The organism is Streptomyces sp. NPDC007164 (assembly GCF_040634135.1).
Lineage (GTDB): Bacteria > Actinomycetota > Actinomycetes > Streptomycetales > Streptomycetaceae > Streptomyces > Streptomyces sanglieri.
Genome location: NZ_JBEYFB010000010.1, coordinates 55,027 through 111,879 on the forward strand (window position 1 = coordinate 55,027; position 56,853 = coordinate 111,879).

Genomic DNA, 56,853 nt, shown 5'->3' on the forward strand with positions numbered 1-56,853 from the left:
CACGGTCCGTTTGATTCGATCCGTGCGGCGCCATGGGTGCGTTTGCTCGGTGCGCCTGTTGTACCTGCCTCTCCGCCTCCCCGGGAGTTCCTCATGTCTGTACGCATCCTCGCGCTCGTCGGCAGCCTCCGCGCCGGTTCGCACAACCGTCAGCTCGCCGAAGCCGCCGCCAAGCACGCCCCCTCGGGCGTCGAGATCGAGCTGTTCGAGGGCCTGGCCGAGGTGCCCTTCTACAACGAGGACATCGACGTCGAGGGAAGCGTCCCGGCCGCTGCCGCCCGGCTGCGTGAGGTGGCGGGGAAGACCGACGCGTTCCTGCTCTTCTCGCCCGAGTACAACGGCACCATGCCGGCCGTCCTGAAGAACGCCATCGACTGGCTGTCCCGCCCGCACGGCGTCGGCGCCATCTCCGGCAAGCCGGTCGCCGTGGTCGGCACCGCCTACGGCCAGTACGGCGGCGTCTGGGCGCAGGACGACGCCCGCAAGTCCGTCGGCATCGCGGGCGCCGTGGTCCTGGAGGACGCCAAGCTGTCCATCCCCGGCTCCGTGACGCGGTTCGCCGACACCCACCCGGCCGACGACGCCGAGGTCGTCACCGCGCTCACCGAGGTGCTCGGCAAGGTGCACTCGGCCGCCTCCGTGGCTGCCTGATCTTCCGCGCCGTGCGCGCGGCTGCGAGGTGGGCGAGTACGCCACGTCGCAGCCGCGCGCCGCTGTTTTCGTGTGCTTTCGTGCGGGTCACGGCAGCGGTGCGCGGCCTCCGGGCACCGGGCCGGGACACCGGGGTGCCGGGGCACCGAGAGGCCGGGGCACCGGGAGAACGACCCTGTCGGGTGCCTGATGGCCGCGCAGCCGGTCGGCCGCTTCCCCGCCCCTGCCCCGCCCCTGCCGAACGTCAGGACGCCGTCGACCATGGGGCGGACCCGGCCCGCCGCCACGCGGGCGGGACCTCGGCGGCGAGACCGGCGATCACCCGCCCCGGCCGGCTGACCCGCCGCCTCAGCTGGCTGACCCGCGCCGCCCCGTCGCCGGACGGCGGCCCCGCGGTACGGAACGGACCCCGGGTCAGGGCCACACCAGGCAGTACGCCTGATGTCCCGCGTCGTGCAGCCGGTGCGAGAAGTCCTGCCACTCGTGCAGGAGCTGGTAGACGTTGAACGCGTCGCGCGGGCCGCCGCGGTCCGGGACCGTGGACCAGATGAACGCCGCGGCGCCCACCGACTCCTCGCCGACGCCGCGCAGCGGGTCGACGACCGTCATCGGAAGCTTGACCACCGCGTAGTCGGGGTGCAGCACCACCAGTTCGAGCGGCGGGACCTTGTGCAGCGGTATGCCCTGTATTCCGGTGAGGACCATCGCCGCCACCGTCTCGGGCTTGATCTTGGTGAACATGCCGCCCATGCCCAGCTCGTCACCGCCGAGCTCCTCGGGGCGCATCGAAATGGGCACGCGTGCCGCGGTGGCCCCGTCGGGGGCACCGAAGTACTTGTAGGTCACCCCCACCCGGCCACCACTCCTGCTTCCGGCTTCGCCACCCTGTGCCCCACCGGCCCGTATGCCCTGCGCGCGCTCCGCCTCACGCCGGTGCCGACCCCGCCGGGCAGGCTCGGGCCCCAGATCGTCGGTCCCTTCGCCCACTCCGCCACCGCGATGCATATCTCATCCACCCGACTACTACTTAGGAGACACAGCCCCCGCCGCGCAACCCGATCATCGTGTCAGTGACCTCCCCCACGGACGTGCGGTGAAACACCTGTCCGCAAGACCGTCCGTGGCTCTGACACCATGGCTTGTGTGAGCTTTCCCTATGACGCCCCAGTTTCGCAGACGCTTTTCGACCGCGCGTCCCTCGTGACGCCCGGCGGCGTGAACTCTCCCGTACGTGCCTTCCGGGCCGTGGGCGGTACGCCCCGCTTCATGGTGTCCGGCAGCGGTCCGTACCTCACCGACGCCGACGGCCGTGAGTACGTCGACCTCGTGTGCTCGTGGGGGCCGATGATCCTCGGCCACTCCCACCCGGAGGTCATCGCCGCAGTCCAGGAGGCCGTCGCCCGCGGCACCTCGTTCGGTACGCCCGGTGAGGGCGAGGTCGCGCTCGCCGAGGAGATCGTGGCACGGATCGAGCCCGTGGAGCAGGTGCGACTCGTGTCGTCCGGCACCGAGGCGACCATGTCCGCGATCCGCCTCGCCCGCGGATTCACCGGCCGGGCCAAGGTGGTGAAGTTCGCCGGCTGCTACCACGGCCACGTCGACGCGCTGCTCGCCGCCGCCGGTTCCGGGGTCGCGACCTTCGGCCTCCCGGACACCCCGGGGGTCACCGGTGCGCAGGCCGGCGACACGATCGTGCTGCCGTACAACGATCTGGCCGCCGTCCGCGAGGCGTTCGCCGCGCACCCCGGCGAGATCGCCTGTGTGATCACCGAGGCGTCGCCGGGCAACATGGGCGTCGTGCCGCCGCTGGACGGTTTCAACGCCGGGCTCAAGGAGCTCTGCGCGGCCAACGGCGCGCTCTACATCTCCGACGAGGTCATGACCGGATTCCGTACGTCGAAGGCCGGCTGGTACGGCGTCGACGGGGTACGGCCCGACCTGATGACCTTCGGCAAGGTCATGGGCGGCGGCTTCCCGGCCGCGGCGTTCGGCGGGCGCGCGGACGTGATGGCGCACCTCGCCCCGGCCGGTCCCGTCTACCAGGCGGGCACCCTGTCCGGGAACCCCGTCGCCACCGCCGCCGGTCTCGCCCAGCTGCGACTGCTCGACGACGCGGCGTACGCCAAGGTGGACGCGGTCTCCGCGGAGATCCGGGGCCTGGTCAGTGAGGCGCTGGCCAAGGAGGGCGTGGCGCACACCGTGCAGGCGGCGAGCAACATGTTCTCCGTCTTCTTCACCGACCGGCCGGTGCGGAACTACGAGGACGCGAAGCAGCAGGAAGCTTTCCGCTTCACCGCTTTCTTCCACTCGCTGTTGTCGCAGGGCGTCTACCTGCCGCCGTCGGCCTTCGAGTCCTGGTTCGTCTCCACCGCCCACGACACACAGGCCGTCGAGCGCATCGCCGCCGCCCTGCCCGCCGCCGCCCGCGCCGCCTCGGAGGCCACCGCATGAGCGAGAACGGAAGCCGCAAGGACGAGGAAAGCCGCAAGGACGAGGGAAGCCGCAAGGACATCACCGTCGTCCATCTGATGCGGCACGGCGAGGTGCACAACCCGGAGGGCGTGCTCTACGGGCGCCGCCCCGGCTACCACCTCTCCGAGCTCGGCCGGCAGATGGCCGACCGGGTCGCCGAACACCTGGCCGGCCGCGACATCACCCATGTCGTCGCCTCGCCGCTGGAGCGCGCCCAGGAGACGGCCACGCCGATCGCCAAGACGCACGGCCTGGACCTGGCCACCGACGGTCGGCTCATCGAGGCGGCCAACGTCTTCGAGGGCAAGACCTTCGGCGTCGGCGACGGCGCGCTGCGCAAGCCGGACAACTGGAAACACCTGACGAACCCGTTCCGCCCGTCGTGGGGCGAGCCGTACATCGAGCAGGTCGTACGGATGATGGGCGCGCTGGACGCGGCGCGCGACGCGGCGCGCGGCCACGAGGCGGTGTGCGTCAGCCACCAGCTGCCGATCTGGATCGTGCGCAGCTTCGTCGAGCGGCGGCGGCTCTGGCACGACCCGCGCAAGCGGCAGTGCACCCTCGCCTCGCTGACCAGCTTCACGTACCAGGGCGACAAGATCGTGTCGGTCGGGTACTCGGAGCCGGCCCGGGACCTGGTGCCGGTGCATCTGCGGGCCGGGGCGAAGCCGGTGAAGGGGAAGTCGAAGGCGTTCGGCGCGTAGCCGGCCCACCGGGCCGGCGGGGGCGGGGTGCGGGGGCCCCGGTGCCCGATCCCTCGTCCCTGGTCCCAGTTGCCGGGTGCCGGTTTGTCTTTGGTTGCTGTTTTGTCCTCAATCGCCGGACGGGCTTGATTTTTCGCCCGTCCGGCGATTGGTCGCCCCCCGCGATTGGTCGCCCCCCTCCGCGATTGGTCGTCCGCCCTCCGGCGATTGATGTCTTCGGCGGCGGTTGAGCGCCGCTCCCGCCCCGCCCCACCTGCTAGGTCATGTGTTCGGTCATGGTCTGGGTCTGGTCTCGCAAAGAATCATGTGCTAATTCGCGGAACCCCCGTGTTGATTCCATCATCTAAGCCTTCGCCAGTTTGTATGGACTTAAGGCAAAACGACCGCAGATGGGGTAATCATGCGCGACATCAGCCGAAGGGGTCTGCTCGGAGCCGGGCTGGGGGCCGCTGCCGCGATCGGTGTGGCGGGCTGCGGCGCCTTCGGCTCTTCCGATTCGGGCCGGTCGGGGAACACGGGGGAGAAGGGGGCCGACGAGGCCACCCGGGGGACCGGGCCCGCGAAGAAGGACGTCAGGGAGATCGGGGACGGTTCCACCGCGGACACCGGAAAGCAGCCGCACCAGCCCGCCAAGCCGGTGCCGCTCGAACCCGGGCAGACGCCGCCGCAGTTCGTGATCTTCTCCTGGGACGGTGCCGGCGAGGTCGGCAACGGACTCTTCCCGCGCTTTCTGGAACTCGCCAAGGATCATGACGCGGCGATGACCTTCTTCCTGTCCGGGCTCTATCTGCTGCCCGAGTCGAAGAAGTCCATGTACCGCCCGCCCAACAACCCCGTCGGAGCCTCTGACATCGGATATCTCACCGACGATCACATCAAGGAGACGCTGAAGAACGTCCGTCAGGCCTGGCTCGACGGACACGAGATCGGCACCCACTTCAACGGGCATTTCTGCAGCGGTTCCGGATCGGTCGCCAACTGGTCGTCCGCGCAGTGGCGCAACGAAATCGATCAGGCGGTCTCATTCGTCACCGAATGGCGCACGAACACCGGCTGGACCGACCTCGATCCGCTGCCTTTCGACTACCGCAAGGAACTGATCGGCGGCCGCGCCCCCTGCCTGCTCGGCCAGGAGAATCTGCTGCCCACGGCGAGCAAGCTCGGCTGGCGCTACGACGCCAGCTCGCCCGGCGGCACCCAGGTCTGGCCCAAGAAGCGGGAGGGTGTCTGGGACCTGCCGCTCCAGGCGATGCCCTTCCCCGGCCACACCTTCGAGGTTCTCTCGATGGACTACAACATCCTCGCCAACCAGTCGCTGAATTCGACCAAGGGCATGCCCTCGCGCTATCCCGAATGGCGAAAGCAGGCAACCGGGTCGTATCTCGCCGGTTTCAACCGCGCGTACTCGTCGAATCGCGCGCCCTTCTACATCGGAAACCACTTCGAGGAGTGGAACGGCGGCATCTACATGGACGCCGTCGAGGAAGTGCTCAAGAAAATCGCGGGGAAGCCGGATGTGCGCCTCGTCTCCTTCCGGCAGTTCGTCGACTGGCTCGATGTCCAGACTCCGGCCGTGCTCGACAAGCTCCGCACACTGCAGGTCGGTCAGTCGCCCGAAGGCGGCTGGAACACCTTCTTTAAACAAGCCTGACAACGGGCTTTACGGGCACCGAGGGGGGTGCCCGAGATCGCCGGAACCGCCATGCGAAACTTTTCACATGAGCTATGGCCGCGCACCTCGACGCCGCTTCACCCTGCTCGCCGCCCCCGTTGCGGCCGCCGCCCTCGCCCTCACGCTGACCGCGTGCGGCGGGGACGGCAACAAGGCCGGCGGAGGTGGCAATACGAACTTCGTCACGGGCAGTGGCGGGATCTCGACCGCGGACAAGGGTGACCGCAAGGCCGCCCCGAAGCTGGACGGCGAGACCCTCGACGGCAAGCAGCTCGACGTCGCCGACTACAAGGGCAAGGTCGTCGTGCTGAACATGTGGGGCTCGTGGTGCGGGCCCTGCCGTCTTGAGGCCCAGTACTTCTCCCGGGTGGCGAAGGAGACGAAGGACAAGGGCGTCCAGTTCATCGGGATCAACACCCGGGACCCCAAGAAGGGCCCCGCGATCAGCTTCGAGAAGGACTACGGGGTTCCCTACCCGAGCCTCTACGACCCGACCGGCAAGCTCATGCTCCGCTTCCCCAAGGGCACGCTGCGTCCGCAGGCCATTCCGTCGACCGTGGTCCTGGACCGGGACGGCAAGATCGCCGCCCGCTCCCTGGTCGCGCTCGACTCCGACAAGCTGCACCAGATGATCGACCCGCTGATGGCGGAGAAGTGATCAAGTGATCGCCCTCGCCCTCGTCGGCCAGAACGAGACCGTGACGAACGGGGCCCTGGTGGTCGCCCTGCCACTCTCCGTACTCGCCGGACTCGTCTCGTTCTTCTCGCCATGCGTCCTGCCGCTCGTCCCCGGCTACCTCAGTTACGTCACCGGGGTCAGCGGCACGGACCTGGCGCAGGCCAAGCGAGGGCGGATGGTCGCGGGCGCCTCGCTCTTCGTGCTCGGCTTCACCGCCGTGTTCGTCTCCGGCGGCGCGCTCTTCGGCTTCTTCGGCCAGACCCTCCTGGACAACAGCGGGATACTCACCAAGGTCCTCGGCGCGCTGATGATCCTCATGGGGATCTTCTTCATGGGCCTGATGCCCTGGATGACCCAGCGTGAGTTCCGTATCCACAAGAGGCCGGTGACCGGCCTGGCGGGCGCGCCCGTGCTGGGCGCCCTCTTCGGGATCGGCTGGACCCCGTGCCTGGGCCCGACGCTCAGTTCGGTGAGCATCCTCGCGATGGACCAGGGCACCGCCGGGCGCGGGGCGATACTGACCGTCGCGTACTGCCTCGGCCTCGGCGTCCCCTTCGTGCTCGCCGCCGTCGCCTTCCGCAAGGCGCTCGGCGCGTTCGGCTGGGTCAAGCGCCACTACGCGTGGGTCATGCGCATCGGCGGCGTCATGATGATCGCGACCGGTCTTCTCCTGCTGACCGGTGTGTGGGGCACGATGATGCAGCAATTGCAGGTCTGGTCCAACGGCTTCACGGTGGGGATCTGAGTTCCATGAGCAACACCAAGTCCACCCCCCCCGCGGCGGAGCGGGAGGCCCGGGACGAGCGGGAGAAGGAGAACGCCCGCGAGCTGGGCGCGGCCGGCTCCCGGCTCTCCACCGCCCCGAGCGAGGAGAGCTCGGCGGGGCTCCCGGCGATGGGCGTCATCGGCTGGATCCGCTGGTTCTGGCGGCAGCTCACCTCGATGCGGGTCGCGCTGATCCTGCTCTTCCTGCTGTCGCTCGGCGCCATCCCCGGCTCGCTGATCCCGCAGAACAGCGTGGACGAGATGAAGGTGGAGACCTTCAAGAACGCCCACACCACCGTCTCGCCGATCTACGAGAAGCTCCAGTTCTTCGACGTCTACAGCTCGGTGTGGTTCTCCGCGATCTACATCCTGCTGTTCGTCTCGCTCATCGGCTGCATCGTGCCGCGCACCGGTCAGTTCGTCGGCCAGCTGCGCAGCCGGCCGCCGGGCGCCCCCAAGCGCCTGACCAGGCTGCCCGCGTACACCACCTGGCGCACCGGGGCCGAGCCCGAGCAGGTCCGCGCGGCCGCGCTCACGATGATGCGGGGGCGGCGCTACCGCGCGCACACCGCGGGCGACGCGGTCGCCGCGGAGAAGGGCTATCTGCGCGAGGCCGGGAACCTGGTCTTCCACATCGCCCTGATCGTGATGCTGGTGGCGTTCGCCTTCGGACAGCTCTTCAAGTCCGAGGGCGGCAAGCTGGTCGTCGAGGGCGACGGCTTCTCCAACACGCTCACCCAGTACGACGACTTCAAGTCCGGTTCGCTCTTCGACGACGACTCGCTCGCCCCGTTCAGCTTCAAGCTCGACAAGTTCACCGGCACGTACGAGCGCAGCGGCCCCCAGAGAGGTACGCCCAGGACCTACGAGGCCCATGTGACGTACGAGAAGGGCGCGTACGGCAAGCCGCAGAAGTCCGTCATCAGGGTCAACGAGCCCCTGGTCGTCGACGGCACCAAGGTCTATCTCAACGCGCACGGCTACGCGCCGGTCGTCTCGGTCAAGGACGGCAGGGGCAAGGAGGTCTACCGGAGTCCGGTGCCGCTGCTGCCCATCGACAACAACGTCACCTCGACCGGTGCGATCAAGGTCTTCGACGGCTACCGCGACAAGGACGGCAAGAAGACCCAGCTGGGCTTCCAGGCGTTCTTCGTGCCGACCTTCGCGGGCAACGGCAAGGGCACGATGTTCTCGCAGTTCCCGGCCGCCGACATGCCCGTACTGGCCCTCAACGGCTTCCACGGCTACCTCGGCCCCGACTCCGGGCTGGCGCAGAACGTGTACCAGCTGGACAAGTCCAAGATGACGGAGTTCAAGGACGCCAACGGCAAGCAGCTCAAGCAGCGGCTGCTGGTCGGCGAGACGATGAAGCTGCCCGACGGCGCGGGCTCCATCACCTTCGAGGGCATCCAGGAGTGGGCCAGCTTCCAGATCACCGAGCAGCCGGCCAGCGGCTGGGCGCTGACCGGGGCCGTCGCCGCGATCTTCGGACTCGCGGGCTCGCTGTTCATCCAGCGGCGCCGGGTCTGGGTGCGGGCGGTGCGCGGCGCGGACGGCGTCACGGTCGTCGAAATGGCGGGTCTCGGCCGCAGCGAGTCCGCGAAGCTTCCCGAGGAGCTGGCCGATCTCGCGGTCGCGCTCATCGAATCGGCGCCCCCCGAGGCCGACGCCGGACCTGGCGCCGGAACCGACGCCGAGCCCGATTCATCCCCCGAACCCGATTCCGACTCCGATTCCGACTCCGTCGAAGAATCCTCCGTAGAACCTGCCGAAGGGGCTGAGAAGTGAATCTCGCCGCCGCAACCAACGAGAACCTGGCGCACACCAGCAATGTGCTGATCTATTCGTCGATGGCCGTCTACACCCTGGCCTTCTTCGCCCACATCGCTGAATGGGTGTTCGGCAGCCGCAGCAAGGTCGGCCGCACCGCCGCCGCGCTGACCGGGGCCGGGGCCGAGGGCGCGGGCGCCGCCGACTCGGTGAAGGTGCAGGTCGCGCAGCAGGGCGGCGGCACCGCCGTGCTGGACCGCCCGAAGATCATCACGCGCACGGCGGCCGGTACCCGCGACGTGCCGGACGGGCCCGGCGCGGCCGGTGGCACGTTCAAGGGCGACCTCTACGGGCGGATGGCGGTCTCCATGACCGTGCTCGCCTTCCTCGTCGAGGCCGGCGGGGTCATCGCCCGCGCACTGTCCGTGCAGCGTGCCCCCTGGGGCAACATGTACGAGTTCTCCATCACCTTCTCCACGGTGGCGGTCGGCGCGTACCTGGTCCTCCTCGCGCTGAAGAAGAACGTCCGCTGGATGGGGCTGCTCCTGGTCACCACCGTCCTGCTGGACCTCGGCATCGCGACCACCTGGCTCTACACCGACAGCGACCAGCTGGTGCCCGCGCTGCACTCGTACTGGCTGTGGATCCACGTCTCCACCGCCATCATCTGCGGCGCCGTGTTCTTCCTCGGCGGCGTCGGCACGCTGATGTACCTCTTCCGAGACAGCTACGAGAACAAGATCGCCGGCGGGGGAGAGCCGGGCGGGTTCGCGCAGTCCGTGCTTTCCCGGCTGCCCTCGGCCGCCTCGCTCGACAAGTTCTCGTACCGCATCAACGCCGCCGTCTTCCCGCTGTGGACATTCACGATCATCGCGGGCGCCATCTGGGCGGGCGACGCCTGGGGCCGCTACTGGGGCTGGGACCCCAAGGAGGTCTGGTCCTTCATCACCTGGGTCGCGTACGCCTGCTACCTGCACGCCCGTGCCACCGCCGGCTGGAAGGGCCGCAAGGCCGCCTACCTCGCGCTGATCGCCTTCGGCTGCTGGATCTTCAACTACTACGGCGTGAACATCTTCGTCACCGGCAAGCACTCCTACGCCGGCGTCTGACCGTTCCCCCGTACGGGTGCGGATCCCGCACCACAGGGCCACGCTGGAACCATGACCGATGCGACCGACGCCATCGAGCCAGGAACCGGCGAGACCCACGGTGACCTGCACATTCTGAGGTTCACGCTACGGCTGCCCCACCCCGTGCCACGGGTGTGGGCAGCCGTTGCCAGTTCCGGGGGGCTGCGCGGCTGGCTGGCCGCCGCCGACCCCTTCGAGCCGCGCATCGGCGGGGCGATCACGCTGCGCTGGCTCAACACCGACGAGGACGGGCAGGCCACGGTCGCCTCCGGCACCGTCACCGCCTGGGACGTCGAGCGGGTCGCCGAGTACACCCTCGAAGGGCTCCACGGCCGCATCCGCTTCCACCTGGAGCCACCGCGCGGCGACCATGTGCTGCTGAGGTTCACCAATGAGTTCCGGGGCGACGACGAGCTGCGCCTGGACTGCCTGGCCGGCTGGCACGACCACTTCCGCTACCTGGTGGACGCGCTCGACGGATACCCCGCCGACTGGTCGAAGTGGACCCCGCTGCGGTGGGCCGGGCTGCGCGAGCAGTACGCGGCGGCCGGGCGCTGACCGGTCACGGCGCCGAGGCCGGCGGCAGGCACTTCGGGTCCGGCGGCCCGCCCTCCGGCCAGGCGATCGCCACGAACCGCTGACCGGCGTCCTCGGGCGCCAGCTCCACCACCGGAACCGCCTTGTTGTACGGGTTTCCGTGATTGTCCAGGCAGATCCAGCCACCGGCCCCCGACACCTTCAGCGAACTCTTCACCCGTGGCCACTGCTCGCCCACGTCCGCGAGCTGCGGCAGCCGGCTGTCCTGCCCGGTCGCCTGCCGGACCGCGTGCACCGCCAGGGCCATCGCGTCGTGCGCGACGATGACCTGGCCGTCGGTCAGGGACTGGTGGTCCGTCGGGCCGATCGGGCCGGCCGGCGCCTTCGACACCGTGGCCAGCAGATCCAGGAAGTCCCGGTAGTCCGCCGCGGAACCGCCCGTCACCGGCTCGCCCTTCTTCCCGGCCGCCCAGGTGTCCGGATGCGCCAGCGAGGCGTAGCGGACGGTCACCTTCCGGCGCAGCGCGCTCCGGTCGAGCTTCTTGTCGCTGCCGAGGTACGAGCCCTCGTCGCCGGTCAGGACCGTGAACGCGCGGCTCTGGCAGCCACGGGCCCCGAGCGCGTTGATGAACTGCCGCAGCTGCACGTGGCGTCCGGCGAAGAACACCGTCTCCGCGTCCGTGTCGCAGATCAGGTGGGTGATCTGCTGGAAGGTGTTGGCCGTGGTGCCCTCGTCGTTGGGGTCGCCGCGCGAGGTGAACAGCTCCGGCTGGTACCGGGTGCCCTTCACCAGCTCGGTGAAGGCCGCCCGCAGGGTGTCCGTGTAGTGGTCCCCGGTACGGGTGTCCTGCACCAGCAGCGCCCTGTCCGCCTTGACCTGCCCGAAGTGGGCCAGGGCGCGCGCCTCGTCCCGGTTGGTCGGTGAGACCCGCGCCAGGCCGGGGAACGGATCGCCCTTCGGGCCGTTGGCGATGTCGTCGGCCGTGATCGTGGTGCCGACGACCGCGATGTGCGCGGCGGTCAGCTCCTTGACCGCCGACTTGACCTGGGTACTGCTGGTGGCGACCCCCGAGACGGCCCGCAGATGGTCCGGGGCCCCGGTCATCGTCTTCAGCCGGTCCACCGTCGGCCGCCACAGCAGGTTGTTCTTCCCGGTGTTGGCGAGCACCAGCCGGATCTTCGGCACCTGCTCGTTGGAGAGGTGGTTGGCCCGGTACTGCGCGGCGAACGCGCCCTGCAGCTCCCGCTGCATCTTGGTCTGCATCGCCCCGTCCGTCGACGTCAGCGGCAGCAGCAGCGCGACCGTCGCGTACCGGCCGGGCTTCAGGGTGTCGTTCTCCCGGGCGATGGCCGCGGCGACCCCGGTCAGCTTCGACCGCCCGAAGTCGTAACCGTCGCCGGAGACGCCGACGCACTCGTCGCTGCCCTGCGGCCGCTCGACGCCCTTCGCGCAGGAGCGGTCCTCGGGGGCGGTCAGCCGGCCGATGCCGTACCAGCCGGAGGTGACCACCAGGGCGCCGGCCACCACCGAGGTGACGACCTTCTGCCGGGTCGTGTACCAGAGGCGGTAGCGCAGTGGATTACGCATCCGGACCACCGTCCCCGCGCGGACGCCCGCCGCCGTCCGGGCCCGGCTCGCCCGGTGGCATGGACAGCGGACGCCAGGCCCTGATGTCCCGGGGCCAGTGCGTGGCCGCGTCCCACAGCACGCTGTTGCCGGTCGGATGCCTGCCGGACAGCTGTCGCAGTTCGTGCGCCATCTTGTCGATCACCTCTTCGTCCGGCAGGGCCAGCGGATCGGACAGCAGCCAGATGCCGTGCAGCAGCCGGCGCAGCAGCACATGGAGCTCCGCGGCCGCCGGTTCGAGCCCCCTGGGCGCCGCGTTGTCCACCCGGCCGAGTGCGACCGCGCGCCGCGGATCGGGGCCGGCGGACCCGCGGACGCGGGGGTACGGTGCCGAGGCGAGGAAGCGCAGCGATTCGAGCCACGCCCGTACGTCCGGCTCCTCGAACCGCAGCCGCAGATGCCCCACGCACGCCTCCGCGTCACCCAGCACCAGCTTCTGGTGCAGCAGATGCGGGACGCTCGGGCGGCGGCCGCCGGGCCCGTACGCCCCACGCAGCGAGACGTGCACCGCCTGCCACACCGCGTACGAGGGGTGGTCGCCGTCCTGGAACCGCAGCCGGTGCAGCAGCAACGCGCGCAGCAGCGGATCGGCGACGAAGTGGCCGGGCCCGACCGGCCAGTCGTCCGCCCGCAGCACGTCCCGCATCCGCAGCGCGACATCGCCGTCCGGCGAGCCCCGGCCCAGCCGGCTCTCCGCCAGCAGCCGCGCCGAGTCCTCGCCGTGCGCGGCGGCCAGCACGCTCAGGAACTCCAGCCGTTGCCCGGACCCCGGCAGCAACCGGGCCAGCAGCTCGTCGGCGACCTGGGCCGGCGCCCGGTCCTCGCGCACCTCCACCGTGCGGTCCAGCAGTGATCCCGGCACCAGCGAGGCGGGCTCCGGCGCCTCGCCCGCCGCCAGCGCCAGCAGCTCCACCGCCAGCGGACGCCCGCCCGTCAGCCGGTGCACACCACGGGCCAGCCCGGCCGGGATACGGCCCGCCCGGTCGTGCCGGTCGAACGCCGAGCGCACCTGCTCCGGGCCCAGCGGCGTCAGTTCCACGGCCAGGATCCCGGCGGTCACCCCCGTGCCCCTGGACCAGTGCGAGCCGTGCGCCACCTCGGGCAGCCGTACGCGCACCGCATGGCTCAGCCCCTCGTGGTCCCGGACCCGGGAGGAGGCGAACACCGCGATCCGGTCGAGCACCCCGGCGGCCCGCTGCCGCAGCAGCGGCTCCACCAGCTGCCGGCCCAGCGGGGTGTGCGCGTTGTCGACGAGCAGCACCGGCCGGCCCCGGCGGGCACCCCAGGCCAGGCCCCCGTACGCCGCGACCAGGTCCGCGGCCAGCGCGAGCACCAGATGGTCCTCGGCCCGGCGGCGCAGATCGCCGCCGCGCTCGAAGTCGACCGCCAGCTGCCGCAGCCCGATCCGGCCGTTGCCGCCCGCGTGCGGATAGCTTCCGTACCAGTCGGCCGAACGCCGCTGGAAGCGGTTGAACGATTCCTCCAGGACCGTTTCGACCGTGGCCTCCGCGACCATCCCGGCCATCGGGGCCACCGAGTCGAAGGCGCTGGCGGCCAGCTTCGTCAGCACCTTGGTGACCCAGCCGGTCGCCGCGTCCCCGCGGCCGTCCACGGTCGCCAGCATCGGGCCGAGCGACTGGAGATCGCGCCGCGCCCGGGTCTCGTCCTCGCGGGTCCAGGAGATGGAGGCGACCGCCACCAGCCCGAGGCTCAGCCGGGGGAACTGCACCGGACGGGCGGCCCGCACCCTCGCCGTGAGCTGGGTGGCGAGCTCCGGCAGCGCCCCGGTGACCGGGGTCCAGCCGGGCCCCGCGTCGTCGGGGGCCACGACGGCCTCGCAGTCGACCAGGGCGACCGGGGTGATCTCCCGGTAGAGGTGGCGCAGTTGCTTGAGGACGGCCGTCTTGCCCATGCCGCGGCCGCCGGTCAGCACGGCGACCGGCGGATCGTCGTGGTGCTCGTAGGTGGCCCGGGCGGAGCCGTACGGAGTGAGGCCGGTCAGGCGCGCGGCGAGTCCGTCGTCGTCGAAGATCGCCTCGCGTCCGTACAGCTCTCTCTCCACAGCACCCCCAGCGTCGACGCTCCATCCGATCTGTCACACCATCAACACGAGGATATCGCCCGGGTGTTGGGGAGTGGAGGGGATTTTCGAACGTTCCGGGGGAGGGTGCGGCCAAGGATCAGCCGGCGCCGATGTCCTCGTTCCAGAGGTCGGGGTGGTCGCGCACGAACTCCCGCATCAGCGCGACGCATTCGGCGTCGTCGAGCAGCACGATCTCCACCCCGTGCCGGGCCAGCCAGTCGTGCCCACCGCTGAACGTGCGCGCCTCGCCGATCACCACCCGCGAGATCCCGAACTGCCGCACGAGCCCGCTGCAGTACCAGCACGGGGAGAGCGTCGTCACCATCGTCGTACCCCGGTACGAGCGCTGCCGCCCGGCGGCGCGGAACGCGGCGGTCTCGGCGTGCAGCGACGGATCGCCGTCCTGGACGCGGCGATTGCGGCCACGGCCGAGCAGCGCCCCGTCCGCTCCGTAGAGGGCGGCGCCAATGGGAACGCCGCCCTCGGCGCGGCCCGTGCGGGCCTCGGCGAGGGCGGTGGCGAGCATGGTCGCGTCGTTCATTACGTACGTGGTCCGGGAGCTACTCGCCGGAGGGGCTCGGGCTGTCGCCGTTCTCGCGGCGCTTCAGCTCGTCCTCGCGGCGGCGCAGATCGGCTTCCCAGTCCTTGAGGAGCGACTCGTCCTTCTTGTTCTCGTCCTTCAGCGCGTTCAGGAACTCCGGATTGTCGTCCGGTGCCACCCACTGCGAGCGGTGGTTGCGGTGCCATTCGGACGGCGTACGGCCGCCGGCGGGCGCCTGGCGCATCTTGCCCGCGGCCAGCCAGACGATCGGGCCGACGATCCAGAACAACAGGATGATGAAGACCCAGGCGATCTTCGGCAGGTGCTTGGCCTCGTCCTCGGGGGTGTTCAGGCAGTCGATGAACGCGTAGATCGTCAGCGCCAGAGGCAGGAGATAGATCAGGGCCCGGAACATGATGGAAAGGTCCCCCTGCGGAGAGTTGGCGGGGCTTGTCCCGCCCCGGTTGGGGCCCAGAGTATCCGGTGGCTGTGACATATCACGGCGAGCGGGGTGAACCGGCCGCGGGACGCGGGAACGACCGGGCCGAGGACCGGCCGGGGTGGGGCCCTCGGGGTGATCGGCGACGGTGATGACAAACTGGACGGCATGGCTTACGACGATCTTCGTTCCCTCCTCCGGGCCCTGGAGCGCGAGGGCGAGCTCAAGCGCATCAAGGCCGAGGTCGACCCCTACCTGGAGGTCGGCGAGATCGTCGACCGGGTGAACAAGGCGGGCGGCCCCGCGCTGCTCTTCGAGAACGTCAAGGGGTCCTCGATGCCCCTGGCCATGAACGTCTTCGGGACCGACAAGCGGCTGCTCAAGGCGCTCGGGCTGAAGTCCTACGCCGATATCAGCGACAAGATCGGCGGGCTGCTCAAGCCGGAGCTGCCGCACGGCTTCGTCGGGGTGCGGGAGGCCTTCGGGAAGCTCGGCTCGATGGTGCACGTGCCGCCGAAGAAGGTGAAGCAGGAGAGCGCCCCGGTGCAGGAGGTCGTGCTCACCGGCGACGACGTGGACCTGGACCGGCTGCCCGCGCTCTTCACCTGGCCCGAGGACGGCGGCTCCTTCTTCAATCTGGGGCTCACCCACACCAAGCACCCGGAGACCGGCGTACGGAACCTGGGGCTGTACCGGCTCCAGCGCCACGACCGCCGCACCATCGGGATGCACTGGCAGATCCACAAGGACAGCCGCAACCACTACCAGGTCGCCGCCAAACGGGGCGAGCGGCTGCCGGTCGCCATCGCCTTCGGCGCGCCGCCGGCGGTGACGTACGCCTCCACCGCGCCGCTGCCGGGGGACATCGACGAGTACCTCTTCGCCGGGTTCATCCAGGGCAAGCGGATCGAGATGGTCGACTGCAAGACCGTGCCGCTCCAGGTCCCGGCCCAGGCCGAGGTTGTCATCGAGGGCTGGCTGGAGCCCGGGGAGATGCTTCCCGAGGGGCCGTTCGGCGACCACACCGGCTTCTACACGCCGCAGGAACCGTTCCCCGCGCTGACCATCGACTGCGTGACCATGCGGAAGCGTCCGCTGCTCCAGTCGATCGTGGTGGGCCGGCCGCCGACCGAGGACGGGCCGCTGGGGCGGGCCACCGAGCGGTTCTTCCTGCCGCTCCTCAAGATCATCGTGCCGGACATCGTGGACTACCACCTGCCCGAGGCGGGCGGCTTCCACAACTGTGCGATCGTCTCGATCGACAAGAAGTACCCGAAGCACGCCCAGAAGGTGATGAGCGCCGTCTGGGGCGCGCACATGATGTCGCTGACCAAGCTGATCGTGGTCGTGGACTCCGACTGCGATGTCCACGATCTGCACGAGGTGGCCTGGCGGGCGCTCGGCAACACGGACTACGCGCGGGACCTGACCGTCGCCGAGGGGCCGGTCGACCATCTCGACCACGCCTCCTACCAGCAGTTCTGGGGCGGCAAGGCGGGTATCGACGCGACGAGGAAGTGGCCCGAGGAGGGCTACACCCGGGACGGGGGCTGGCCGGAGATGGTCGAGTCCGACCCCGGGACGGCGGCGAAGGTCGACCGCCGGTGGAAGGAATACGGACTGTGAGCGCCGCCGAAGCAGCACTGGGCTCAGGGCCCGTACACCCGACCGGCAAGGTCAAGGCGTTCCTGCGGCTCGTGATGATCGAGCACTCGGTCTTCGCGCTGCCCTTCGCGTACATCGCCGCCCTGACCGCGATGTTCCGGGCGGACGGGGCCATCGACTGGGTCACGCTGCTGCTCGTCACCGTCGCGATGGTGGGGCTGCGGACCTTCGCGATGGCCTGCAACCGGATCATCGACCGGGAGATCGACGCCCGGAACCCGCGCACCGCGAGCCGGGAGCTGGTCACCGGGGCGGTCTCGGTGAAGTCGGCGTGGACGGGGGCGCTCGTCGCCGTCGTCGTCTTCCTCGGCGCGGCCGCGCTGCTGAACCCGCTCTGCCTGGCGCTCGCGCCGGTCGCCGTCGTGCCGATGGTGGTCTATCCGTACGGCAAGCGGTTCACCCACTACCCGCACGCCATCCTCGGTCTCGCGCAGGCCATAGGGCCGATCGGCGCCTGGCTGGCGGTGACCGGCAGCTGGTCGTGGGAGGCGGTGATCCTCGGCCTCGCGGTCGGGATCTGGATCGGTGGCTTCGACCTGATCTTCGGCTGCCAGGACGTCCAGGCGGACCGGGCGCACGGGGTGCGCTCGGTGCCGGCCCGGTTCGGCATTCCGGCCGCGCTGTGGGGCGCCCGGGTCTGCCACGCGGTGACGACCGGGCTGCTGGTCTGGTTCGGGCTGGCCACCGAGGCCGGGCTCTTCTACTGGATCGGCATGGCGATCGTCGCCGTCGCGTTCGTGTACGAGCACCAGGTGGTGCGGCCGCACGATCTGTCCCGGCTGAACCGGGCGTTCTTCTCGGTCAACGGGTTCATCGGGATCGCGCTCTTCGCCTGTGCGCTGCTGGATCTGCTGGTGCGGGGCCTGACGGTCTGAGCCGGTCCGGGCGTGTCCGGCGGTGTGTGTAACAGCGATGTCTTAGGGATGTACTAGGGGATGGCCGGGCGGAACGCGCTGCCCGGCCGGGTGCCTCTTGGTGATCAGGAACGCCCGTTCGTACGTATCTGTACTGAGTGGCCGTCACCGCCCACCGATCCTGAGGAAGCAATGATGCGCGTACGCAAGATCACCTTCGCAGCCCTGGCCGTCGCCGCAGGTCTCTCGCTCACGGCCTGTCAGAACGGCGAGGACGACCTGGGACAGACCGCTCCGCCGTCGTCCGCGTCCGGTGCGGCTTCCGCGAGCGGTGGTTCGGGTTCGGGTGGTGCGGACCAGGGCGGTGGGAAGGACTCCGACGGGAAGGGGTCGGGTGGGCAGGGCACGGCCGCCGGGACCGGTTCCAACGAGAACGGCAAGGTCGGCAAGTGCCGCACCGACGAGCTGGAGATCACGGCGTCGGACAGCACGGTCGGTGGTGACACCGAGGGGACCGTGGCGGTGGAGCTGAAGAACGGCGGGGGCCGGGACTGTCTGCTGTCCGGGTACGCGGGTGTCGACCTGAAGACGAGCGCGGGGTCGCTGTCGGCGGAGCGTACGGGTGAGAAGTCGACCCCGATGACTCTCAAGGACGGGAAGTCGGTGTACTTCGGCATCAGCTACCCGATGAACGAGTCGGGTGGTTCCGGTGTCCGTGTCACGGGGCTGGTGGTGACCCCGCCGGACGAGACGAAGTCGGTCACCCTCGACTGGCCGGGCGCCGCCACGCTGCCCGCCACGGACGGCTCCGGCTCCCCGGTCAAGGTCGGCCCGATGGGCAGCGCCGGCCAGGGCGAGGGCTGAGCCGGACACACGGGCTCCGTCCGCGCTCTACGGTATGAGCGGCCGGGCGGACGTCACCGTGCTCGGGCCGCGCGCGGGGCGGCGGAAGACGAACGCCGCCGCCACACCCGCCGCCAGCCCGAAGAGGTGCCCCTGCCAGCTGACCGAGGTGTTGGCGGGGGAGATTCCCACCAGGATCGACGAGCCCCATATCGCGCCGATCAGCAGTCCGGCGCCGATGTCGAGCATCCTGCGGTCCACGAAGCCCCGGACGAGCAGATAGCCGAACAGGCCGAAGACCAGCCCGGACGCGCCCGCCGTGTTGGAGCCGCTCGGCGAGACCAGCCAGACGCCGAGCCCGTCGACCACGATGATCATCGCGGCCACGGCGGCGAATCTGCGGACGCCGCTGAGCGCGGCGAGGAACCCGAAGACCAGCAGCGGCACGCTGTTGGAGGCGACATGGCCGAAGCCGAAGTGGATGAAGGACGCGGGCACGACGTCCAGCAGCTCGGCGGCCCGACGGGGCTCGATCCCGAAGCCGTCCAGCGAGTGACCGGTCGAGACGTCGACGATTTCCAGCAGCCAGAGGAAGGCCACCCAGCCCAGCATCAGCTTGGCCGCGGTCCTCGCGCGCCCGCCCGCACCCCACGCCGGTGCGGACCGGTCCGGCATCACGGCCATCGTGCCCCCTGGTGTCCCCTGATGTTCCCTGTCGCCCCTGCTCCCGACCCTGGAACGACCGGGGCACCTTACTCGGTTCCGGTTTCGTGCCGCCGGATAGGCTCGGGTATGTGGATTCCGGGACTTCAGTAAGTCAGCACCAGCGACAGCCTTGGATTGTCGGGGTTTCAGGCGCTTCGGGCACCCCATTCGCCGCCGCCGTGCTGCGTGGTCTGCTGGCCGCGGGGGAGAGTGTCGATCTGGTGGTGAGCCGGGCCTCGCGGCTGACCCTGCTGGACGAGACCGGGATCGCGTTCCGTGACGCGCACTGGCGGGAGGATCTGCGCGGCTGGCTGGCGCGCGGGGCGGACGGGAAGCCGCACACCTTCGACGTGGACGTCGAGGACGTACGGCACTGGGCGGCCGGTGATCTCGCGGCGGGACCGTCCTCGGGTTCGTACCCGGCGAAGGGGATGCTGATCGTCCCGGCCTCGACGGCCTGTGTGGCCGGAGTGGCGCTCGGGCTCTCGAAGGATCTGCTCCAGCGGGCCGCGAGCGTGACACTCAAGGAGCGGCGGAAGCTGGTTGTCGCGGTGCGGGAGACTCCGCTGAACGGTCAGACGCTGAAGCATCTGGTGAGCCTGGACGAGGCGGGCGCCGTGGTGCTGCCCGCCTCTCCGGCGTTCTACGCGGGGGCGACGCACATCCAGGATCTGGTGGACTTCGTCGCCGGGCGGGTACTGGACGCGGCAGGTGTGCCGCACGACCTGTACCGCCGGTGGGAGGGAGAGCTCGGTGGCGGCTCCCGCGACTCCCGTGGCTGAGTCTTTGGTCAGCGCTTCTTCATGGCACGCGGCTTACGGGTCCGGTCGACCCGGTGCGCGGCGGCGGGCTGGTGGGCACGCGAGCGGTTGGCCAGGTCCTGCAGCTCGCGCATCCGGGCGTAGGCCATCTCGATCGTGTACACGGTGTTTTCACTCCTGAAGATTCGAAAGCATTTTTTGGATGTTCTGAAAGATTTGCAGGCGGTGGAGCCTGCATGCCTTAGATTCTACACATAGACTCGCGATACTGCTGAACAATGGAAGGTTTCAGTCACATGGACGCGGTGGACAGGCAGCTCATCCAGGCCCTCAGAGAGAACGGCAGGGCCTCGTACGCCGAGCTGGGACGGCTCGTCGGGCTCTCCGGGCCCAGCGTCACCGACCGCATCAACCGGCTGGAAACCGCCGGTGTCATCACCGGCTACCGCGCCACCGTCGACGCCGCCTCCCTCGGGCTCGGGGTCACGGCCCTGATCGGCATCTCGCTCTCCGACGCGGCCGACCACGAGGACGTGGCGCGCCGGCTGAAGGACCTCGCGGAGATCGAGGACGCCTGGTTCATCGCGGGCGACGACTCGTACATGCTCAAGGTGCGCGTCGGTGACGTGGACGGTCTGGAGAAGACCATCCGCCGGCTCAGCGGCACGCGGGGCGTCTCGCGCACCCGGACGACGATCGTGCTCTCCACCAAGTGGGAGAACCGGGTCGGGGAACTTCCCGAGGAGTCGTAGGCGTAACGTGGTGGAGCCCCCGGGGGACCGGGGGTTTCACCCGGTATCAACCGTCCGGGAAACGCACAGCACTTCGACAACTGGGAGGCAGCCGCATGGACGTCGGGCTCAAGCGCGAGCTGGAGGAGAAGGTCCGCGCAGGAGAGCGGCTGACCCGTGAGGACGGCATCGCCCTCTACGAGTCGGACGACCTGGCCTGGCTCGGCGGTCTCGCCCACGAGGTGCGGACGCAGCTGAACGGCGACGTCGTGCACTTCAACGTCAACCGGCACCTCAACATGACGAACGTGTGCACCGCGTCGTGTGCGTACTGCTCCTTCCAGCGCAAGCCGGGCGAGAAGGACGCGTACACCATGCGCATCGAGGAGGCCGTCCGCCTCGCGAAGGCGATGGAGGGCGAGAGCCTCACCGAGCTGCACATCGTCAACGGGCTGCACCCCACCCTGCCGTGGCGTTACTACCCGCGCTCGCTGAGCGCGCTGAAGGAAGCCCTGCCGCAGGTCTCCCTCAAGGCGTTCACCGCCACCGAGATCCACCACTTCGAGACCATCTCCGGGCTCTCCGCCTCCGAGATCCTGGACGAGCTGATCGAGGCCGGCCTGGAGTCGCTGACCGGCGGCGGTGCGGAGATCTTCGACTGGGAGGTCCGTCAGCACATCGTGGACCACGCCACCCACTGGGAGGACTGGTCGCGGATCCACCGTCTGGCGCACGAGAAGGGGCTCAAGACCCCGGCGACCATGCTGTACGGGCACATCGAGGAGCCCCGGCACCGCGTCGACCACGTGCTGCGGCTGCGTGAGCTCCAGGACGAGACCGGCGGCTTCCAGGTCTTCATCCCGCTGCGCTACCAGCACGACTTCGTGGACATGAAGGACGGCAAGGTCCGCAACAAGCTCCAGGCGCGCACGACGATGGCGACCGGCGCCGAGGCGCTGAAGACCTTCGCGGTCTCCCGGCTGCTCTTCGACAACGTTCCGCACGTCAAGGTCTTCTGGGTGATGCACGGGGTGCAGACCGCCCAGCTCGCGCTGCAGCACGGTGCGGACGACATGGACGGCTCGGTCGTCGAGTACAAGATCACGCACGACGCGGACAACTACGGCACGCCGAACAAGCTCGGCCGCGAGGACCTGCTGGACCTGATCCGCGACGCGGGCTTCCGCCCCGTCGAGCGCAACACCCGGTACGAAATCATCCGCGAGTACCCGGGACCGGACGCCGGGCGACGCGAGTCGCCGCAGCCGATGCGCGTCTGACCCGCGAGCCTCCAGCAGTCCAGATGTACGGGAGCCCCGGCCGCCGGCCGGGGCTTTCTCGCGTTCTGGACATGGTTTGAGCGAGGGACCTGTAATGGTTAGTCTGCGCTTATGGCACTTACATTCGAGCTGGATCCCGAGGTCGACGGCGCGCTGCGGGACGGCATCACCGAGCTGTGGACCGATGTCTCCAACGCGGGCGGCGCGGTCGGCTTCGTACCGCCGGTCACGGCCGACGACATCCGGCCCGAGCTGGACAAGCATCTGGGGGCCATGGCCGAGGGGTGCACCCGTCTGCTGATCGGCCGCGACGAGGACGGTGCCGTCGCCGCCACGGTCTTCCTCGCCCTCAACACCCACCGGCTGATGCGCCACTGGCTCTGGCTCTACACGGTGATGGTCCACCCGCGTCATCAGGGCAAGGGCTACGGGCGCGATCTGATGGACGCCGCGGAGCGGGCGGCCCGCGGGACGGACGGGATCGAGGCCGTCCGGCTCACCTGCCGCGGCGGCACCGGTGTCGACCGGTTCTACGCCTCCTGTGGATACAAGGAGGTCGGGCGGGTGCCGGACGCGATCCGGGTGGCCGACGGGGACGACCGCGACGACATCATCATGCTGCTGCCGCTCGGGCTCTGAAGGGCCGCGCACCCCTTTGGTGGAGCCCTGCGAACTGATCGATTCCGGGGCATGCTTCACTGGTCGGGCAGGATCGAAGGACCGTCATACGTTGAGAGAGAGGCCAACTGTGTCCGCTGCCAAGCCGAGCGCGACAATCCGGTACACCGCGATGCGCCTCAGTATCTTCGTCGGCTGCTTCGCCGTCGCCGCCGTGGCCGTGCAATTCGGCCTGCTGCCCTCCGGGACGAACGGCTCGAATCTCGTCTGGGTGATTCTGCTCGCCCTCGTCCTGTCCGCGCCGCTCAGCTACGTGCTGCTGCGCAAGCAGCGCGACGAGATGTCCGAGCAGATCGTGTCCACGGTCGACCGCGCCAAGGGGCGCCTTGAGGCGAACCGGACCCGCGAGGACCACGTCGCCCTCTGACCGCGGTGGCGGTGGCATGAGGGTTCTGTAGGGGCCGCGTAAGCTTCCTCACATCCGCATGGTTTCCGTTCGAAACCCCAGCACCGGAGCGTTCGCTCCTGTACTGGGGTTTTGTCGTTCCCGCAGAGGTTCGGGGCGCAGTGACGGCGCCGGTGGCGGGCGGTCGGGGTCAAAGAAGAGCTTTGAGGCTCTCAAAGTTCAAGTGTTAACGTGTTCGGCATGAAGACAGTAGTGCGCCATCGATCCACCGCGAGCGTCCCGCTCGTGGAGCGCCTGCATGTCGATCTCTGCCGCTGTATGTCCGCGGTCTGTTGCCGCAACGTCTGAACCGGCACCATGCAGCGGCGCCGCCCCTGACGCGGGCGCCGCACCCCCCGTCCCCCGCACAGCCGTCCCCGTGCGCCCCGATGCGTCACATCTGGAGTGTGTCCGTGTCCGCGAAGCCCGCGTCCACCGCTGCCGGCAGTCCGTCCGGCTCCGGTTTCCGTATACCCAAGGTCCCGTTCTGGGCCCAGATAGTCGCCGGTCTCGTCCTCGGTGTCGTACTCGGCTGGATCACGCGTACGTACGACATCGGCTGGCTCTACACCACGCTCGACAAGGTCGGCCACATCTTCGTCCAGCTGCTGAAGCTGGCCGTCGCGCCCCTCGTCTTCTTCGCGATCCTGGTGTCGATCACCAACCTGCGCAAGGTCAACAACGCCGCCCGGCTGGCCACCCGCACCCTGCTCTGGTTCATGATCACCTCGCTGATCGCGGTCGCCATCGGCCTCGCGATCGGCCTGATCACCAACCCGGGCTCCGGAACGGGCCTCACGCCGAAGGACGGCAAACTGCCGGAGCACGCGGGCTCCTGGCTCGACTTCCTGACCGGCATCATCCCGGACAACGTGATCACCCCGTTCACCGAGCTGAACGTGCTCCAGATCGTCTTCATGGCCGCCGTCGCCGGTATCGCCGCGCTCCAGCTCGGCGAGAAGGCCCAGCCGATCCTCACCCTCAGCGAGTCCGTCCTGGAGCTCCTCCAGAAGGCCCTGTGGTGGGTCATCCGCCTCGCCCCCATCGGCACCGTCGGCCTCATCGGCTACGCGATCGCCGACTACGGCTGGGACCTGATCGGCAAGTACGCGACGTTCACCGCCGACGTCTACATCGGCTGCGCCCTGGTGCTGTTCGGCGTGTACCCGCTGCTGCTCGTCACCGTCGCCAAGCTCAGCCCGGTGCAGTTCTTCAAGGGCGCCTGGCCGGCGATCCAGCTGGCCTTCGTCTCCCGCTCCTCGGTCGGCACCATGCCGGTCACCCAGAAGGTCACCGAGCGTCTCGGTGTCCCGAAGGAGTACGCCTCCTTCTCCGTCCCGTTCGGCGCCACCACCAAGATGGACGGCTGCGCCGCGATCTACCCGGCGCTGGCGGCGATCTTCATCGCGCAGATCTTCGACGTCCAGCTGGGTGTCGGTGACTACGTCCTGATCGCGTTCGTCTCGGTGATCGGCTCGGCGGCCACCGCCGGTCTCACCGGCGCGACGGTCATGCTGACCCTCACCCTGTCGACGCTGGGCCTCCCGCTGGAGGGCGTCGGCCTGCTCATGGCCATCGACCCGATCCTGGACATGATGCGCACGGCCACCAACGTGGCGGGCCAGGCGCTGGTCCCGGTGATCGTCGCGGCCCGCGAGAAGATCCTCGACCACGACGCGTACAACTCGGCCACGTCCTCCCCGGTCGACGGCGACGAGGTGCGCGCGAGCGAGCCGCAGAAGGTGGCGGTCGCCGCGTAACCGCGCACGCACGGCACGCGGCAGCGCCCCCGGTCCGCCTCACGGCAGGGCCGGGGGCGCCGCTGTGCCGTACGACGGGACGGGGGCGGGGACGCAGGCCCGCGCCGTACCCTTACCGGGGAGTGGCACACGGGGGTGGGAGGAAATCGACGTGGGTGCTGTGAAGAGCAAACGGATGCCGCGGGCCGTGCGCGAGCAGCAGATGATGGACGCCGCCGTGCAGACCTTCGGGCAGCGCGGCTACCGGGCCGCCTCGATGGACGAGATCGCCGAGCTGGCGGGGGTGTCCAAGCCGCTGGTGTATCTGTATCTCAACTCCAAGGAAGAGCTCTTCACCGCCTGCATCAGGCGGGAGGCGAAAGCGCTGGTCGAGGCGGTGCGGGCGGGGGCGGAGCCGGGGCTGCCGGCCGACCGGCAGCTGTGGTCCGGGCTGCGGGCGTTCTTCACGCACACGGCGGAGCACCCGGACGGCTGGGCGGTGCTGCACCGCCAGGCGCGTACGCACGGGGAGCCGTTCGCCGACGAGGTGACGGCGATGCGGGACGAGATCGTTGCTTTCGTGACGGAGCTGATCGGGGCCGCGGCGCGCGAGGCGCACCACGACCCGGCGCTTCCCGACCGCGATGTGTCGGGGCTCGCGCAGGCGCTCGTGGGGGCCGCGGAGTCGCTCGCCGGGTGGGCGAACGAGACCCCGGGTGTCTCGGCGAAGGAGGCCGCGGCCACCCTGATGAACTTCTCCTGGGCGGGGCTGGAGAACCTCATGAACGGCCGTCCCTGGCAGCCGCCGGGCCCGGCGCGTGGAGGATCCGGCCGGTGAGGTGGAGGCGGCCGGTGGAACGCAGCTGGAAGCCGGTGGCGTCCGCCGCGTAGGTGACGGTGGCGGGCAGCAGGATGGGGGCCCTGAAGTCGGCCCGTACGCCGTGGACTTCGTGCGGGTCCGGTGTCTCGGCCAGGCAGCGGGCGACGGTCCACATGCCGTGGGCGATGGCCCGGGGGAAGCCGAAGAGCCGGGCGGTGAGCGGATACAGGTGGATGGGGTTCCGGTCGCCCGAAGCGGCGCCGTACCGCCGGCCAAGATCGCCGGGCAACTGCCACTGGGCGAGGGCGGGAAGCTCCGCGAGTGGGGTCGTGTCCCTTGTGGCGGGGGCGGTGCCCGTCGCGGTGGCGGTGGTGTCGCGTGCGGTGGTGGCGTCCTGCGTGGCGTCGGTGGTGTTCCGTACGGCGGTGGCGGTGGTGTCCCGTGCGGTGGTGGCCGGGGCCGCAGGGGTGGTCGTGACCGTCGGGTGCCGGGAGAGGTAGCCGCTGCGGGACTCCCAGACCAGCTCGCCCGCCAGCCGCGCCTCGGTGACCATCGTGACTTCGGTGCCGCGCCGGTGGGGCGCCAACTCATCTGCGTACGCCGTGAGTTCGAGCAGGTCCGCAGGCCGCAGGGGGCGGTGCCGGTTGATCTCGATCCAGGTGTGGACGAGGCCGACGACCGGGAGCGGGAACCTCCGGGCGGTCATCAGCCGCATGGCGAGCGGGAAGCCCAGCACGTGTGGGTAGGTGAGCGGCAGGGTGTCCGGCTCGGCGAAGCCGCAGACCCGGCGGTACGAGGCGAGCGGCGCGGCGGCGATCGGCGCGGCCGGGAGCACGGCCCGGTCGGCGGGCAGGGCGGCCCCCGGGCGGCCGGCCCTCTTGAACGGGGACGTGACAGCTGCCCGTGCAAGTGACACGTTCAGATTCGGCATGGGTTCACATCCTCGGGGAGGTCGGGCCTCTTGCGTGGGGACGTGACAGTTGCCCGTGCAGGTGACACGTTCAGATTCGGCACGGTGTCACGCCCCCAGCAGGCTCTGGCCGCAGACCCGTACGACCTGGCCGTTGACGGCCGTCGAGGCGGGCTGGGCGAACCAGGCGGTGGTCTCGGCGACGTCGACCGGGAGGCCGCCCTGGGCGAGGGAGTTCATCCGGCGGCCCGCCTCCCGGATGAGGAGGGGAACGGCCGCGGTCATCTTCGTCTCGATGAAGCCGGGGGCCACCGCGTTGACCGTGACGTCGTGGTCGGCGGCGGCGCGCGGGGCCAGCGAGCGGACCAGCCCGATGATGCCCGCCTTGCTCGCCGCGTAGTTCGTCTGGCCGTTGTTGCCCGCGATGCCGGCGATGGACGCGGTGGCGACGATCCGGCCGCCGCGGTTGACGGTGCCCGCCTTCAGCAGGGCGTCGGTGGTGCGCAGCACGCTGTCGAGGTTCACGTCGACGACCGAGGCCCAGCGTTCGGCCGGCATGTTGGCGAGGCGGCGGTCGCGGGTGATGCCCGCGTTGTGGACGAGGACATCGAGGCCGTCGGGGGCTGCGGCGGCGATCCGTTCGGCGGCGTCGTCCGCGGTGATGTCCAGCGGCAGCGCGGTGGCGCCGAGCGCGTCGGCGGTCCGGGTCAGCTCGTCCCCGGTCCGAGGGACGTCGAGGCAGATCACCCGGGCACCGTCGCGGGCCAGCACGGAGGCGACCGAGGCGCCGATGCCGCGCGCCGCTCCGGTGACCAGGGCGGTGCGCCCGGCGAGCGGGGCCGTCCAGTCGGCGACCGGGCCCGGTACGGCGGCGGTCAGCTCGATCACCTGGCCGCTGATGTACGCGGAGCGGGGCGAGAGCAGGAAACGCAGGGTGGATTCGGCCGCGCCGACGGCTTCCGGCGCGATGCGGAGCAGTTGTACGGTGGCGCCCCTGCCGATCTCCTTGCCCAGCGAGCGTACGAACCCTTCCAACGCCTGCTGGGCGGCGGCCTGATGGTGGTCGTCGGCCGACGGGCGCACCCCCAGCACCACGACGCGCCCGCCCGGGGCGAGGGAACGGACCACCGGGTGCAGCGCCGCGTGGACCCCGGCCAGCTTGCCGGGGGTGTCGACGGCCGTCGCGTCCAGCACGATCCCGGCGGGGCGTTCGGCGCGCGCGGTGACTTCTGGACCGGTGGCGGCGAGGAGCGCGCCGAGTTCTCCGGTGGCCGTGGAGTCCCCGGTGGTGAGGTGCAGCAGCGGGCCGTCCAGCGTCGGGGTCTTCGCTGACCAGCGGCGCAGCGGGGCGGGCTGCGGGAGCCCGAGCCGCCGGGTCAGAAATCGGCCGGGTGCTGTGCCGGTGAAGTGCAGATAGCGGTCGGCCATTGTCCAGACTCCCTGCTCGGTCGTAGATTTACTCCGGAGTAAGGTTACTCAAGAGTCAGGAGCTGGTCGAGATGATCCCCCTCGAACTTCCGCAGCCCCGCAGGGTCGCGGTCATCGGCGGCAGCCGCGTTCCGTTCGCGCGCTCCGATGGCCCGTACGCGCACTCCTCCAACCAGCAGCTGCTCACCGCCGCGCTGGGCGGCCTGGTCGAGCGGTTCGGGCTCCAGGGGGAGCGGGTCGGCGAGTTCGTCGCGGGCGCCGTGCTCAAGCACAGCCGCGACTTCAACCTGGCCCGGGAGACCGTGCTCGGCTCGGCGCTCGACCCGAGCACCCCCGCGTACGACATCCAGCAGGCGTGCGGCACCGGGCTCCAGGCCGTCGTCGCCGCCGCGAACAAGATCATGCTCGGGGCGGTCGACTCGGCGATCGCGGGCGGTACCGACACCACGAGCGACGCGCCCCTGGGCGTCAACGACGAGCTGCGCAGGGTGCTGCTCGACGCCCGGCGGGCGAAGTCGGCGGGGGCCAGGATCAAGGCGCTCGCGGGCGTACGTCCCCGGCACCTGGTCCCGGACATGCCGCGCAACGCGGAACCCCGCACCGGCCTCTCGATGGGCGAGCACGCGGCGGTCACCGCCCGCCGGTGGGGCATCACCCGCGAGGACCAGGACCGCCTCGCGGCCACCAGCCATCAGCGGCTCGCGGCCGCGTACGAGCGCGGCTTCCTGGACGACCTAGTGGTCCCGTTCCAGGGCCTGACCCGTGACCAGAACCTCCGCCCCGGCTCCACGACGGCGAAACTCGCCACGCTCAAGCCGGTGTTCGGCACCGACCACCCCGACGCGACGATGACCGCGGGCAACTCCACCCCGCTCACCGACGGCGCCGCGACCGTACTGCTGGCGAGCGAGGAGTGGGCCCGCGCGCACGACCTGGAGCCGCTCGCCTACCTCTCCCTGTACGAGACGGCCGCCGTGGACTACGTGAACGGCGACGACGGGCTCCTGATGGCCCCGGCGTACGCCGTGCCGCGCATGCTGGAGCGCGCGGGGATCGGCATCGAGGACTTCGACCTGTTCGAGATCCACGAGGCCTTCGCCTCCCAGGTGCTGGCCACCCTCGCGGCCTGGGAGAAGCAGGGCCTGGCCCCGGTCGGCCGGGACCGGCTCAATGCCGCCGGATCCTCGCTCGCCACCGGCCATCCGTTCGCCGCCACCGGAGCCCGGATCGTCGCCACCCTCGCCAAGCTCCTGGCGGAGCGCGACGGCCCGTCCCGGGGCCTGATCTCGATCTGCGCGGCGGGCGGCCAGGGCGTCACAGCCATCCTCGAACGCCCCTGACGCCCCTGACGCCCCTGACGCCCCTGCCACCCCTGACATCTCTGACACCCATCGCACCCCTCACACCCCTCACGCCTCTGGCGTCCGCCACGCCTCTGACGCCTCACACGCACCGGCCGCCGGACGGACCCGGCGAGATCACCCGACCCCACGTTGAGGAGCCGCACGTGTCCACGCCACCCACCGCCTCCGCCTCCGCCCCCGCCGTCCCCGTCCCCGTACTCGTCGAGCCGACGAAAGTCAGGGCCGCCGACGGCTCGGTGCGACAGGTCTCCGTACCGCCCGCCGCGCCGCCCGTCCGCCGCGGCTCGCTCGCCGAGATCCCGTTCGACAACGCCCGCGAGGCCCCCGCCGACGCCGTGCTCAGCCGCAAGCAGCCGGACGGCGGCTGGCGGGACGTGAGCGCGGCGGACTTCGCCGCCGAGGTGCTCGCCGTCGCCAAGGGGCTCATCGCGGAGGGCCTCGGTGCCGGCGACCGGATCGCGATCATGGCCCGTACCACCTACGAGTGGACCCTGCTCGACTTCGCGGCCTGGGCCGCCGGGCTCGTCACCGTCCCCATCTACCCGACCTCCTCCGCCTTCCAGGCTCGCTGGATACTCCAGGACTCCGGCGCCGTCGCGTGCGCCGTCGAGGCCGCGGATCAGAGCCGGCTGATCAGCCAGGAACGCAAACAGCTCGGCGATCTCGCCCATCTGTGGCAGCTCGACACGGGCGCGCTCGGCCGGCTGAAGACCCTCGGCCGGGACGTCCCCGACGACACCGTCGCCGCCCGCCGCGCCACGCTGGAACCGGAGAGCCCCGCCACCCTCATCTACACCTCCGGCACCACCGGCCGCCCCAAGGGCTGTGTGCTCAGCCACGGAAACTTCTTCGCCGAGGTCGACAACGCGATCGAGCTGCTCCACCCGGTCTTCAAATCGGTCAGCAGGGAACCCGCCTCCACCCTGCTCTTCCTCCCGCTCTCCCATGTCTTCGGGCGGATGGTCGCGATCGGCTGCCTGCGCGCCCGGGTCCGCCTCGGCCACGCCCCGTCGATCCGGACCGAGGACCTGCTCGCCGATCTGGCGGGGTTCGAGCCGACGTTCCTGCTGGCCATCCCGTACGTGCTGGAGAAGGTCTACAACACCGGCCGCGCCACCGCCGAGAAGATGGGCCGCGCCTCGTCCTTCGACCGCGCCGCGCGGATCGCCCAGCGGTACGGGGAGGCCGTCGAGGCCGCCGAACACGGCACCGGCCCCGGTCCGGGGCTGGGCCTGCGGGCCGCCCGCGCGCTGTACGACCCGCTGGTCTACCGCCGGATCCGGGCCGCGCTCGGCGGCCATGTCCGGTACGCGATCTGCGGCGGCTCCCCGCTGGGCCACCGGCTCGCGGCGTTCTACGCGGGCGCGGGCATCGAGATCTTCGAGGGCTACGGCCTCACCGAGACCACCGCCGCCGCCACCGTCACCCCGCCGCTCAAGCCGCGCCTGGGCACCGTCGGCTGGCCGCTGCCCGGCACCGCCGTGCGGATCGCGGACGACGGCGAGGTGCTGCTCGGCGGCGGCCAGGTGTGCCAGGGCTACTGGGACGCCGAACGGGGCCGGCCGGTACCCGTGCAGGAGGGCGGCTGGTTCGCCACCGGGGACCTGGGTGCGCTCGACGAGGACGGCTACCTCACGATCACCGGCCGTAAGAAGGACATCATCATCACCTCCGGCGGCAAGAACGTCACCCCGGCGCCCCTGGAGGACTGGCTGCGCGCCCACCCCCTGGTCAGCCAGTGCATGGTGGTCGGCGACAACCGCTCCTTCATCACCGCCCTGATCACCCTGGAGCCGGACGGGCTCGCCCACTGGCGGCAGATGAAGAAGAAGCAGAACGTGCCGATGCGGGAACTCGTCGACGACGAGGAACTGCGCACGGCACTGCAACGCGCGGTCGACGAGGCCAACCGACTGGTCTCCCGCGCGGAGTCGATCCGTAAATTCGCCGTCCTGCCCGTGGACTTCACCGAGGAGAGCGGCCATCTGACGCCCTCGCTGAAGCTGAAGCGGGACGCGGTCGCGCGGGACTTCGAGGCGGAGATCGAGGCGCTGTACCGGAAGTGAGCGACGCCGGCCGCGGCACCGTGTCGCCGAGGCGGCCCGTTCCGTGTCGCGGCCGGATCTCCTCGGCTGTCCCGCGCGCCCGTCACGCGGTCCGCGGGCGGGCAAAGGCGGCAGGTACGGACCGGCCGGTTCCCGCTGCGACGCGATCGGCCGCGAATCTGCGGTTGTTGATGGTCTGTTCACGGTAGCCGGCCGGGAGGTCGGGCAGGGCGAGGAGGCGATCGCAGGAAGCCAGCGATGCGTGCGCGTCACCGGTCCAGTAGGAGGTGATGGAGTGCTCGAAGAGCAGGCCCCAGCTGTAGACCCAGGGTTCCACGAACAGCCAGTCCTGGGGCGCGGGGCGGTTGAGGCCGGCGAAGGCGAAGGCATGGGCGGCTTGATAGCGCCCCTTCCTCCTCAGCCGGGAGACCAGCTCGTAGCAGGCCTCCAACCGCTGCGGCCGGCTTTCCCACGCATGGGTGAGAGCGTCCAGGGCGCCGGGCCAGTCGCCACTGTCGGCCTTGAGCACCCCCACTTGGAGCAGGGCGTAGTACACCTCCTCGTCCCATCCGCCCATGCCGGACCGGCGTTCGTACGCCGCGATCGAGTCCTGGGTTTCACCCATGTCGCGGAGGGTCTGCGCGAGGTAGAAGACGGTGCGGGGATTGTTCGGATCGCGCTTGAGGTCCTCGCGCAGCAGACGGACGTCCCGGGTGAACTTGTCCCCGCGTGAGCCGCCGTCGGCGAAGTGCTCGATGCTGAGAACCTGGAGATCGGCGACGGTGTGCTGCTGGTCGGTGGCCAGGTATTCGTGGGTCGCGCCCTCGTACCGCCACGGGACGTCGCCCTTCACCAGCCGGGGGATGCGGTATTCGAGGGCACCCAGATGGCGCAGCATGTAGGAATCGGCCCTCAGTTCGGAAAGAGCGGACAGTTCTTCCTCTCGCCGGACGGCCATGTCGGCGTCGATGAGGAGGAGATAGTCGGCCTTTCCGCGTGCGCGCTGGATATTCAAGGTGCGGTTGTGGCCGAAGTTGGTCCAGGAATCCTCGTGGAGTTCCCCCGGAATCCCCTTGAGCGTGGCGCGGATCAGCTCCTGGGTGCCGTCACGGGAGCCGGTGTCGGAGATGACCCAGGTATCCACCAGGTCGCGTACGGAGTTCAGGCATCGCTCGATGACCTTCGCCTCGTCCTTGACGATCATGCACAGACAGATCGACGGCTTGCCGGGCGGGGTGGCCGGCTGCTTTTCGGTAGGGCGGTCGATCAGATTTTTCACTTGGATCTACCAATCATGTGTTTATGGACGAACGCCCCACGCGGATCGGTGCGGCGTACGAGCCTGGCTGTTGCGGCCACCGGAGGAGAGTGATGCCGATGCGCCGGAAACAGGTGACCGCGTCGCGACGCAGAATCCTCGGAGGCGCACAGACGGCCCGGCCGAAATGACCAATAGGGTCAATTAGACTGAAAACAGGGACAGATGGCTGTGTCCGCCTCACCCGCAAGGGGTGTTGTCTGTACTCGGACGGTAGATTCGAGCGTGGCGCATATGCCAACCAATCGCCGCGTATGTCAAATTCACGGCTCCAATCCACGCAGAATCGGTAAGGAACCCTGATGTACAAATCGAGAAGTTGGGACATTCTGTCTCGCTCGACTCTGGGCGCCATGTCGCTGGGTATGACTCTGGCGCTCTGCCCCATGAACATCGCTCACGCGGCGCCGAACCCCACGGGTACGCAGGCGGCCAACCGAGTGATGGCCGGCCGGGTGCTGGCAAGCGTGTCCGGGACGGTCATCTCCAACACCTCACAGAACATCCGCAGCGGTCCCACCACCCAGTCGGCGATCGTCGGCAGCGTGCCATCCGGCGGCCATGTATCCATCGCCTGCCAGGTGGTTGGTCAGAACGTCGGTGGCAACAACCTCTGGTACCTGCTGTCCAACGGCAGTGGCTGGATGAGCGCCCGTTACATCTCGACACAAACCGCCGTGCCGTTCTGTGACGACTACCCGGGAACGGGCCCCACCGGTCCGACGGGTCCCACTGGTCCGACTGGCCCCACGGGTGCGACGGGTCCCACCGGTCCGACGGGTGCGACGGGTCTGCACGGTGCGACGGGTGCGACGGGTGCGACGGGTGCCACGGGTGCCACGGGTGCCACGGGTCCGGCTGGTGTCGATGGCGTTGATGGTGCGACGGGTCCGACGGGTCCGACGGGTCCGACGGGTCCGACGGGTGCGACTGGTCTGCAGGGTGCCACGGGTCCGGCTGGTGTCGACGGTGTTGATGGTGCGACGGGTCCGACGGGTCCGACGGGCGCCACCGGTCTGCAGGGTGCTACGGGCGCGACGGGTGTGACGGGTCCGACGGGTGCGACTGGTCTGCAGGGTGCCACGGGTCCGGCTGGTGTCGATGGCGTTGATGGTGCGACGGGTCCGACGGGTCCGACTGGCGCTACTGGTCTGCAGGGTGCCACGGGTCCGGCTGGTGTCGATGGCGTTGATGGTGCGACGGGTCCGACGGGTCCGACGGGCGCCACCGGTCTGCAGGGTGCTACGGGCGCGACGGGTGTGACGGGTCCGACGGGTGCGACTGGTCTGCAGGGTGCCACGGGTCCGGCTGGTGTCGATGGCGTTGATGGTGCGACGGGTCCGACGGGTCCGACTGGCGCTACTGGTCTGCAGGGTGCCACGGGTCCGGCTGGTGTCGATGGCGTTGATGGTGCGACGGGTCCGACGGGTCCGACGGGCGCCACCGGTCTGCAGGGTGCCACCGGTGCGGCTGGTGCCGATGGCGAGACGGGCCCCGCGGGTCCGACGGGTGCCACTGGTGCGGCTGGTGCCAACGGTGTTGATGGGGCTACGGGGGCCACCGGCCCGACTGGTCCGACGGGTGCTACCGGTGCGACCGGGCCTGTCGGCCCGTCCCAGACTGCTACCAGCACCGCCACGCTCATCCCCGCCGGGGGCAGCATCCAGGACATCACGGCTACCTGCCCTGCCGGCACCGTGGTGACCGGGGGAGGCGCCGTGAACCAGCTGCAGAACGACGACATCCACTGGACCGCGAGCGCTCCGGACACCACGACCAACAGCTGGCACGTCTCCGCCTACAACAGTGGCGCCACCCCGCAGACCGTTCAGTCGTACGCGGTCTGCATTCCCGCCACTCCGTGATCTGACAGGTTCTGAGGGGGACGGAAAGGAACCCGCTCAGAGTTCGGGGCAGCCCTCGATTGCTGCCACAGCAGAGAAGGTCTTCTGCTGTGGCAGCTTCGTTTTGTGTTCGTCGAGACGGGCGGCCGGAGCCCGAGGCGATCACGAGGCGGCTGGAAGACTATGTGCAATCCCTGCTCGAACGGTTCGACTGGCAGATCTGTCGTCGGCGTTCCCCCGCGGAGCGGAACGTTACTGCTCAAGCGGTCCGGCGAAAATGCCGGACGGCGCCCTTCGGCGCTGCCGCTCCGGCGGTCCGTAGAACGTCAACACGGCGCATACGCAGGGCATTCAGCGCTTTCCCGGGTTGTTGTTTCGGATGATCCGAAAGGAGGCGCCCACCGGATCCCGCGCGCCTGCAACAAGCCCCCGGCGTACACCCGAGAAGCCTCGCACGCAAGGTAAAAAGCGGCGCGTGCCGAAGCAAAGACACGGTCATGGCTGTATAGATATACGAGTCTTCGCAAGAGAGCAGTTTCTTGCGTCCCGTGTGGACGGAACGCTGCTGCTGCTGCTGCCTCTTTCGGTGGGCGAGTCCGCGCACGGTGTTCCCGCACCCGCGGCATCAGTGGATCCAGGGCCCGACGTCGACGGAGCCCGCGGCGCCCGGGACGACATCGCTCAACACCCGTTCATCCATTGGTCAAGGAGAGACGCTGTGAGTTACGGAACTGCACTGAGGGACGAAGTCCGGTCCCCGGGGACGACTCCGCTCATCGGTATTTACGACATGTACTCGGCCTCCGTCGTGGCCCGCCACTACGACGGATTCTTCGTGTCCGGCTTCGGCTTCGCCGCCTCCCACTACGGGCTGCCCGACATCGGCTTCATCGCCTGGCCGGACATGGTGGCCTTCGTGGAGCGGCTGCGGCTGGCCTTCCCCTCCCACCACCTGCTGGTGGACATCGACGACGGGTACGTCGACCCCGAGGTGGCCTGCCACGTGGTGCAGCGACTGGAGCGGATCGGCGCCTCCGGCGTCATCCTGGAGGACCAGAAGCGCCCGCGCAGGTGCGGCCATGCGGACGGCAAGCAGGTGCTGCCGCTGGACGAGTACCTGGAGAAGCTCAACCTCGTACTGGAGAGCAGGCGGGACCTGGTGGTCGTGGCCCGCACGGACGCCACGGAGGAGTCCGACATCCTGCGCCGCGCGGAGGCGCTGGCCGAGACGGACGCCGATGTCGTCCTGGTGGACGGGGTGCGCAGCGTCGAGTGGATCAAGCGGATCCGGAAGGTGGTCGGCGACAAGCCGCTGCTCTTCAACCAGATCGCGGGCGGCAAGTCGCCCAGGCTCTCGCTCTCCGAACTGACCGACCTGGATTGCCAGGTGGCCATCTACAGCACCCCCTGCCTCTTCGCCGCCCACGCGGCCATCGACAGCGCGCTGACCGACCTCAAGCGCTCCGACGGGCGGCTTCCCGAGTTCGTGGCCTCCGAGGGCATCGGGGTGCAGCGCTCGACGGAGTTGCTGGAGAAGAACATCAGCAGGCACCACTCCGCCGGTGAGTCCGTGACCGTCTGAACCGGACGTCGAGCCGGGTGCGGTCGGCCCGGCCGGTCACCGAACCTCCGGATGCCGGGCTCCGACAGTGTGTCACCGCGCACCGTCGGGGCTCCAGTGTCATGTGCACCACAGGCAGGAAGGAAGAGCAGGGACATGGGATTCACCTCGCCGAAGACGCGTGTGGTCCTGGCGATCGCCCTCGGGGCGCTCTGCCAGGGCCAGTTGGCCGCCGGGGCGGCCTGGGCCGACGCCCCCGACGGCGGTATGGAGACGCACCACGGTCCGTCCCTGATCACCATCGACAACTCCAACGCCGACTCCTGGCTGGAGGTGGACCGGACGCTCAATGTGCTGGGCCCCCTGAGCAAGGGCACGGCGGGCAGCGACCACGACGGCGGCGGGGGCGCCATCGACCAGAATGTGTCGGCTTCGCAGGGCGTGGGCGTCCAGGCCGCGCCGGACGAGAGCGAGGGCGAGGAGGAAGAGGGCGGGGCGGCTCCGGGGATTGGGCCGACCCCCGAGAGCGCGGCGACCGGCGGGGACGACGACGAGGGCGACGCCGACAGTGAGGCCGGCGAAACGGCCCGGCGGCACGGCCACCGGGCCGTCGGGCACTGATCCGCAGGCCGCACCCGCCGCGCCCCGGCCCTGACCCCCCGCTCCGGAGGCCGCGCTCCGGAAACCGCGCCGGGTGCGCCGTGCGAGGCCGGGCCCGGGAGGTGGCCGATGAGGTCCGGGCGGACCCGGTCGCCGCGCGGCGCTGCGAGGGCACGGCGGACGCGGGCACGGCCCCGTCCGCCGAGGTGGGCGTCGCCACGACATCGGACGGGGCGGACATCGACCGACAGACCGACTTGGCCGGGCGTGCGTTCCTGATGCCGGGAGTGGCCGAGGGCGAGGACTCGGCCATGTCGCTGCTCCACCACTTCGAGCACGAGCCGCTGCGGGGCAACCGGATCACGCTGCTCTCGCGTGACGGCGGGCTCCTGCGGCCGCGCCGGACCGGGGAGTGCGACGGCGTGAACTTCTACGACGGGAGCAAGGCACCGACCCGGGTGGTGATCGAGGGCGAGTTCCTGTTCCGGGACGCCGACGGCGGGTCCCCGGCCCCCGTAACCCCTCCTTCCTCGCCCCTTGCCTGATGAGGCGGCAGGCATCACGATGGCCCCCGCGCCCGTCAAGTGACGGTGTGTCAGATTCCTTCGGGGAGGAGGCCGTTCGGTGCCGATATCGACCGCCGGGCCGCTGTCGTACGGGATGCAGCTGCCTATCCAGTCGCAGAGCACCATCTATGCCGAGGGGTGGGAGGCGGCGGCCGGTCCGGCCGATCTCGCCGAGATCGCCCGGACCGCCGACCGCACCGGCTTCGCCTACCTGGCGAGCTGTGACCATGTCGCGATCCCGCGGCGGCTCGCCGGGGTCATGGGCACCGTCTGGTACGACCCGGTCGCCACCCTCGCCCACCTGGCCGGGATCACCGAGCGGGTGCTGCTGATGAGCCATGTCGCGGTGGTCGGGCTGCGGCATCCGCTGGTCACCGCCAAGCAGTACGCCACCCTCGACCACCTCAGCGGCGGCCGGCTGATCCTCGGGGTCGGCGCCGGGCACGTGGCGGAGGAGTTCGAGGCGCTCGGGGCGGACTTCGACGGGCGGGGCGGGGTGCTCGACGAGACCATCGACGCGCTGAAGGCGGCGCTCGGCCCCCAGGAGTACCCGGAGTTCGCGGGGGAGCGGTTCTCCTTCTCCGGGCTCGGGCAGCTGCCGCGTCCGGCCCAGGAGCGGGTGCCGGTCTGGGTGGGCGGCTCCTCGCCGGCCGCGGTGCGGCGGGCCGCCGTACGGGGTGACGGCTGGCTGCCGCAGGGCGATCCGCGGGAGAAGCTGCCCGCGCAGATCGCCCGGCTGAAGGAGCTGCGGGAGGCGGCCGGGGTCGAGGAGCCCATCGTCATCGGCGCGATCACCGAGCCGCTGTACGTCGGTGAGCCGGACTGGTCCGTCGGGCGGCGCACCCTGACCGGAAAGCCGGAGGCCCTCGCCGAGTCGCTGCGCGCGTACGGGGCCATGGGCGTCCACCAGATCCAGGTGCGGTTCCGCAGCCGGAGCCGTAGCGAACTGACCGACCAGATGGCGTCGTTCGCCGCCGAGGTCGCACCCCATCTCGACAGGTAGTCGCTCTCCATCGCGACAGGCAGTCGCATCCCCTCTCGACAGGTAGGAGTCAGGCCATGGGCAAGCTGGACGGGCGGACCGTACTCATCAGCGGCGCGGCGCGCGGGCAGGGCGAACAGGAGGCGCGGCTCTTCGCCGCGGAGGGCGCGCGGGTGGTGATCGCCGATGTGCTCGACGAGCAGGGCGAGGCGCTGGCCGAGGAGCTGCGGGGCGAGCTGGGGAAGGACGCCGCCCGCTTCGTCCATCTGGACGTGAGCCGGGAGGAGGACTGGCAGAGCGCGGTGGCCGCCGCGAAGGACGCCTTCGGGACGATCGACGGGCTGGTCAACAACGCGGGGATCCTCCGGTTCAACGAACTGGTGAGCACGCCACTGGAGGAGTTCCAGCAGGTGGTGCAGGTCAATCAGGTGGGCGCGTTCCTCGGGATCAAGAACGTCGCGCCCGAGATCGGGGCCGCGGGCGGCGGGACCATCGTCAACACCGCCTCGTACACCGGGCTGACCGGCATGGCGTTCGTGGGCGCCTACGCCGCCACCAAGCACGCGGTGCTCGGCCTGACCCGGGTGGCGGCGGTGGAGCTGGCCGGGAAGGGGATACGGGTCAACGCCGTCTGCCCCGGCGCCGTGGACACCGCGATGACCAACCCGGCGGCGCTGGACCCGGCCGCGGACCCGGAGGAGTCCAGGGCCGCGGTGGCCGAGCTGTACCGGAAGCTGGTGCCGCTGGGGCGGATCGGGCAGCCGGAAGAGGTGGCGGCGCTGGCGCTCTTCCTGACCTCGGAGGACTCCTCGTACATCACCGGACAGCCGTTCGTCATCGACGGGGGATGGCTGGCGGGCGTCAGCCTGTTCTGACCTTAGCTGACGATGCGTCAGCTATTGACGGGTAACGATGCCGGTGGAACAGTCGGACGCATCAAGATCTGACGGAGCGTCAGAAACGATTGAGGACGGTGAACCCCCTTGGAATTCGGGCTCTTTGTACAGGGGTATGTGCCCGCCGCACGGGCCAAGGTCGACCCCGAGGCGGAGCACAAGGCGCTGATCGAGGAGACCGAGTACGTCATCCAGGCGGACAAGTCCGGCTTCAAGTACGCCTGGGCCTCCGAGCACCACTTCCTGGAGGAGTACTCGCACATCTCGGCCAACGACGTGTACCTGGGATACCTGGCGCACGCCACCGACCGCATCCACCTCGGGTCCGGCATCTTCAACCCGCTGGCCCCGGTCAACCACCCGGTGAAGGTGGCCGAGAAGGTCGCCATGCTCGACCACCTGTCGGAGGGGCGCTTCGAGTTCGGCTCGGGGCGCGGGGCCGGCAGCCACGAGATCCTCGGGTTCATGCCGGGCATCACCGACATGAACCACACCAAGGAACTCTGGGAGGAGACCATCGCCGAGTTCCCCAAGATGTGGCTCCAGGACGAGTACGTCGGCTTCCAGGGCAAGCACTGGTCGCTGCCGCCGCGCAAGATCCTGCCCAAGCCGTACGGGAAGTCGCACCCGGCGATGTGGTACGCGGCCGGCTCGCCGTCCTCGTACGCGATGGCGGGGAAGAAGGGGCTCGGCGTGCTGGGCTTCAGCGTGCAGAAGGTCTCCGACATGGAGTGGGTCGTCGAGTCCTACAAGACCGCCGTCAAGGACGCCGAACCCGTCGGGGACTTCGTCAACGACAACGTCATGGTCACCTCCACGGCCATCTGCGCCGAGACGCACGCCAAGGCCGTCGAGATCGCGGTGGGCGGCGGGCTGAACTACCTCCAGTCGCTGCTCTTCCGCTACCACGACACCTTCCCCCGGCCCGACGGCATCCCGGAGTGGCCCGAGCTGCTCCCGGAGTACACCGAGGAGATCATCGAGCTGCTGATCGCCGAGGAGCTGATGATCTGCGGCGACCCGGACGAGGTGCTGGCGCAGTGCAAGCGGTGGGAGCAGGCGGGGGCGGACCAGCTGAGCTTCGGGCTGCCGATCGGGGTGAGCCGTCAGGACACGCTGAACTCGATCCGGCTGATCGGTGAGCACGTGATTCCGAAGATCGACACGGACCCGGTGCACCGGACCTCCCGGTTCCGCGACGCGGCGTAGAAGGGGCTTGACTCCGCCCCGGTCGGACCAGCGGCGTCTTCCCGGACCGCCGCTCCGTGGGGCCGGGGTGCGTACCGCGGCCGTGCGCACCCCGGCTGCACATCCACCCACCACAGAAGGGACCCCGTCATGCTCGACCACCTCATCCGCGGAGCGACCGTCGTGGACGGCACCGGCGGGCCCTCGTTCCCCGCCGACCTCGGCATCCGCGACGGCCGCATCGCCGTCGTCGCCGAACCGGGCACGCTCACCGAGGAGGCCGTCACCACCGAGGACGCCACCGGTCTGGTCCTCGCGCCCGGGTTCGTCGACCCGCACACCCACTACGACGCCCAGCTCTTCTGGGACCCGTACGCCACCCCGTCCATGAACCACGGGGTCACCACCGTCGCCGGGGGCAACTGCGGGTTCACGCTCGCCCCGCTGCACCCCGGCCGCCCGGAGGACGCCGACTACACCCGCCGCATGATGTCGCGGGTGGAGGGCATGGCCCTCAAGGCGCTGGAGGAGGGCGTGGACTGGACGTGGTCCAGCTTCCGCGAGTACCTCGACGCCCTCGAAGGGCGGATCGCCGTCAACGCGGGGTTCATGGTCGGGCACTGCGCCCTGCGCAGGCATGTCATGGGCGCCGACGCGATCGGCGGACAGCCCACCCCCGAGCAGCTCGACGCCATGCTCGCGTTGTTCCACGACGCGATGGACGCCGGGGCCTGGGGGCTGTCCACCACCCAGTCCGCCACCCATTCCGACGGCGACGGGCAGCCCGTCGCCTCCCGGCACGCGCTGCCGGAGGAGCTGCTGGCCCTCTCCCGGGCCGTCGGCGAGCACGAGGGCACCCAGCTCGAAGCGATCGTGGCCGGCTGTCTCGACCAGTTCGCCGACGAGGAGATCGAGCTGCTCGTCGACATGACCGCCACCGCCGGACGCCCGCTGAACTGGAACGTCCTGACCATCGACGCCGCCGTCCCCGAACGCGTACCGCGCCAGCTCGTGCCCAGCGAACGGGCCCGCCGGGCCGGTGGCCGGATCGTCGCGCTGACCATGCCGATCCTCACCCCGATGAACATGTCGCTCGGCACTTTCTGCGCCCTCAACCTCATACCCGGCTGGGGCGACATCCTCGCCCTCCCCGTCCTCGAGCGCATCGAACGGCTCCGCGACGCCGCCACCCGCGCCGAGCTGCTCCGCCGCGCCGACAGCAAGGAGGCCGGCGTCTTCCGCCGCCTCGCCGACTTCGGCCGGTACGTCATCGGCGACACCTACAGCGCGGCCAACGAAGGACTGACCGGCTGTGTCGTGCGCGACATCGCCGCCGAGCGCGGCCTGGACCCCTTCCACTGCCTGATCGAGATCTGCGCCGCCGACGAGCTGCGCACGGTGCTGTGGCCGATGCCCACCGACAACGACCCCGGCTCCTGGGCGCTGCGCCGCGAGACCTGGGAGCACGAGGACGTCATGCTCGGCGGCTCCGACGCCGGCGCGCACCTGGACCGGATGTGCGGTGCCCCGTACACCACCCGGTTCATCGGGGACTGCCTGCGCGGACGCAGGCTCGTCACCCTGGAGCGGGCGGTGAAGATGCTCACCGACGACCCCGCCCGGCTCTTCGGCCTCCGCGAGCGGGGCCGGATCGAGGAGGGCTTCCACGCCGACCTCGTCCTCTTCGACCCGGAACGCATCGACGCCGGGCCCGCCACCCTCGTCCACGACCTGCCCGGCGACAGCCCCCGGCTCGACTCCAGGGCCATCGGCATCGTCTCGGTCCGGGTCAACGGGGTGGAGACGCTGCGCGACGACAAGGTGACCGGCGCGGTCCCCGGCACGGTGCTCCGTTCCGGCCGCGACACCCGGACGGTGAGCACCGTATGAACGGAGACCGGAAACTGCTGATCGGCGGCCGGTGGACCGAACCCGACCACGGCCACTTCGACGTGATCGACCCGGCCACCGAGGAGGTGGTCGGCCGTGCCCCGGAGGCGAGCCGCGAGCAGGTGTACGCGGCGGCGGCCGCGGCCCGGGAGGCCTTCGCCACATGGTCCCGGACCCGCCCCGAGGAGCGGGCCGAGATCCTGGACCGGGCGGCCGGTCTGATGCTGCGCGACCTCGACGGCAACGCCGCGCTCGCCCGTGCGGAGAGCGGCGCCACCACGGGGACGGCCCGGGGCATGCAGGTCGCCGTGGGCGCCTCCCGCTTCCGCCGGTACGCCAGGGGCGCCCTGGAGCCGGTCGAGGAGGCGATCACGCCGCAGATCAACGAGGCCGGGCCGATGGGGCGGGCGGGGGTCTTCGGGGCGCTGGCCGCCCGCAGGCCGGTCGGTGTCGTCACCTGCATCACCTCGTACAACAACCCCTGGGCCAACCCGGCCGGCAAGGTGGCGCCCGCGCTGGCCATGGGGAACACGGTCGTCGTGAAGCCCGCCCCGCAGGACCCGCTCTCCGTCTACCGGATGGCCGAGGCGCTCGAAGCGGCGGGCGTTCCGCCGGGCGTCGTCAATGTCGTCACCGGGTCGGGCCCGGAGGCGGGCGAGGCCGCCGTCGACTCACCGGACGTCGACATGGTCAGCTTCACCGGCTCCACGGGGGTCGGGCAGCGGATCGCGGAGGTGTGCGGGCGTGGGATGAAGCGGCAGCTGATGGAGCTGGGCGGGAAGGGCGCCGCCCTCGTCCTCGACGACGCGGACCTCGACTCCGCGACGGCGGGCATCGGCACCACGTTCTCCTTCTACAGCGGTCAGATCTGTACGGCCCCGACCCGGGTCCTGGTCCAGCGCGATGTCCATGACGCGCTGATCGAGAGGCTCGCCGCCTACGCCGGTCTTCTGAAGGTGGGTGACCCGGCGGCCAGGGGCACGGTGGTCGGCCCGGTTATCTCGGCCGCCCACCGCGACCGCGTCGAGTCGTACATCGAGCTGGGCCGGAAGGAGGGGGCGAGGGTGGTCACCGGCGGCGAACGCCCGGCCGGGCCGGAGCGCGGTTTCTATGTCGCCCCGACCCTGCTCGCCGACTGCACCAACGAGATGCGTGTCGTCCGCGAGGAGATCTTCGGTCCGGTCGTCGTGGTCGTCCCCTTCGACGACGAGGAGGAGGGCATCGCGCTCGCCAACGACAGCGACTACGGGCTGATCGACTACGTCTGGTCCTCGGACGTGGCCCGTGCCTTCAGGGCGGCCCGGCGGCTGCGGGCCGGCGGGGTCGGTGTGAACACCGTCGGGCGGAACATGGAGGCCCCGTTCGGCGGGTTCAAGAAGAGCGGTGTCGGGCGCGATGTCGGCTCGTACGCCCTGCACGCGTACAGCGAACTCCAGTCGATCGTCTGGCCCGGCTGAACCGGCAGGCGACCGTGGGTGTCCGCTGGGCGGACACCCACGGGAAAATTTGAATGCCCCCAAAACGGGCAGTGCTGCGATTCCCGTACGCTGCTGCGACCGAGGCTCGACCTCGTATCGGAAGGCAATAGTCGCAGTCGGCCTTCAATTAACGCCCCTGTTTCCGTATTGTTGCCTGGAATTCAAGGATGAGACGGTGGAGTCTCGCCTTCCGGATGTGGAAATCGCAGCGTTTATCGTCCTTTTCATGACTCAGCTGGACGTGCGGCCGCAGGCCGGAGACACGGTGAGGGGCACCGCCCCGGCCGACGGCGGCGTACGTGGCAAGGGCCTCGGCGGGAACTCCGTCGGCCTGATGGGCAGCGCCGTCATCGGCATCTCCACCGTCGCCCCGGTCTACTGCCTCACCTCCACCCTCGGCTCCACGGCGGGAGAGGTCGGCGTGCAGATGCCCGCCGTCTTCCTGGCCGGCTTCCTGCCGATGCTGCTCGTCGCCTTCGCGTACCGCGAGCTCAACAAGGCCATGCCGGACTGCGGCACCTCGTTCACCTGGACGGTCAAGGCATTCGGTCCGCGCATCGGCTGGATGTGCGGCTGGGGCCTGGTCATCGCGACGATCATCGTCCTGTCGAACCTGGCCGGCGTCGCCACCTCGTACTTCTGGCTGCTGGCCGGTGAGATCACCGGCAACGACTCGATCGCCGCCCTGGACGACAACAAACCCGTCCACATCCTCACCTGCCTCGCCCTGATCGCGGTCGCCACGGCGATCAGCTACCGGGGGATGACGGCCACCAAGGGCATCCAGTACGCGCTGGTGGGCCTCCAGCTGGTGGTCCTCGCGCTGTTCGTGGCGATGGCCGTGCAGAAGTCGCGGAGCGGGGAGTTCGCCTCGTCGCTGGACTTCTCCTGGTCCTGGCTGAACCCGTTCGCCGTGCAGTCGTTCGCCGCGTTCACCGCCGGTCTGTCGCTGTCGATCTTCATGTTCTGGGGCTGGGACGCCTGTCTGACCGCCAACGAGGAGACCACCGGCAGCGCGAAAACCCCCGGCCGGGCCGCTCTCATCGCGATGGTCGTGCTCGTCGGCTCCTACCTGGCGACCGGTGTCGCCGCCCAGATGGCCGTCGGCTCCGGCACCACCGGGCTCGGCCTCGCCAACCCCGGCACCTCCGACAACGTCTTCGCCGCGCTCGCCGGCCCGGTCATGGGCCCCGGCCTCGGCATCCTGCTCTTCGTCGCGGTGCTCGCCTCGGCCGCCGCGAGCCTTCAGACCACCTTCATCCCGGTGGCCCGCACGGTGCTCGCGATGTCCACGTACGAGGCCCTGCCCGCCTCGTACTCCCGGGTCCACCCGCGGTTCCGGACCCCGGGCCGGGCCACGGTCACCGCGGGCGTCGCGACCGGCGTCTTCTACACGGTGATGACCCTGGTCAGCGAGCACGTCCTGGTGGACACGATCTACGCGCTCGGCCTCATGATCTGCTTCTACTACGCGCTGACGGCGTTCGCCTGCGCCTGGTTCTTCCGCGCCGACCTGACCCGCTCCTTCCGCGACCTGGTCTTCAAGGGCCTGTTCCCGGGCGTCGGCGGCATCCTGCTCACCGCGGTCTTCGGCAAGACCCTCTACGACATGTGGGATCCGGTCTACGGCTCCGGCTCCTCGGTCTTCGGGGTCGGCTCGGTGTTCGTGATCGGCGTCGGGCTGCTGCTGCTCGGCGTGGTGCTGATGCTGGTCATGCAGCGCCGCAGCCCGGCGTTCTTCCGCGGCGAGGTACTGACCAAGGAGACCCCGGCGCTGGTCGTGGAGGACTAGGGGACCCTGTCCGGCCTTGGGGCCCTGCCTGTCGACGACTGCGGCCGCTGGTGATAATCGACCGATGTCCACCATCGAACGTCCTTTGCCGCCCCTGAACGCCGACGAGCGCACCGTGCTTGAGAGCTGGCTCGATTTTCATCGCACGACACTCGCCATGAAGTGTGAGGGTCTGGACGACGAGCAGGCCGCCACCGCCTCCGTGCCGCCGTCCGGCTTCACTCTGACCGGCCTCGTCCAGCACATGGCCGAGGTGGAGCGGAACTGGTTCCGCCGCGTGTTCGCCGGGGAGCAGGTACCGCCCATCCACGACCCGCGGGCCGACCCGCACGGCCCCGACGGCGGCTTCGAGCTGGCCGAGGGCGCCACCCTGCGCGAGGCCCTCGCGACCTGGCACGCGGAGATTGCCCGCGCCCGCGAGCTCTGCGCCGGCCGTGCCCTGGCCGATACGGGCCGTTTCATGGACCAGGACGTCAACCTCCGCTGGATCTACGTCCACATGATCGAGGAGTACGCCCGCCACAACGGGCACGCCGATCTGCTCCGAGAACGCATCGACGGCACCACCGGCGTGTAGCGCCGGGTCGGTCGTGATGTGACGCGCCGCCCCGGTGCCGTGCCGGACGGCGCGTGGTTGTCACCCTGTCCGGACTAGGGGGTCGCACATGGTGGGTCGTACGGCAGTTGGGGAACGTACCGGCTCCATTGCTGACGGCTCAGGGCGCCGGAGCTCGCGGCGCAGATACGGCTGATGGCGGTCTCGGCCTTGAGGTCCCAGAGCGTGGCCACGCCGTCGTCGGTGGTGGCGGCCAGGGTGTGACCGTCCGGGCCGAACGCCAGAACGGCGACGAATCCGGTCTCCACGGTCAGCGGCCGGCCGATGGCGGTGGGGTGGTCGGGATCGGTGACGTTCCACAGGTTGATGGTGCCGTTGTCGGTGTGGCCGGCCGCTGCGAGGGTGCGCCCGTCCGGGCTGAACGCCACCGACCACAGGCTGCCACCGGGCACGGTCAGGGGACTGCCCCGGCGCGTGAGGTGGTTGGGGTCGGTGGCATTCCACAGGGTGACGGTGCCGCGGCTGTTCCCGGTGGCGAGCGTGCGGCCGTCCGGGCTGAACGCCACCCAGGTGCTGGTGGTGGACGGCTGGTCGATCGGCTCTCCGATGCGGATCCCCGGGTCCGTCGTACTCCACAGTCCGACTTCGCCGTTGCTGCCGTCGCCGCCGGCCGCCAGCATCGTGCCGTCGGGGCTGAACGCCAGGGATTCGACGGACGACGTGCGTGAATTGGAGATGCCGGCCCGGGAGACGGGGTGTGCGGGGTCGCTGACGTCCCACAGGGCGATCCTGCCGAACTTGTCGTCGCCGGCCGCGGCCAGGGTGTTGCCGTCGGGGCTGAACGCCAGGGAGAAGATGAGCCCGTCCGCCCCGGTGAGGGGCTCGGGGACGGCAACGGGATGGTTGGGATCGGTGGTGTTCCACAACCTGACGGTGCCGTCGCTGTCGCCTGCGGCCAGGGTGCGCCCGTCCGGGCTGAACGCCACGGCGTCGACCGCGTCGTCGGCGCCGGTGAGCGGATCACCGCGGGGAGCGGGGTTGTTGGGGTCGGCGGTGTTCCACAGCGAGACGGTCTTGTTCTGGTTTCCTGCGGCCAGGGTGCGCCCGTCGGGGCTGAACGCCACGGATGCCACATTGCCGCCGGCGCCGATGATCCGGGTCGGCGGCAGACTCCACAGATCGACGTTGCCGTCGCTGTTCCCGGCGGCGAGGGTGCGGCTGTCGGGGCTGAACACCACGTCGGTGACCGCGTTGCCCGGACCGGTCAGCGGCCGGCCCAGAGGACCGATGGCCCCGGGGTGGGTGACGTTCCACAGGCGGATGGTGTGGTCGGCGCTGCCGGCCGCCAGGGTGTGACCGTCGGGGCTGAACGCCACCGACATGACGGGCTGGGCGGGGCCCGTCAGCGGCTTGCCCAGGGGGGCGGGGTGGCCGGGGTCGGCGACCTTCCACAGGTGGACCTTGCTGTCGGTGGATCCGGCGGCCAGGGTGTGGCCGTCGGGGCTGAACGCCAGGGGTGTGACTCGCTGCCCGGTCTTCAGGGAACGGCCGCGGACGGGGTGGGCCGGGTCGGTGGTGTCCCACAGGCTGATCGTGCCGGCGTCGTCCTTGCATGCGGCGGCCAAGGTGTGCCCGGTGGGGCTGAACGCGACGCGATGGGAGAAGACGTCGGGGCAGCCGAGGTTCAGGGGCGCTCCCGCGGGCTTGACGTCGTCGGGGTGGGTGACGTTCCACAGGCTGACGAGTCCGGCGCGCCATCCGGCGGCCAGGGTGCGGCCGTCGGGACTGAACGCCAGCGATTCGACGGAGGTCAGGGCGTCCCAGTCCTGAATGGCGGGACTCTCCGGCCGGCCGAGCAGGACCGGGTGGCTGGGGCTGGTCAGGCTCCACAGGTCGACGAATCCGCCGGAACCGGCGTCGCCGTTGTGGCTGGTGTGGCCGCCGACGGCCAGTACCTGGCCGTCCGGGCTGAACGCGAGCGACAGGATCGAATTGACGGAACGGTCCACGGGCACGGGCCGGCCCAGCGCCACCGGACGGCCGGGATCCGAGACGTCCCACAGCCGGACGAGGTTCTGGTCCACGTTCCCGGCCGCCAGCATGTGCCCGTCGGGGCTGTAGGCCACGGTGGACACCGTGCCGCGCGGGCCGGGAAGCCGGGTGGCCAGCGGGGTGTTCTGGGTCGTGATGAGCCGGGACGCCGCGTCCGGGGTCGGGTCCATACGATAGGAGGTCAGCGCGAGCTGGGCGGACAACGAGGGATCGGTCGGGCCCAGTTGCACGGACGCGGAGGTTACGGCGGCGTTGATGGCCTGGTCGCGGGAGCGCAGGGCCTCGGCGGCGGCGTCCCTGGCGTCGGACTCCCGCCGGAAGGCGAACACCGCGGCCAGCGAGGCGAGCACGGCCAGGGCGGTGATGGTGGCGACCGCGCCGCGCCGGAGCCGTTGCCCGCGCCGCCGGTGGTGGCGGGCGGCCGCCAGAAAGGCCCGGGCGGCGCCGCTGAGTTCCGACCCGTGCGTTTCGGCCCAGGCGAGGGCGGCCTCCAGGCGGTTGCCGCGGTACAGCGCGGCAACCTCCCGGCCGGCCTGTTCCCAGAGCGTGGCCGCCTCTTCCAGATCCTGTCGTACGAGGTTCCCGGTGCGGTCGTGCTCGATCCAGTTCCGCAGCCGGGGCCAGGCGCGGATGAGCACCTCATGGGTCATCACCACCGTTTCCTCGTCCCGGGTCAGCAGCCGGCCCCGGGTGAAGTCGTCCAGGACTCTCGCGGCCGCGTCCCGGTCCGGCGCGTGGCGCAGCAGCTCGTCGTACTGGACGCGCCGACGGCTGTCGTCGGCGTCGCGTCCCACGATGACGAGCCGCAGGAACACCCACCGTGCGGCCTCCTGGCCGGGCGGCGGCAGGGTGTCGTAGAGCCTGTTCGCCGTGGTGGCGATGGCGCCCTGGATGCCGCCGGTGACCCGGTATCCGTCCACGGTGAGCGTGTGGCCGTGGCGCTGCTGCCAGGTGGCCCGCAGCGCGTGCGCGAGCAGCGGCAGCCGGCCCGTGGTGCTCGTCCCGACAGGTCCGCCGACCGCGCCCAGGTCCGTCAGCAGCACCTCGACCAGGCCGTCTTCGACATCGAGTCCCACGTTGCCGGCCGGGCGGCGGATCGCCTCCTTGAGTTCGTCCTCCGTCATCGGCTCCAGCAGGACCGGTCCGGCCCGGAGCGCCGCCCGGAGCTGCGGATGGGCCGTGCACGCGGCATAGAAGTCCGCGCGTACTCCCAGCACCACGACCGCACCGCCCGCGGGCCGGGCCAGACGGTCGAGCACGTCGATGAGCCACTGCCGTTCGGTCTCGTCGCCGCAGGCCGTGAAGATCTCCTCGAACTGGTCGACCACGACGACCAGGCCCGGGGAGGGGGGCTCCCCGGCGGGCGCCGGATCGCCGGCTCCGGTGATCTCGCGCAGCTCGGCCAGGCACTGTGCGGGATCGGCCCGCCACGCCGGTGCCGTGCGCCGGGCGGTCTCGGCGTCGAGCCCGGCGGCGGCCGCCAGGGCCAGGGCCGGGGACGCCGTCGGGGTCAGCAGCAGCCGAGGCCAGGTGCTCGACCCCGCCACCGGAAGCCGGCCGTCGTCCAGGGCCGGCAGTACCCCGGCCGCGAGCAGGGACGACTTCCCGGCCCCTGAGGGGCCGATCAGCAACAGGGGGCCGCCCTCACGCATCCGGGCGTCCATCCGCTCGCACACGAGGTGGACCATGCGCTCACGGCCGTAGAACCACTGCTTGTGCTGCGCGTCGAACGGGACCAGGCCCGGGTACGGGCACAGCACTTGGCCGGCGCCGGGGCCGGGCACGGTTCTGCGCCCCTCGTCGCCGTGGCGAACGTGGAGGTCGCGGCCGGCCTGGTAGACGCTGCCGCCGCCGGTCGCGCTCGCCTCCTGCCGTTTCGGCTGCCAGAGGGGCGGTCCGTCGGAGGGCGAGGCACCGGTGCTGCGTTCCGTCACGCCGGTCCGCCCCTGTTGACGTTCATGTCCCGGCCGGCCAGGAACGCGTCGCCGCCGGAGACGTGTGCCTCCAGCGTCATCGAGCCCGTGATCTGCTGCTCCGGGGTTCCGGCGGCGCGCAATTCCCCGCCGAACAGCGCGCGCAGCTCATCGACGGCGTCCGGCCGCGTGGCCATGAGCCGGATGATGCGGGCCTGCCACTCGGCGACCAGCAGCCCCTGGAGCTCCTCGCCGTCTCCCGTCTGCCGCGCCTGGAGCAACTCACCGCGCGCATCGGTGAGTTCCTCCTCGACGCGCTCCGGGTGCGCGGACCGCCACAGCGCCAGGACCGAGGACTTGACCGCGCCCCAGCCGTCCGTCGCCAGCAGATCGATCAGGCGCGCCGCGGCTGCCGATGCCAGGCCGGCGAGTTCCACACTCGTCTCCATGTCTTCTCCTTGTCCCTTACCGCCCGTGGGCCGCGATCGCGGTCATGGTCAGGTGGGAGGCGATGAACACGTGGTCGCCGCCCACCGTCCACAGGAACCCCACGTCCGGCTGCCCGGGGTCGCTGTATCTCCACCGGGCCCTGCCGGTGGCCGCGTCGATGGCCCACAGCGTCTTGGCGCTGTCGGTGGCGAAGACGGTGTCGGCCGAACACTGCGCGTTCTTGCCGCCCAGCGTGAGGGAGGCGTTGAACAGGTTGGTACCGCCCGTGTCGCCGGCCCCGTCGAGCACCGCGACCCACTGGATCGTGCCGTCGGCCGTGGCCAGGGCGGCCAGGTCGCTGCCGACCGGTACGTAGACGGTCGCGCCGTCCGGGCTGGAGAACGGGGTGCCGATCCGGACCTGGTCCCCGTTCTTCGCATCGAAGCGCTGATGCCACTTCTCGCGGCCCGTGGCCGCTTCGACGGCGAACAGCGTGTTGCCGTTGCCTCCGGCGAACAGGAACAGCCCGGCGGCGTAGCACGTCAGCGGCCAGCCGGGAGTGAAGTAGTACGAGGTGTGCGGGATGGACACCTTCCAGCCGCGGGCACCCTTCCGGCCGGCGTCGATCATCTGGACGCGGCCGGGCTTCTTGGCCGGAACGGCCGAAGTGGCCAGCAGATGAGAACCGGAGGGCGGCACGAGCACGTTGTTGATGTCCGTGCCCTTGACCTGCCACAGTCTCTTGCCGGTCGAGGCGTTGAACGCATGGATGTAGCCGGTGGTCGGAGACTCGGACGAGACCTTCCCGTCGATCTGAAGCTCCTGCCCGCACACATAGACGGTGTTCCCCGCGACCGCCACATAGTTGCTCGGGTACATCACCACGTGCTTGCCGCCGCCGGAATCGAAGTCGGCAAGGTTGGTCGCCCACTTCGCCTTCCCGTCGGTGGCGTCGAACGCCGCCAGCATGCCTGACTGACTCGGTGTGTCGCAGAGCAGGTAGAACACTCCGTCCGCGTACGCCGTCGGGTACTTGAAGCTGTTCGTGCCGAACTCGTTGGTCGTGTTCAGTGGGTGGAACATGGATTTTCCGGTCGCGGCGTCCAGGAAGGACGTGGCCGTGTCCGTGACCACCATGACCACCTTGTCGGACGCTTCCAGGCAGGTGGGGGCGTGCTTTCCGGCTGCCGACCATGCCTTGACGGCGTCGGGTCCGGCCAGCACGACCGGTTCCGGTCCGTCCGTCGAGGACGGTGACGCGGAGGGGGCGGACGTGGATCGCCCGCCTGACGGAGCGGTCGGCCGCGCAGTGGAGCCGGGCCCGCCGGCCCGGCCGTCGGGTGCCGGTGACGAGTCGCCGGAGAAGGCGAATGCCGCCGCGGCTCCGCCGAGTACGGCCACGCCCCCGGCCAGGCCGATGATCAGCTTCCGGCGGCTGACACCCGTTCCGGCAGCGGTCTGCGGGGGCGGCGGAAGCGGGCCCCGGCCGTCGCCCCCGGCGGACACCGATCCCACCGCCGCGGTCGCGGCCGCCATGTCGGCGGTCACCGCCGGCGGCAGCCAACTGCCTGCCAGGGAAGGCAGGTTCTGATGTTTCAGGTAGGCGACCAGTTGCTCCGCGGTGGGACGCTCCGGCGGTTCCGGGTAGAGGCAGCCGCCGATCACCTCGCGCAGCGACACGGGGAGTGCGTCCGTGTCCGGCTCGCCTCCGGAAGCTGCGAACAGCACGGTCGACCCGAGGTCGGACATGTCATCCGTCGGTGAGGGTGCCGGACTGCCGGTGGCTCCTGCCATCCCCAGGGCGGTGATGCGAGGCCCGTCCATGGTCAGCAGTACCGAGTCCGGGCTCACCTCGCCGTGGACCGTCCCGGCCGCGTGGAGTACGGCCAGCGCCCGGGCGAGGCCGTCGGCGAGCACCCGCAGAGCCGGTTCGGACAGCGGGCCGTGCCGGTCCACCGCCTGCCGGAGCGGCAGCCCGGGGGTGAACCGGGTCGCCAGCCAGGGAACCGGCGCGTCGGCGTCGGCATCCACCACCGGTACGAGGAAGGCGCCGGACAGTGTCCGTGCCCGTTCGACGGCGGCTCGGAACCGGTCCCGGAACCCCGGGTCCGCGGCGAGTTGGGGCCCCACGACCGTGACCGTGACGAGGAGCCCCTCGTCCGTGCGGGCCGCGAAGACCTCGCTCCCGCCGGCCGTGCTCTCTTTTCCGAGCAGCGCATACGGCCCGATCCGGTGAGCACCGTCTGCTCCGGGATGATCCATCGTCCGCCCCCTACGCCGGCCTGATCGTCTGATCACGGGCCGCCTGGTAGGCGCTGCCGCCGCCGGACACATGCGCCGTCATGGTCGTCGACGGCTCCGGACCGGCGGCCGGCGCCGCGCCGCGCCCGGGTTCGACAGCGGCGTCGGCATCGGACAGGAGAGCGATCACCGAGCCGCCCAAGTGCGCCAGCCCGTCCGGCAGATGGGTCTCCGGAACGCGGAGGAACTGTAGATGCGCCAGCTCCGCGATCTCGGCCGGCAGCGCCGAGGCGTCGGGCAGCATCGTCGCGTCACCCAGAAGGACCGGGACGACGCGGTTTCCCGCCCGCAGCGCTGTCGCGATCTCCAGGCGTACCCAGTCGTGAGCCCGGTCCAGGAGCCGCACTCCGTCCTCGCCCAGTGCGTCGAGCCACCCCGGCCCGATCAGTACGCACATGAGCTCGCACTCGGCGGCCTGCCGTCGCAGGATCTCGGCGAAATCGGCGCCGGGCGGGATCGACTGGCCCGACTTGAAGATCTCGTCGGCACCCAAGCGGTCGGACAGCGCGTGGTAGACGCGGTTTCGCATCCACCGGGAGTCCGGTTTCCGATAGCTGAGGAAGATGCGCGGCACAATTGCCCCCTGTCTGGCAAGCCTTGACGCCTGGGATCCTGCTCACCCTAGGGGCGGAGTACGCGCCCGGTGGCTATTCGCCGGGGATTGAATAGCGGTCGCGACTCTCCGTACGCTGGCGGGTATGGATCCGGCGGACAGCGCGTCAGGGACGGTCCCGGCAGGGGGATCGACCGGCATGCGTCTGCCGCCGGGCGACTTCGGCGTCGTCCTGGCCACACTCCGGGCACGTCGGGGGTGGAGCGTGCGCGAGTTCGCCCGGCGTGCGAACGTGTCCGAAGGGCAGATCTGCAATCTGGAGAGCGGGTTGCGCAACCCGACGCCCGCTGTGGCGGCGGCATGCGACGCGGCCTTCGGCACCGGCGGGGAACTCGCCGAGCTGGCCGGGTCCGGCCGCCGCGGTGCCCGGGCCGAGGGTGTCGTCGAGGCCGGCCCCGTGGTCGCCGGATACGAGCGGGTCCTGCGGGAGCTGAAGGACATCGGCAGATCCACCGGACCGAGGTTCGTCACCGCTTCGATGAAGTCGATCACGCGGATCCTGACGGACGCCGGTCCGCACGCCGTTGGCGAGCAGCGTGCCGAGATCTGGCTGCTGGCCTCAAGGTTTGCCGAATACACCGGGTGGATGGCACAAGAGGCGGGAAATCCCGCGGAGGCGTTGCGCTGGACGAATCTCGCCGTCCGCTGGGGCGCACAGGGCGGGGACGAAACGGTGGCCGCGTACGCCCTGGTCCGCAAGGCGTTCATCGCCCAGCACCGCGGTGACACCGAGGCGGCGATCGGATTCGCCGACCGGGCGGCCGGGCACCCGGCGGCCAACCCGGTGATCCGCGCGCATGCCGCGGGGCGCGCGGCCCAGGGGCATGCGCGCCGGGGTGACGCGGGGGCCTGCCGGGAGGCACTGGAGCGGTTCAGAAGCCACGCCGCCGAGGCCATCGGCGACCCGACCCCGCACTGGGGCCCGCGCATCGAGAACGCCAACCCCCGGCTCATCGAGGCGTCCTGCCTGCTCGGCCTCCGTCGCTTCGAGCCGGCCGCCGACCTGTTCGCCGCCGAGCGACGGCGTCGGCCGGCCGTCCCGGCGGACAGCAACTCCCGGGCCCGCTGGGCCGTTCGGCAGGCGACAGCCCTGGCCGGTGCCGGCCGCCTCGATGACGCCTGTCAGATCGTCGAGGCCACGCTGCCCGTGATCAAGCGCATCGACTCGGCCACCGTCCGCGGGGAGCTGGGCCGCTTCGTGGAGCAGGCCCGGACCCGGAGAGCCGGGCCGGGCCAACTCGCCCTCATCGACGCATCGGCCGCCCTCGCGATCGGCCGACAGTACGGACAGGTCCAGGGGCTTCGCTGAGCCGGGGAGTCCGTCCGGCGGAAAACCCCGTGCGCATGGGCGCGGGGGCGGCTAGGGTCCCCGGCATGTACTTCATGTATCAGATCTACGGCTGACACACGGGCGGGGCGAGTACCCCGCCGCACCCGAGTGCGCGCCACGGTGTTTCGTCCCGTGGCCGGCGCACCGGTTCGTCGTGTCCCATTTCGCCGAAGACCTGAAACGAGTGATCATCCATGTCACGTCGCCGTGCCCATGTCGCGATGATCGGCATCCCCGCCGTCAGCCACGTCCTGCCGAGCCTTGAGATCATCCGGGAGCTGGTGGCCCGGGGCCACCGGGTGAGCTACGCCAACGACCCGGCGGTGGCCGGCCTGATCGAGGCCACCGGCGCCGAGTTCGTCCCCTACGGCTCGGTGCTGCCGGTCGCCGACAACAACTGGCCCGAAGACCCCATCGAGGTGATGGGCGTCTTCCTCGACGAGGGGGTCCAGGCCCTCCCGCAGCTGCGGGCCGCCTACGACCACGACCCCGCGGACCTCTACCTGTACGACATCGGCGCCTACGCCGCGCGCGCCCTCGGTGAGGCGCAGGGCCGTCCCCTCATGCAGCTGTCCCCGACGTACGTGGGCTGGGAGGGCTACGCCGAGGAGGTCGCGGCGCCCATGTGGCAGCTGCCGGGCGCCGACGCCTACCGGGCGAGGTTCGCCCGCTGGCTCGCCGACTGCGGGGCGACCACCCTCGAAGTGGACACTTTCTGCGGACCGCCCGCGCGGTCCCTGGCGCTGATCCCGAAGGCGATGCAGCCGAACGCGGACCGGGTCGACACCGACACGGTCACCTTCGTCGGCCCCTGCTTCGGCGGGCGGACGGACAAGGAGACCTGGACGCGACCCGAAGGCGCCGGGAAGGTGCTCCTGGTCTCGCTGGGCTCGGCGTTCACGAAGCAGCCGGAGTTCTACCGCCGGTGCCTGGCCGCCTACGGCGACCTGCCCGGCTGGCACGTGGTGCTCCAGATCGGGAAGTACACGGACCCGGCGGAGCTCGGCGAGATCCCGGCCAACGTCGAAGTGCACTCCTGGGTACCCCAGTTGGCGATCCTGGAACAGGCCGACGCCTTCGTCACCCACGCCGGGATGGGCGGCAGCAGCGAGGGGCTGTTCACCGGTGTGCCGATGATCGCCGTTCCCCAGGCCACCGACCAGTTCAACAATGCCGACCGGCTCGTCGAATTGGGCGTGGCCCGCCGCATCGACACCGAACAGGCCACCGGCGAGGCGCTGCGGACCGCCCTGACCGAACTCGTCGCCGATCCGGAGGTCGCCCGCCGCTCGGCGCTGCTCCGGGCCGAGGTGCGGGCCGAGGGCGGCACCCCGAGGGCCGCCGACCTGATCGAGGGGCTGCTGGGCCGGAACTGATCAGCCGTTCGGCCGTTCAGCCGGCGCGCCAGTAACCCAGCGCGTTCACCCGCTCCTTGGGGACGGCCAGGTCCTTGCGTACGTACGCGGACAGGGACCTGGTCGTCGCCGTGTCGCAGGCGATCCAGACGTAGGCGTCGGAGGCGTCGGACCCCAGCAGGCCGGGCAGCGACTCCTTGACCCCGGCGACCAGTCCGGCGCCCCGGTCCCGGCGCGGCATCCGGTGCAGGGTGTGGTGGTCCGGGTCCAGCCGGAGCGGCAGTTTCTCGTCAAAGGCGTGCGCCGTCTCGAACCAGATGGTGGCCGGGGTGTCCGGGACCGCGTCCAGCAGGGAGTTGATCGCGGGCAGCGAGGCGCGGTCGCCGATCACGAAGAGCCGGTCGGGGCGTGGCTCGGGCAGCTCGAAGCCGGTGCCCTGGAGGGTCGCCTCGATCGTGTCGCCCGGCCCGGCCGTGCGCGCCCAGTCGCTGGCGGCTCCGTCGTGCAGGGCGAATTCCAGGCTGAACGTACCGGCGGCCGGGTCGGGGTCGACCAGGGTGTAGGCGCGCTGATGCGGTCTGCCGCCCCGCTCGAACCAGATCCTGACCCACATCGTCGGGTGCGCGCCGCCGGTCGCGGCCAGCAGCCCGCCGTCGGTGAGGTGCACCCGGCGGAAGCCCTCGGTGACCTGCTCGGCGCCGGTCACGGTGAACGTGAAGTTCCGTCCCCGCATGAGCTTGAGGACAACGCCCTCCCAGCCGTGACCCACAGCTGCCCCTCCTCACCTCGACGATATTTAGGTGAGGCTAACCTAAGTCATGGGCTGCGGGAAGTGTGTCACGGGGGGCCGCTTCCCTCCTCGGCCGCGACCTGGGCCAGGGTGCGGCCGGTGCGGGCCGAGCGTGCGAGAT

General features: G+C 70.6%; 50 protein-coding genes and 1 pseudogene (1 of these 51 only partly in view). 35 read left to right on the top strand and 16 right to left on the bottom strand.

What is annotated here, in order from left to right:
* Positions 1 to 93 precede the first annotated feature (93 nt).
* Entirely contained in the window at positions 94 to 651 is a 558-nt protein-coding gene (locus ABZ622_RS15875) for an NAD(P)H-dependent oxidoreductase (RefSeq protein WP_360543397.1), read from the top strand.
* Between the two features lie 414 nt (positions 652 to 1,065).
* Here the strand turns inward: ABZ622_RS15875 and ABZ622_RS15880 are convergent, their stop codons facing one another.
* Positions 1,066 to 1,656, bottom strand: a complete 591-nt coding sequence (locus ABZ622_RS15880) for a hypothetical protein (protein ID WP_360543399.1) — start codon at positions 1,654 to 1,656, stop codon at positions 1,066 to 1,068.
* A gap of 138 nt (positions 1,657 to 1,794) precedes the next feature.
* Here ABZ622_RS15880 and hemL point away from each other — a divergent pair, with 138 nt between their 5' ends.
* From hemL to ABZ622_RS15920, 8 genes are all read left to right on the top strand, one after another.
* Entirely contained in the window at positions 1,795 to 3,102 is a 1,308-nt protein-coding gene (gene hemL, locus ABZ622_RS15885; protein ID WP_360543401.1) for a glutamate-1-semialdehyde 2,1-aminomutase, read from the top strand.
* A complete protein-coding gene (locus tag ABZ622_RS15890; protein ID WP_360543403.1) occupies positions 3,099 to 3,827 on the top strand; it encodes a histidine phosphatase family protein in 729 nt (242 codons plus the stop codon). Before hemL ends, ABZ622_RS15890 begins: the two co-directional genes overlap by 4 nt.
* 400 nt (positions 3,828 to 4,227) lie before the next feature.
* Positions 4,228 to 5,478, top strand: coding sequence for a hypothetical protein (locus tag ABZ622_RS15895; protein ID WP_360543405.1), 1,251 nt, complete (start codon positions 4,228 to 4,230; stop codon positions 5,476 to 5,478).
* Positions 5,479 to 5,545: 67 nt separating this feature from the next.
* The gene (locus ABZ622_RS15900; protein ID WP_360543407.1) at positions 5,546 to 6,157 is read left to right on the top strand and encodes a TlpA disulfide reductase family protein; all 612 of its coding nucleotides are present in this window, start codon (positions 5,546 to 5,548) and stop codon (positions 6,155 to 6,157) included.
* Between the two features lie 4 nt (positions 6,158 to 6,161).
* Positions 6,162 to 6,923: a cytochrome c biogenesis protein CcdA gene (locus ABZ622_RS15905; protein WP_360543409.1), complete on the top strand. Its 762-nt coding sequence runs from the start codon at positions 6,162 to 6,164 to the stop codon at positions 6,921 to 6,923.
* 5 nt (positions 6,924 to 6,928) lie between these two features.
* Positions 6,929 to 8,731, top strand: coding sequence for a cytochrome c biogenesis protein ResB (locus ABZ622_RS15910; protein WP_360543411.1), 1,803 nt, complete (start codon positions 6,929 to 6,931; stop codon positions 8,729 to 8,731).
* The gene (gene ccsB / locus ABZ622_RS15915; RefSeq protein WP_360543413.1) at positions 8,728 to 9,822 is read left to right on the top strand and encodes a c-type cytochrome biogenesis protein CcsB; all 1,095 of its coding nucleotides are present in this window, start codon (positions 8,728 to 8,730) and stop codon (positions 9,820 to 9,822) included. Before ABZ622_RS15910 ends, ccsB begins: the two co-directional genes overlap by 4 nt.
* A gap of 51 nt (positions 9,823 to 9,873) precedes the next feature.
* On the top strand, positions 9,874 to 10,401 hold the full coding sequence (locus ABZ622_RS15920; RefSeq protein WP_360543415.1) for an SRPBCC domain-containing protein: 528 nt from the start codon (positions 9,874 to 9,876) through the stop codon (positions 10,399 to 10,401).
* 4 nt (positions 10,402 to 10,405) lie between these two features.
* Here the strand turns inward: ABZ622_RS15920 and ABZ622_RS15925 are convergent, their stop codons facing one another.
* From ABZ622_RS15925 to ABZ622_RS15940, 4 genes are all read right to left on the bottom strand, one after another.
* Positions 10,406 to 11,968 (bottom strand): hypothetical protein, encoded by a 1,563-nt coding sequence (locus ABZ622_RS15925; protein ID WP_360543417.1) that lies wholly within the window; start codon positions 11,966 to 11,968, stop codon positions 10,406 to 10,408.
* Positions 11,961 to 14,069, bottom strand: coding sequence for a hypothetical protein (locus ABZ622_RS15930; RefSeq protein ID WP_360543419.1), 2,109 nt, complete (start codon positions 14,067 to 14,069; stop codon positions 11,961 to 11,963). The genes ABZ622_RS15925 and ABZ622_RS15930 overlap by 8 nt, the downstream gene beginning before the upstream one ends.
* A 118-nt stretch (positions 14,070 to 14,187) precedes the next feature.
* Positions 14,188 to 14,631 (bottom strand): nucleoside deaminase, encoded by a 444-nt coding sequence (locus tag ABZ622_RS15935; RefSeq protein WP_360543421.1) that lies wholly within the window; start codon positions 14,629 to 14,631, stop codon positions 14,188 to 14,190.
* A gap of 19 nt (positions 14,632 to 14,650) precedes the next feature.
* Positions 14,651 to 15,046 (bottom strand): PLD nuclease N-terminal domain-containing protein, encoded by a 396-nt coding sequence (locus ABZ622_RS15940; RefSeq protein WP_360543423.1) that lies wholly within the window; start codon positions 15,044 to 15,046, stop codon positions 14,651 to 14,653.
* Positions 15,047 to 15,238: 192 nt separating this feature from the next.
* On the opposite strand from ABZ622_RS15940, the gene ABZ622_RS15945 reads away from it, so the two are divergent.
* The 3 genes from ABZ622_RS15945 (at position 15,239) to ABZ622_RS15955 (ending at position 18,453) form a co-directional block, all read left to right on the top strand.
* On the top strand, positions 15,239 to 16,696 hold the full coding sequence (locus ABZ622_RS15945; RefSeq protein ID WP_360543425.1) for a menaquinone biosynthesis decarboxylase: 1,458 nt from the start codon (positions 15,239 to 15,241) through the stop codon (positions 16,694 to 16,696).
* Entirely contained in the window at positions 16,693 to 17,610 is a 918-nt protein-coding gene (gene mqnP, locus ABZ622_RS15950; protein ID WP_360543427.1) for a menaquinone biosynthesis prenyltransferase MqnP, read from the top strand. The genes ABZ622_RS15945 and mqnP overlap by 4 nt, the downstream gene beginning before the upstream one ends.
* A 174-nt stretch (positions 17,611 to 17,784) precedes the next feature.
* Entirely contained in the window at positions 17,785 to 18,453 is a 669-nt protein-coding gene (locus ABZ622_RS15955) for a DUF4232 domain-containing protein (protein WP_360543636.1), read from the top strand.
* A gap of 27 nt (positions 18,454 to 18,480) precedes the next feature.
* On the opposite strand, the gene ABZ622_RS15960 is transcribed toward ABZ622_RS15955, so the two are convergent.
* Positions 18,481 to 19,107: a rhomboid family intramembrane serine protease gene (locus ABZ622_RS15960; protein ID WP_360543429.1), complete on the bottom strand. Its 627-nt coding sequence runs from the start codon at positions 19,105 to 19,107 to the stop codon at positions 18,481 to 18,483.
* 119 nt (positions 19,108 to 19,226) lie between these two features.
* On the opposite strand from ABZ622_RS15960, the gene ABZ622_RS15965 reads away from it, so the two are divergent.
* Complete coding sequence (locus ABZ622_RS15965) at positions 19,227 to 19,919, top strand: UbiX family flavin prenyltransferase (protein ID WP_360543431.1); 693 nt, start codon at positions 19,227 to 19,229, stop codon at positions 19,917 to 19,919.
* 8 nt (positions 19,920 to 19,927) lie between these two features.
* Here ABZ622_RS15965 and ABZ622_RS15970 read toward each other — a convergent pair whose 3' ends face one another.
* Positions 19,928 to 20,062: a hypothetical protein gene (locus ABZ622_RS15970; RefSeq protein WP_256260259.1), complete on the bottom strand. Its 135-nt coding sequence runs from the start codon at positions 20,060 to 20,062 to the stop codon at positions 19,928 to 19,930.
* 132 nt (positions 20,063 to 20,194) lie between these two features.
* Between ABZ622_RS15970 and ABZ622_RS15975 the strand changes: the two genes are divergently transcribed.
* From ABZ622_RS15975 to ABZ622_RS16000, 6 genes are all read left to right on the top strand, one after another.
* Positions 20,195 to 20,650 (top strand): Lrp/AsnC family transcriptional regulator, encoded by a 456-nt coding sequence (locus ABZ622_RS15975; RefSeq protein ID WP_093540069.1) that lies wholly within the window; start codon positions 20,195 to 20,197, stop codon positions 20,648 to 20,650.
* A gap of 95 nt (positions 20,651 to 20,745) precedes the next feature.
* A complete protein-coding gene (mqnE, locus tag ABZ622_RS15980) occupies positions 20,746 to 21,909 on the top strand; it encodes an aminofutalosine synthase MqnE (protein ID WP_360543433.1) in 1,164 nt (387 codons plus the stop codon).
* Positions 21,910 to 22,020: 111 nt separating this feature from the next.
* Complete coding sequence (locus ABZ622_RS15985) at positions 22,021 to 22,548, top strand: GNAT family N-acetyltransferase (protein WP_360543435.1); 528 nt, start codon at positions 22,021 to 22,023, stop codon at positions 22,546 to 22,548.
* Positions 22,549 to 22,699: 151 nt separating this feature from the next.
* Complete coding sequence (locus tag ABZ622_RS15990; protein WP_360543437.1) at positions 22,700 to 22,954, top strand: DUF4229 domain-containing protein; 255 nt, start codon at positions 22,700 to 22,702, stop codon at positions 22,952 to 22,954.
* A gap of 407 nt (positions 22,955 to 23,361) precedes the next feature.
* Positions 23,362 to 24,732, top strand: a complete 1,371-nt coding sequence (locus ABZ622_RS15995; RefSeq protein WP_360543439.1) for a dicarboxylate/amino acid:cation symporter — start codon at positions 23,362 to 23,364, stop codon at positions 24,730 to 24,732.
* A 175-nt stretch (positions 24,733 to 24,907) separates the two neighbouring features.
* Positions 24,908 to 25,549: a TetR/AcrR family transcriptional regulator gene (locus ABZ622_RS16000; RefSeq protein WP_259930164.1), complete on the top strand. Its 642-nt coding sequence runs from the start codon at positions 24,908 to 24,910 to the stop codon at positions 25,547 to 25,549.
* On the opposite strand, the gene ABZ622_RS16005 is transcribed toward ABZ622_RS16000, so the two are convergent.
* On the bottom strand, positions 25,491 to 26,462 hold the full coding sequence (locus tag ABZ622_RS16005; RefSeq protein ID WP_360543441.1) for a MaoC/PaaZ C-terminal domain-containing protein: 972 nt from the start codon (positions 26,460 to 26,462) through the stop codon (positions 25,491 to 25,493). The genes ABZ622_RS16000 and ABZ622_RS16005 overlap by 59 nt on opposite strands.
* 87 nt (positions 26,463 to 26,549) lie before the next feature.
* Entirely contained in the window at positions 26,550 to 27,869 is a 1,320-nt protein-coding gene (locus ABZ622_RS16010) for a 3-oxoacyl-ACP reductase (protein ID WP_360543443.1), read from the bottom strand.
* Between the two features lie 71 nt (positions 27,870 to 27,940).
* Between ABZ622_RS16010 and ABZ622_RS16015 the strand changes: the two genes are divergently transcribed.
* Together ABZ622_RS16015 and ABZ622_RS16020 are read left to right on the top strand one after the other, a co-directional pair.
* Positions 27,941 to 29,209, top strand: a complete 1,269-nt coding sequence (locus ABZ622_RS16015) for an acetyl-CoA C-acetyltransferase (RefSeq protein WP_360543445.1) — start codon at positions 27,941 to 27,943, stop codon at positions 29,207 to 29,209.
* Between the two features lie 167 nt (positions 29,210 to 29,376).
* A complete protein-coding gene (locus ABZ622_RS16020) occupies positions 29,377 to 31,299 on the top strand; it encodes an AMP-dependent synthetase/ligase (RefSeq protein ID WP_360543447.1) in 1,923 nt (640 codons plus the stop codon).
* Positions 31,300 to 31,381: 82 nt separating this feature from the next.
* Here ABZ622_RS16020 and ABZ622_RS16025 read toward each other — a convergent pair whose 3' ends face one another.
* Positions 31,382 to 32,557, bottom strand: a complete 1,176-nt coding sequence (locus tag ABZ622_RS16025) for a glycosyltransferase (RefSeq protein ID WP_360543449.1) — start codon at positions 32,555 to 32,557, stop codon at positions 31,382 to 31,384.
* A 482-nt stretch (positions 32,558 to 33,039) separates the two neighbouring features.
* On the opposite strand from ABZ622_RS16025, the pseudogene ABZ622_RS16030 reads away from it, so the two are divergent.
* The 12 genes and pseudogenes from ABZ622_RS16030 to ABZ622_RS16085 form a co-directional block, all read left to right on the top strand.
* Positions 33,040 to 33,249 (top strand): annotated as a pseudogene (locus ABZ622_RS16030) (SH3 domain-containing protein); the annotation flags it as partial.
* A gap of 1,065 nt (positions 33,250 to 34,314) precedes the next feature.
* Positions 34,315 to 34,461, top strand: a complete 147-nt coding sequence (locus ABZ622_RS16035) for a hypothetical protein (RefSeq protein ID WP_360543650.1) — start codon at positions 34,315 to 34,317, stop codon at positions 34,459 to 34,461.
* A 697-nt stretch (positions 34,462 to 35,158) separates the two neighbouring features.
* Entirely contained in the window at positions 35,159 to 36,022 is an 864-nt protein-coding gene (locus ABZ622_RS16040) for an isocitrate lyase/PEP mutase family protein (protein ID WP_360543451.1), read from the top strand.
* 135 nt (positions 36,023 to 36,157) lie between these two features.
* Entirely contained in the window at positions 36,158 to 36,622 is a 465-nt protein-coding gene (locus ABZ622_RS16045) for a hypothetical protein (protein ID WP_360543453.1), read from the top strand.
* 101 nt (positions 36,623 to 36,723) lie between these two features.
* Positions 36,724 to 37,146, top strand: coding sequence for a hypothetical protein (locus tag ABZ622_RS16050; protein WP_360543455.1), 423 nt, complete (start codon positions 36,724 to 36,726; stop codon positions 37,144 to 37,146).
* Between the two features lie 79 nt (positions 37,147 to 37,225).
* On the top strand, positions 37,226 to 38,170 hold the full coding sequence (locus ABZ622_RS16055; protein ID WP_360543457.1) for an LLM class F420-dependent oxidoreductase: 945 nt from the start codon (positions 37,226 to 37,228) through the stop codon (positions 38,168 to 38,170).
* A 56-nt stretch (positions 38,171 to 38,226) separates the two neighbouring features.
* Positions 38,227 to 39,024 carry an SDR family NAD(P)-dependent oxidoreductase gene (locus ABZ622_RS16060; protein ID WP_360543459.1) on the top strand — a complete coding sequence of 266 codons (798 nt, stop codon included), beginning with the start codon at positions 38,227 to 38,229 and terminating at the stop codon, positions 39,022 to 39,024.
* Between the two features lie 108 nt (positions 39,025 to 39,132).
* Positions 39,133 to 40,254, top strand: coding sequence for an LLM class flavin-dependent oxidoreductase (locus ABZ622_RS16065; RefSeq protein ID WP_360543461.1), 1,122 nt, complete (start codon positions 39,133 to 39,135; stop codon positions 40,252 to 40,254).
* A gap of 129 nt (positions 40,255 to 40,383) precedes the next feature.
* Positions 40,384 to 42,123 (top strand): D-aminoacylase, encoded by a 1,740-nt coding sequence (locus ABZ622_RS16070; protein ID WP_360543463.1) that lies wholly within the window; start codon positions 40,384 to 40,386, stop codon positions 42,121 to 42,123.
* Positions 42,120 to 43,580 carry an aldehyde dehydrogenase family protein gene (locus tag ABZ622_RS16075; protein ID WP_360543465.1) on the top strand — a complete coding sequence of 487 codons (1,461 nt, stop codon included), beginning with the start codon at positions 42,120 to 42,122 and terminating at the stop codon, positions 43,578 to 43,580. Before ABZ622_RS16070 ends, ABZ622_RS16075 begins: the two co-directional genes overlap by 4 nt.
* 247 nt (positions 43,581 to 43,827) lie before the next feature.
* Positions 43,828 to 45,393 carry an APC family permease gene (locus ABZ622_RS16080; RefSeq protein ID WP_360543467.1) on the top strand — a complete coding sequence of 522 codons (1,566 nt, stop codon included), beginning with the start codon at positions 43,828 to 43,830 and terminating at the stop codon, positions 45,391 to 45,393.
* A 64-nt stretch (positions 45,394 to 45,457) separates the two neighbouring features.
* On the top strand, positions 45,458 to 45,970 hold the full coding sequence (locus ABZ622_RS16085) for a DinB family protein (protein ID WP_360543469.1): 513 nt from the start codon (positions 45,458 to 45,460) through the stop codon (positions 45,968 to 45,970).
* A 74-nt stretch (positions 45,971 to 46,044) separates the two neighbouring features.
* Here the strand turns inward: ABZ622_RS16085 and ABZ622_RS16090 are convergent, their stop codons facing one another.
* Genes ABZ622_RS16090 through ABZ622_RS16105 form a run of 4 tightly spaced genes read right to left on the bottom strand, consistent with a single transcriptional unit; the run spans position 46,045 to position 53,218 of the window.
* Positions 46,045 to 49,935, bottom strand: a complete 3,891-nt coding sequence (locus tag ABZ622_RS16090; protein WP_360543471.1) for a hypothetical protein — start codon at positions 49,933 to 49,935, stop codon at positions 46,045 to 46,047.
* Entirely contained in the window at positions 49,932 to 50,363 is a 432-nt protein-coding gene (locus ABZ622_RS16095; RefSeq protein ID WP_360543473.1) for a hypothetical protein, read from the bottom strand. Before ABZ622_RS16095 ends, ABZ622_RS16090 begins: the two co-directional genes overlap by 4 nt.
* A gap of 16 nt (positions 50,364 to 50,379) precedes the next feature.
* Complete coding sequence (locus ABZ622_RS16100; protein WP_360543475.1) at positions 50,380 to 52,605, bottom strand: PQQ-binding-like beta-propeller repeat protein; 2,226 nt, start codon at positions 52,603 to 52,605, stop codon at positions 50,380 to 50,382.
* 10 nt (positions 52,606 to 52,615) lie between these two features.
* Positions 52,616 to 53,218 (bottom strand): toll/interleukin-1 receptor domain-containing protein, encoded by a 603-nt coding sequence (locus ABZ622_RS16105; RefSeq protein WP_360543477.1) that lies wholly within the window; start codon positions 53,216 to 53,218, stop codon positions 52,616 to 52,618.
* Positions 53,219 to 53,396: 178 nt separating this feature from the next.
* On the opposite strand from ABZ622_RS16105, the gene ABZ622_RS16110 reads away from it, so the two are divergent.
* Together ABZ622_RS16110 and ABZ622_RS16115 are read left to right on the top strand one after the other, a co-directional pair.
* Positions 53,397 to 54,566: a helix-turn-helix transcriptional regulator gene (locus ABZ622_RS16110; protein WP_360543479.1), complete on the top strand. Its 1,170-nt coding sequence runs from the start codon at positions 53,397 to 53,399 to the stop codon at positions 54,564 to 54,566.
* A gap of 215 nt (positions 54,567 to 54,781) precedes the next feature.
* Positions 54,782 to 55,963, top strand: coding sequence for a macrolide family glycosyltransferase (locus tag ABZ622_RS16115; RefSeq protein WP_360543481.1), 1,182 nt, complete (start codon positions 54,782 to 54,784; stop codon positions 55,961 to 55,963).
* Positions 55,964 to 55,979: 16 nt separating this feature from the next.
* Here the strand turns inward: ABZ622_RS16115 and ABZ622_RS16120 are convergent, their stop codons facing one another.
* Both ABZ622_RS16120 and ABZ622_RS16125 read right to left on the bottom strand, forming a co-directional pair.
* Positions 55,980 to 56,711 (bottom strand): siderophore-interacting protein, encoded by a 732-nt coding sequence (locus ABZ622_RS16120; RefSeq protein WP_360543483.1) that lies wholly within the window; start codon positions 56,709 to 56,711, stop codon positions 55,980 to 55,982.
* Positions 56,712 to 56,779: 68 nt separating this feature from the next.
* Positions 56,780 to 56,853: the end of a DNA polymerase ligase N-terminal domain-containing protein gene (locus ABZ622_RS16125; RefSeq protein ID WP_360543485.1), read on the bottom strand. 496 nt of this gene lie beyond the right edge of the window; only the last 74 of its 570 coding nucleotides appear in the window; the start codon falls outside the window, past its right edge — the gene reads right to left on this strand; its stop codon occupies positions 56,780 to 56,782.

Excerpts from the sequence above, each read along its gene's own strand:
- ABZ622_RS15875 (WP_360543397.1), top strand. The coding sequence starts at position 94 with ATGTCTGTACGCATCCTCGCGCTCGTCGGCAGCCTCCGCGCCGGTTCG.
- ABZ622_RS15880 (WP_360543399.1), bottom strand. The coding sequence starts at position 1,656 with ATGCATCGCGGTGGCGGAGTGGGCGAAGGGACCGACGATCTGGGGCCC.
- ABZ622_RS15890 (WP_360543403.1), top strand. The coding sequence starts at position 3,099 with ATGAGCGAGAACGGAAGCCGCAAGGACGAGGAAAGCCGCAAGGACGAG.
- ABZ622_RS15895 (WP_360543405.1), top strand. The coding sequence starts at position 4,228 with ATGCGCGACATCAGCCGAAGGGGTCTGCTCGGAGCCGGGCTGGGGGCC.
- ABZ622_RS15900 (WP_360543407.1), top strand. The coding sequence starts at position 5,546 with ATGAGCTATGGCCGCGCACCTCGACGCCGCTTCACCCTGCTCGCCGCC.
- ABZ622_RS15910 (WP_360543411.1), top strand. The coding sequence starts at position 6,929 with ATGAGCAACACCAAGTCCACCCCCCCCGCGGCGGAGCGGGAGGCCCGG.
- ABZ622_RS15920 (WP_360543415.1), top strand. The coding sequence starts at position 9,874 with ATGACCGATGCGACCGACGCCATCGAGCCAGGAACCGGCGAGACCCAC.
- ABZ622_RS15925 (WP_360543417.1), bottom strand. The coding sequence starts at position 11,968 with ATGCGTAATCCACTGCGCTACCGCCTCTGGTACACGACCCGGCAGAAG.
- ABZ622_RS15935 (WP_360543421.1), bottom strand. The coding sequence starts at position 14,631 with ATGAACGACGCGACCATGCTCGCCACCGCCCTCGCCGAGGCCCGCACG.
- ABZ622_RS15940 (WP_360543423.1), bottom strand. The coding sequence starts at position 15,046 with ATGTTCCGGGCCCTGATCTATCTCCTGCCTCTGGCGCTGACGATCTAC.
- ABZ622_RS15945 (WP_360543425.1), top strand. The coding sequence starts at position 15,239 with ATGGCTTACGACGATCTTCGTTCCCTCCTCCGGGCCCTGGAGCGCGAG.
- ABZ622_RS15955 (WP_360543636.1), top strand. The coding sequence starts at position 17,785 with ATGCGCGTACGCAAGATCACCTTCGCAGCCCTGGCCGTCGCCGCAGGT.
- ABZ622_RS15960 (WP_360543429.1), bottom strand. The coding sequence starts at position 19,107 with ATGCCGGACCGGTCCGCACCGGCGTGGGGTGCGGGCGGGCGCGCGAGG.
- ABZ622_RS15975 (WP_093540069.1), top strand. The coding sequence starts at position 20,195 with ATGGACGCGGTGGACAGGCAGCTCATCCAGGCCCTCAGAGAGAACGGC.
- mqnE (WP_360543433.1), top strand. The coding sequence starts at position 20,746 with ATGGACGTCGGGCTCAAGCGCGAGCTGGAGGAGAAGGTCCGCGCAGGA.
- ABZ622_RS15985 (WP_360543435.1), top strand. The coding sequence starts at position 22,021 with ATGGCACTTACATTCGAGCTGGATCCCGAGGTCGACGGCGCGCTGCGG.
- ABZ622_RS15990 (WP_360543437.1), top strand. The coding sequence starts at position 22,700 with ATGCGCCTCAGTATCTTCGTCGGCTGCTTCGCCGTCGCCGCCGTGGCC.
- ABZ622_RS15995 (WP_360543439.1), top strand. The coding sequence starts at position 23,362 with ATGCGTCACATCTGGAGTGTGTCCGTGTCCGCGAAGCCCGCGTCCACC.
- ABZ622_RS16000 (WP_259930164.1), top strand. The coding sequence starts at position 24,908 with ATGCCGCGGGCCGTGCGCGAGCAGCAGATGATGGACGCCGCCGTGCAG.
- ABZ622_RS16005 (WP_360543441.1), bottom strand. The coding sequence starts at position 26,462 with ATGCCGAATCTGAACGTGTCACTTGCACGGGCAGCTGTCACGTCCCCG.
- ABZ622_RS16010 (WP_360543443.1), bottom strand. The coding sequence starts at position 27,869 with ATGGCCGACCGCTATCTGCACTTCACCGGCACAGCACCCGGCCGATTT.
- ABZ622_RS16015 (WP_360543445.1), top strand. The coding sequence starts at position 27,941 with ATGATCCCCCTCGAACTTCCGCAGCCCCGCAGGGTCGCGGTCATCGGC.
- ABZ622_RS16045 (WP_360543453.1), top strand. The coding sequence starts at position 36,158 with ATGGGATTCACCTCGCCGAAGACGCGTGTGGTCCTGGCGATCGCCCTC.
- ABZ622_RS16060 (WP_360543459.1), top strand. The coding sequence starts at position 38,227 with ATGGGCAAGCTGGACGGGCGGACCGTACTCATCAGCGGCGCGGCGCGC.
- ABZ622_RS16070 (WP_360543463.1), top strand. The coding sequence starts at position 40,384 with ATGCTCGACCACCTCATCCGCGGAGCGACCGTCGTGGACGGCACCGGC.
- ABZ622_RS16075 (WP_360543465.1), top strand. The coding sequence starts at position 42,120 with ATGAACGGAGACCGGAAACTGCTGATCGGCGGCCGGTGGACCGAACCC.
- ABZ622_RS16080 (WP_360543467.1), top strand. The coding sequence starts at position 43,828 with ATGACTCAGCTGGACGTGCGGCCGCAGGCCGGAGACACGGTGAGGGGC.
- ABZ622_RS16085 (WP_360543469.1), top strand. The coding sequence starts at position 45,458 with ATGTCCACCATCGAACGTCCTTTGCCGCCCCTGAACGCCGACGAGCGC.
- ABZ622_RS16095 (WP_360543473.1), bottom strand. The coding sequence starts at position 50,363 with ATGGAGACGAGTGTGGAACTCGCCGGCCTGGCATCGGCAGCCGCGGCG.
- ABZ622_RS16100 (WP_360543475.1), bottom strand. The coding sequence starts at position 52,605 with ATGGATCATCCCGGAGCAGACGGTGCTCACCGGATCGGGCCGTATGCG.
- ABZ622_RS16110 (WP_360543479.1), top strand. The coding sequence starts at position 53,397 with ATGCGTCTGCCGCCGGGCGACTTCGGCGTCGTCCTGGCCACACTCCGG.
- ABZ622_RS16115 (WP_360543481.1), top strand. The coding sequence starts at position 54,782 with ATGTCACGTCGCCGTGCCCATGTCGCGATGATCGGCATCCCCGCCGTC.